The following is a 57062-nucleotide window of genomic DNA, read 5'->3' as shown; positions in this document are numbered from 1 at the left end:
GAGGCTCCACTGCATTCCGAAGGCCTCGACCACCGGCTCCAGCGCCGCCTTAAGCTCGGCCTTCCCGACCGCCGTCGTGACCTCAACGCGCATAAAGAAGTTCCCCGTGGCGGGGCTGCCGTACTGCTGGGAGTCCGTAATATTGCATCCCGCCACCAGCAGGGCACCCGCCACGGCGTGCACGATTCCGGGGCGGTCCGGGCAGGACAGGGTTACTATATACGCTTGGTTCAGCTGCTCATCACTCACGCCTACCAGCCTACCCGCGCGGGCCGGCCGTATTTGGTAGTCTTGTGGCGTCGCAACTGGCGTTGGGTGGCTAACCACCAGGGAGCGGCAATCACGAAGACCACGGATCGTACGCCTGGGCCGAGGGTCATGTCTTGCCGGACAAAGTGCTGCAAACCCTGATGGGGGAGCAGCACCATCCCGCGTACTTTCACGCCCTGTCATCAAGGGGCGGGGGCGTGCGCCAGCCGGTAGCCTGACCTTTAGCAGTGCCCGTATCCCTAGCCAGGAGTTTTTCGTGACTACTACCGCCACCACAACAGCCGCCGTCAGCAACCAGTCGCTGGCCGAGCTTGATCCCGAAATCGCCGCAGTCCTCGACCAGGAACTCGGCCGCCAGCGCGGCACCCTGGAAATGATCGCTTCCGAAAACTTCGCTCCGCGCGCCGTGATGGAAGCCCAGGGCTCCGTCCTGACCAACAAGTACGCCGAAGGCTACCCGGGCCGCCGCTACTACGGCGGCTGCGAATACGTGGACATCGCCGAGCAGCTGGCCATCGACCGCGTGAAGGCACTCTTCGGCGCCGAGTACGCCAACGTCCAGCCGCACTCCGGTGCGCAGGCCAACGCCGCTGCGCTGTCCGCCATGATCACCCCCGGTGACAAGATCCTGGGCCTGTCCCTGGCGCACGGCGGCCACCTGACCCACGGCATGAAGCTCAACTTCTCCGGCAAGCTCTACAACGTGGCCGCCTACCAGGTCGAGGAAGACAACTTCCGGATCGACATGGACAAGCTGCGCGAGCAGGCGATCGCCGAGAAGCCGCAGGTCATCATCGCCGGCTGGTCCGCGTACCCGCGCCACCTGGACTTCGCTGCCTTCCGCTCCATCGCCGATGAAGTGGGCGCGCTGCTCTGGACCGACATGGCACACTTCGCCGGACTGGTGGCAGCAGGCCTGCACCCGAGCCCGGTGCCGTACTCCGACGTCGTCACATCCACCGTGCACAAGACCCTCGCCGGCCCGCGTTCCGGCGTGATCCTGGCCAAGCAGGAGTGGGCCAAGAAGCTCAACTCCAACGTCTTCCCGGGCCAGCAGGGCGGCCCGCTCATGCACGTCATCGCGGCCAAGGCTGTTGCGTTCAAGATCGCCGGCACCGAGGAATTCAAGGAACGCCAGGAGCGCGTCCTCGAAGGCGCCAAGATCATCGCCGACCGCCTCAACCAGGCCGATGTCGCCGAAGCCGGCGTCTCCGTCCTCACCGGCGGCACCGACGTGCACCTGGTCCTCGTTGACCTGCGCAACTCCCAGCTGGACGGCCAGCAGGCCGAGGACCTCCTGCACTCCGTGGGCATCACCGTGAACCGCAACGCCGTGCCGTTCGACCCCCGCCCGCCGATGGTCACCTCCGGCCTGCGCATCGGCACCCCGGCCCTGGCCACCCGCGGCTTCGGCGCCGAGGAGTTCACCGAAGTCGCCGAGATCATCGCCACCGCCCTGAAGGCCGGCTCGGCCACGGACGTCGAGGCCCTGCAGTCCCGCGTGGACAAGCTCGCCGCCGACTTCCCGCTCTACCCGCAGCACGAGCAGTGGTAACCCCGTCCATGGCGCAGACCGCGAAGATCCTTGACGGCAGGGCGGCCGCTGCATCCATCAAATCCGAGCTGACTGACCGCGTTGCGGCCCTCAAGGCCAAAGGCGTAACACCCGGCATCGCCACGGTGCTCGTGGGCGCGGACCCGGCCTCGCAGCTGTATGTGTCCATGAAGCACAAGCAGTCGGTGGAGATCGGGATGAACTCCATCCAGCGTGAGCTTCCGGCGGATGCCACCCAGGAGCAGGTTGAGGCCCTCATTGACGACCTCAATGCGGACCCCGCCTGCCACGGCTACATTGTGCAGCTGCCGCTGCCCAAACACCTTGACACCGACGCCATCCTCGAGCGGATCGACCCCGCCAAGGATGCCGACGGCCTGCACCCGACCAACCTTGGCCGGCTGGTGCTCAACGTCAACGGCGAGATCACCTCGCCGCTGCCGTGCACGCCCCGCGGCGTCATCGAGCTCCTGGAGCGCAACGGCTACAGCCTCGCCGGCAAGCACGTCGTGGTGGTCGGCCGCGGCGTTACGATCGGCCGCTCGATCGGCCTGCTGCTCACCCGGCGGGCCGTGAACGCCACCGTGACCCTGACGCACACCGGCACAAAAAACCTCTCGGAGCTGCTGCGGCAGGCGGACGTCATCGTGGGCGCGGCGGGTGCCAAGCACATCGTCAAGGCCGCGGACGTGAAGCCGGGCGCTGCAGTGCTTGACGTCGGTGTCACCCGTGAAACCGACCCCGAGACGGGCAAGAGCAAGGTACATGGCGACATCGAACCCGCCGTTGCCGACGTGGCAGGCTGGATTTCGCCGAACCCCGGCGGTGTCGGTCCCATGACCGTGGCGCTGCTGATGACCAACGTGGTCGAGGCCGCGGAACGCCAGGCGGGAATCGCCTAGCACCAAGGCACAAAAGCAACGCCCGACGGCGGCACGCACCTTTGCACTCAGGGGCGGGCCGGCGTCGGGCGTTGCTTGTTAAGCCCGCGGCTACTTCAGCTGGCCCCGGATCTCGCCGCCCGGGAAATCCACGTTGTGCACGTTGATGTAGTACGCGCCCGGGTTGGCCTCAATGGCGGACAGAACGGCCGCACTCGCCGTGGTGCAGGTATCAACCGTCCAGTCGGTACCGCTGACCACCTGCAGCGGAACAACCACCGGACCGGCTACATTGCGGGGTCCGATGTGGATGTGGGCCGCCGTGGCCGGGGCGGACAGATCGCGGGCTGTCAGCGTGTAGCAGAGCTCGTTGCCGTCGATTGTGTAGCTGAAGGATCCGCCGGCTCCGGTACGGACGGATTCGGCCTCCTGGCCCGTGTTCAGCGGAATGGCCGGAACGCCTCCCGGTTTTGCCTCGGCGGGGGCGGTGATTCCCAAGAGGGAGACGATGGCTGCGGCCACCGCGGCGGTCCTCAACCCGGAACTTTTCATGATGCGTCCTCAGTTAGTGGTTGTTGTTCCATCCTCCAGTGAAATCACGCTACGCCGGGGCCACAGCAGGCTCAATAGCCGAGGATTGGGCTGGTGGCGGGTGCCGCCGTCGGCCGTTCCCGGAGCCCTACTGCAAGTCCTCTTTCACATTCCGGAGGGCTGAACTAGTCTGCGGAGGGTGCACAATAAAGCCATCGTGTCCTCCACCCCCTCTGCCGGCCATCCGATCAGGCAGCGCACAGTCATCGCCGCGCAGGACCTGCGCAAGACCTATGGCGACGTAGCCGCCGTCGACGGAATATCCTTCAGCGTTGCGTCAGGGGAGTCCTTCGGCCTGCTCGGACCGAACGGAGCCGGCAAGTCCACCACGATGAAAATGATCGGCGCGGTCACCCAGCGAACGTCGGGAGAGCTAAGCATCATGGGCCTGGACCCCGACAGCCACGGGCCCGAGGTCCGCGCGCACCTCGGCGTGGTGCCGCAGCAGGACAACCTGGACGAGGAGCTTCGGGTCCGGGACAACCTCCTGGTGTACGGCCGCTACTTCGGGCTGCCCATGAGCTACCTGAAGCCGAAGGCCGACGAGCTGCTGGAGTTCGCCCAGCTCACCGACAAGGCGAAATCCAAGGTCGACGCGCTGTCCGGCGGCATGAAGCGGCGCCTCACGATCGCCCGCTCCCTTATCAACGAGCCGCGGATCCTGCTGCTGGACGAACCCACCACCGGGCTGGACCCGCAGGCACGGCACATCCTGTGGGACCGGCTGTTCAGGCTCAAGGAACAGGGCGTCACCCTCATCCTGACCACGCACTACATGGATGAGGCGGAGCAGCTGTGCGACCGGCTGATCGTGGTGGACAAAGGCCGGATCATGGCCGAAGGATCGCCGGCGCAGCTGATCCGCGAGCACTCCACGCGGGAGGTATTGGAACTGCGGTTCGGCTCGGAGCGCAACACCACAGTCGGTGCGGAACTGCAGGGGATCGGCGAACGCCTCGAGGCCCTGCCGGACCGGGTGCTCATTTACGCGCACGACGGCGAAGCCGCCCTTGAGGAGGTCTCTTCCCGCGGCCTGCGGCCGCTGACATCACTGGTCCGGAGGTCCTCGTTGGAGGACGTTTTCCTCCGCCTGACCGGCAGGAGCCTCGTTGACTGAGGACGCTGCGCTGACCGCGACAGCGGCCCGCGCCCACCCGCCGGAAGTCTCGGCCGCCAAGGCGCGCCGCTGGGGTTCCTTCTACTATGCGGAGCAGGTCCTCCGGGTCATGAAGGGCTACAGCTGGTCCATCCTGATGTACAGCGTGGGGCAGCCGGTGGCCTACCTGTTCGCCATGGGCGTGGGGTTGGCCACACTGGTGGACACCGGGGACGCAGGCGCCTTCGGCGGGGTCAGCTATCTGGCCTTCATTGCACCGGCGCTGCTCGTGTCCGCCGCCGTCATGACCGCCGCCAACGAGTTCACATTCCCGGTCATGGGCGGCTTCAAGTGGCGCCGGACCTACTACGGTCCGCATGCCTCTCCGCTGACGCCGGAGCAGATTGCCGGCGGGCAGATCATTGCTGTCACGGTGCGGCTGATTCTGCAGTCCGCCATCTACTTCGCAGCCGTGGCACTGTTCGGGGCCTCTCCCTCCGGATGGGGCTGGGCGGGCATCGTCGTGGCAACCCTGGCCGGGCTGGCCTTCGGCCTGCCGCTGATGGCGTACTCCGCGTCCATCAAGGAGGACAAAGGCCAGTTTGCCCTGGTGATGCGTTTCATCGTGATGCCGCTGTTCCTCTTCTCCGGGACGTTCTTCCCGCTGGACACCCTGCCGTGGGCCGTCCGATGGATCGGCTGGATCTCGCCCATCTGGCACGGCACCGAACTGGGCAGGGTCTTCAGCTACGGCTACCAGGAACCTCCGGTCCTGACCGTCGTCCATATTGTGGTGCTGATGGCGCTGGCGGTGCTGGGCTGGGTCCTCACCAGGCGCCAGTTCGTCCGGAGGCTGGGGCAATGAGCACCGTCACTGGCAGCCACGCCGTGGCGGAGGAGGCCCGGAACAGGACGTTCGGGCCGCTGTATTCGCGCAACGCCAAAGCCGTGATCTCCCGGGGCCTCATGGCAACCAGGAGCACAAACTGGCTGGTCATGCTCTCCGGATTCTTTGAGCCCGTGCTGTTCCTGATCTCGATGGGGGTGGGCCTGGGCGCCATCGTGGGCGCAGTGCAGGGACCTGACGGGACGGAGATCAGTTACGCGGCCTACATCGCCCCGGCGCTGCTGGCCGTCTCCGCCATGAACGGGGCCGTGTACGACTCCACCTGGAATGTCTTTTTCAAGATGAACTTCGCCAAGCTGTACCAGGGCATGCTCTACACCTCTCTGGGACCGCTGGATGTGGCCCTGGGCGAAATCTTCCTTGCCCTGCTGCGCGGGCTGCTCTATGCCACCGGATTCACGGCGGTGATGGGCCTGATGGGACTCATCACCACACCCTGGGCCATCCTGATGATCCCGGCCTCCGTGCTGATCGCCTTCGGCTTCGCCAGCCTGGGGATGGGCATCACCAGCTTCCTGAAGACCTTCCAGCAGATGGACTGGATCAACTTCATCATGCTGCCGATGTTCCTGTTCAGCGCCACGTTCTACCCGCTCAGTGTCTACCCGCAGTACATCCAGTGGCTGATCCAGGCCATGCCGCTCTGGCACGGCGTGGAGCTGCTGCGGCAGATCAGCGTTGGCGCGTTCACGCCGGCCACCGCCATCCATGTTGGCTACTACTTGCTGATGACGGCGCTGGGAATGCTGCTCACCACCGTCCGCCTCCGAAAGCTGTTCCTGAAGTAGCGCCCCCTAATTGGCGTGTTCGCCGGGGGTGGAAGGTACCGGTGCGTGCCGCGGCGTTTGAGACAATATAGGAATGCAATCTCTGGGTAACCCTCACTCTGCGTCCAAACCGGCCAAGGGCGGCTTCTCCATGCTGCGGATCAGTGGCCCCGGCATGATGATCTTTGTCATCGCCTTTGTGGTCGCGGTCATCTTTGCGGCCAACCAGAACGACGTCGTCGGCTGGGTTGTGGCGATCATCGCCGCCTTCTGGCTCGCACTGGCAGCGTTTGTGGTCTTCAGCATCCAGAAGGCCGCCAAAAAAGCCGGCGCCAAGCTGACTGAAGCCCAGAATGCCTTCAACAGCGCAGCCGGCCGCGCGCCGTCGTCGTCCTCTGCGGACCATGGCGGCACCCGGGTGGTCTACGAGCGCTCCGAAGCGGACGAAGTCCGCGACCTCAAACTGGACCACTCCTTCAAGATCGTGCAGGTGCAGGTCCGGGTGGTGGAGCAGGAGCGGGCCAAGGGTGACGCCGCTGATCTGGACACCATCAGCCGTGCCCTGGAGACCATCGAAATCACCGCCACCAATGCCCGGGACATGATCCGCTCCTCGGGCGGCACGGAGGACCCGGTCACTGGAACGGTCATCGACTAGAGTGGAGCGGGTGAGCTCGGCATTGAAGAAGGACCACCTTCGCATCGCATCAGTCAACGTCAACGGCCTCCGCGCCGCCTACAGGAATGGCATGGCGGAGTGGCTGGAGCCCCGCGAGGTGGACATCCTTTGCCTCCAGGAGGTCCGCGCCCCGGACGCGATCGTCCGCCAGTTGCTGGGCGACGGCTGGCACATCCTGCACGCTGAAGCCGAGGCCAAGGGCCGCGCCGGCGTCGCCATTGCCTCCCGCGAAGAACCGCTGGAAACCCGCAACGGCATCGGCGACGACTACTTCGCCACCGCCGGCCGCTGGGTCGAATCCGATTTTCGGCTGACCGACGCAGCGGGTAACCCGGTGCAGCTGACCGTTGCCAGCGCCTACGTGCACTCCGGTGAAGCCGGAACCCCCAAACAGGCGGACAAGTACCGTTTCCTGGACGCCATGAGCACACGCCTGCCGGAACTGACCAAGCACAGCGACCACGCCCTGGTGGTGGGCGACCTCAACGTGGGTCACACCGAGCTGGACATCCGGAACTGGAAGGGCAACGTCAAGAAGGCGGGCTTCCTGCCCGAGGAACGCGCGTACTTTGACCGCTTTTTCGGTGAAGAGATCGGCTGGAAGGACGTGCACCGTGGCCTGGCAGGCAGCGTCGACGGCCCCTACACCTGGTGGTCGCAGCGCGGCCAGGCCTTCGACAATGACACTGGCTGGCGGATCGACTACCACCTGGCCACCCCGGAACTTGCTGCGTCCGCATTCTCCGCAGTCGTTGACCGGGCGCCGTCATGGGACACCCGCTTCTCTGACCATGCACCGCTGGTAGTGGACTACCGGCTCTAGATTTAAGGCCCCAACGAATGACCACCTCCCCAACAGTCACCGGCCCCGCCGCATCCCCGGCAACTGACGCCGTCGCCGCCCAGCCAAAAGCGAGCCAGCCCGGTACCGGCGTCCGGCACCGCATCCTGTCCGGCATGCAGCCGTCCGCGGACTCACTCCACCTCGGCAACTACCTGGGCGCCCTGGTGAACTGGGTCCGGATGCAGGACGAATACGACGCCGTGTTCTTCATCCCGGACCTGCACGCCATCACCGTCCCGCAGGACCCCGCCGAACTGGCCCGGCGGACACGGATCACCGCGGCCCAGTACATCGCCGGCGGCGTGGACGTCCACAAGTGCACCCTGTTCGTCCAGTCCCAGGTACCGGAACACGCACAGCTCGCCTGGGTCCTGAACTGCATCACAGGCTTCGGTGAGGCTTCCCGGATGACCCAGTTCAAGGACAAGGCGCAAAAGCAGGGCACCGATTTCGCCAGCGTGGGCCTCTTCACCTACCCCATCCTGCAGGCAGCGGACATCCTCCTGTACCAGCCGCAGGGTGTCCCGGTGGGCGAGGACCAGCGCCAGCACGTAGAGCTGAGCCGCGACCTCGCCACCCGCTTCAACTCCCGCTTCGGCGAGACGTTCACGGTTCCGCAGCCCTTCATCCAGAAGGAATCCGCGAAAATCTACGACCTGCAGAACCCCACGGCCAAGATGTCCAAATCGGCCGAATCGCCGGCGGGACTCATCAACCTCCTCGACGAACCCAAGGTCACGGCCAAACGGATCAAGTCCGCCGTCACCGACACCGAGACGGAAATCCGCTTCGACCGCGAAACCAAGCCGGGTGTCTCCAACCTCCTTACCATCTTCGCCGGCGTGACGGGCCAGAGCGTCGAGCAGCTGGTGGAGGCCTACCAGGGAAAGATGTACGGCCACCTGAAAGTGGATCTGGCGGAAGCTGTGGTAGACCACCTGACTCCCATCCGCGACCGCGCCAACGAGCTTTTGTCGGACCCTGCCGAACTGGACAGGCTCCTGGCCCACGGCGCGGACAAGGCCCGGGAAATCGCCGCGGCTACGCTCAGCGACGTCTATGCCAAGGTGGGGTTCCTTCCCTACGGCGGCGCCCCGGGAGCCCGCTAACCCAATGTCGGCCTCGAGCAATGTCAGTGAAGGAATGAGCGTAGGCGTCATTCTGGGATTCCCCCCTGCCATCGCGGAAGAACTTCAACGGTGGCGCGCCTCGTTCGGTGACCCCATGGCCGGGGTGGTCCCTGCCCACATCACCCTGATCACCACCACACCCACCCTGGACTGGGAGGCAACCCGGGAGCATGTCCGTGAAGTCGCCAAAGCCCAGGCACCCTTCATGGTGACCATTGCGGGGACTGGAACCTTCCGGCCCGTGTCCCCGGTGGTTTTCATCAACGTGGAGGACGGTTTCGACGCCTGCGTTGACCTGCACGAAAAGCTCCAGACCGGACCGCTCCAGCGGGACCTGCCCTTCTCTTACCACCCGCACGTGACGATCGCCCACGATGTTGCCCCCGAAAGCCTCGACGAGGCCGAAACGGTGCTTAAGGGCTATAGGGCAACGTTCCCTGTGGTTAGCATGGGACTTTACGAGCACGATGCTGACGGCATCTGGCAGCTACGGGAAGAGCTGGACTTTGGGACCGAAACTGACAACGAAGCCGGCGTCTGGGCAGCGGACGCAGCCGCCAACTCCGGCGGAGCAGCCGCTTCCCACTGAGCGTGGCAAGCTGTTGCTCGCGGTCATCCAGAAGCGGATGGAGTGGGGCAAAGCCAGGAGGTCCGACGCCGGCCCGATGGCCAGTCTGTTGGCAATGTTCCAGTGGCTCCTCGCCCGGCTGGACGCGTTCCGGCCCATGCGGGCCTGGCAGCACTACAACCTCCAGCACGGCCCGCTGATGAGCGCGGGCATCGGCTTCAACATGTTCTTCTCGATCACCGGCCTGCTGGCCACGGGCTTCTCGATTGCGGGCCTGGTGCTGCGCGATCAGCCAGCCCTCCTGGACACCATCATCGGAAGCGTCGCCCAGAGCGCGCCCGGACTGCTCAAGGTGGGAGGGGGCGAAGGACTGGTTGATCCGCAGGACCTGCTGAACCCTGACGGCCTGGGGTGGACAGCCGTCATCGCCGCGGTGGTCACCGTGATCACCTCGCTGGGCTGGATTGCCGGGCTCCGCGACGGCCTCCGCGGCGTGATGAAGCTCCCGCCCCTGAAGATCAACCTGATTGTCCTGAAACTGCGCGACGCCGGCACCCTCCTGCTGCTGGGCGCCGCCCTGGTGATCAGCGCCGGCGCTTCACTGGTCTTCGGCACCGCCGCAGGCTGGGCCACCGATTTCCTGCAGCTGGACGACGCCGTGGCGGGCCCGCTGACCACGCTGATCAAGATCGGCGTGCCCCTGGCGCTCAACTGGGTCACGGCGGTCATCATGTTCCGCCTGGCCGGGGGATTGAAACTGTCCAGGCAGGCATTGCTGGAAGGCACCATCCTGGCGGCATTCGGCACCACGGTGCTGCAGGTCTTCAGCACCGAGCTCCTCGCCGGGGCAGGCCGGAACCCCATCCTGGCGCCGTTCGCCATCATCATCGGGCTGCTGATCTGGTTCAACCTTGTCAGCCAGGTCTACCTGGTCTCCGCCGGCTGGTCCGCCATCCGCGACGAAGACCTCAGGAACGCCCCCGCGGAGCACGAGAAAGCCGGGTGGGGTCCACGCCAGGTCCAGCCGGGCAAGGTGCCCGTGGAGGCGCGTGGCGACCACGCCAGCACGGCCGTTACTTCCCGGCGTCGAGGTATTGGCCGGCCCAGGCAGCGATGACTCCGGCAACCTACGGCGCGGCGAGTACCTCGATCACGGCCAGGTTCCACATGTCGTTGGTTGGTGCCGTGTCGTTGATGGTGACCAGTGTTCCCGTTGCCGCCGTCGGAGCGTTCTGTCGCTGCAGCCAATAGGTATCCCCGGCAGGAGCGAGGAACTGGTCCACCAAAGTCTGGTTCGGACCGACGGTGCGGGCAGTGGGGGACGCCCAGTCCGTACCCACACCCCAGACCCACGAGCCTGCGCGGGTAGTGGTGAGGCTGGCCGTGGGAGCCCCGGACGCGGCGCTGGCACCGGCCACCGCACCGTTGGCTGTATCGGCGTTCAGGAAGGCGACCACCGACATGGACGACTGCCAGGTACCAGAGTTCTGTGTGGCCGTGACAGTGGCATTGGTCAGCGGTGCGGGCGAAACGGCCTGCCAGATTTCCGCAGTGCCGGCCTGCGTGTTGGCACGTTGGCGCAGCGTCCACGTGAGGCCCGCACCGGCCACCGAGCGGATGGAAGCGGTTCCGCCGCCGCTGGGCCCATCGGAGCTGATGAAGGCCAGCAAGAGCTGGTTGGCTGCCGTCGTGGTCAGGCCGGTCACGGCCACCGTTGAGGAGTTGGTACCTTGGTGCCTGGTGACGATCCTGTCCACGGTAACGGTCTTGGGGCCGTCAGAGGCAGTTGCGGTGGCGGCGTTCGAGTCCCCGCTGACATTGCCGGCCGCGTCCTGTGCAGTCACGGTGTACGTGTACTGGGTTCCGGCTGTCACTGCACTATCGACATAGGTTGTGCCCGTGACGTTGGTCAGCGCCGCCCCATTCCGGGAGATGTTGTACCGGGCCACTCCCACGTTGTCGGAACTTGCCGTCCACCCCAGCGAAATCTGGCCGGTCCCTGCCGTTGCGGTAAGGCCCGCCGGAGCCGTGGGCGGCGTTGTATCACCGGACACCTGGCCGCTTGCTTCGTTCGACGGCGGACTCTGGTTGGAGGCGGCGTCCTCGGCTTTGACTTGATAGAAGTAGGTGCCGGCCGCCAGACCGGAGTCCCGATAAGACGTGGCGGTCCCCGCGACCTGGGCAACCTGGGTGGTGGGACCAGCGGTAAATCCGGCCGTGCCTGAGCGGTAAATCGTGTACTTGGCGACGCCGATATTGTCGGACGACGCTTCCCACGCCAGGTCCACCAGCCCTGTGGACCCTGCGGCGGACAGCCCGGCAGGCGCGGTCGGGGCCACGGTGTCCTCGAACGGTGCAGGGAACCGGACCATGGAGGCAACGGATGGAACGCCGTTGCTGTTCACAATGGACAACATGTAATGCCCTGGAGGTGCGTAGTTTCCATTCGCAGGCATCTGCACGCTCAGCCCGCCCGGCGTCTGCGTGAATGACAGGGACAGCGCACGCTCGTTTTGGTCGAAGGCGTGCGTCACTGCGCCCGTCCTGATCAGGGAGACCGATTGTATTGAGCCTGCGTCAGGCGTTTCCACCAGTACGTTGGCGTTGTACTGAACGGTGCCGGGTACGGAGGTTATGGCCGGCCGGGGACCCTTGAACAAGTATGGGGGCGAGTAGATCTGGTAGTTGTTCTGGTCGGTAACGCCTGCGTCTCCTCCGCCGCCGGAAACGAATACCCTGCCGTCCGGGAGCAGAAGTGCCGTGGAATGATACAGCCGCGGTACCGCCATCTCAGCTGCGGTCCGCCACAGCCCGGTGGCGGGATCCCAGATTTCAGCGGCCTTGACGGCCTTGCTGTCATCAAAGCTGGATTTTTCCGTGCCACCTCCTACGGCCAGTACGGAGCCATTCGGCAGATTGGTGAGGTTCATGAAGCTGCGCGGATACTGCATCGAGGAAGTCGGCTGCCAGATCGGGTTTCCGGCATTCAGGTCCAGCGTGAAGGCAGTGTTCGACGAGGGGCCCGCAAAGCCGCTGTCGGCAGCCGACCCTGCCTTCATGAACTTTCCTGGTGCGTAGTTCGTGATGGAAGCGCCGTCGATGATGCGGCCATCGATAGTGGTCCACTGCTGTGTAGCGACATTAAGGGCGAGGGTCGAGGTTGCCTGTTCGGAAGCTCCTGCCTGTAGTACCCGCCCGTCAGGGAGTTGGTACATGAAGGGGTAATACGGGATATTGCGCGTGGCAGCGGTCAAGTCGCTCCACGAGTTGTTCCTGGTGTCGTAGAGCTCGGGGATTTGGATGATGTCCGTCGAGTTCAAATTGGCGCCCGAGGTGACCAAGACCTTGCCGTCCCCCAGCGTTGTCCCGGTTGCGTACCAGCGGGCGTAGTGCATTGGCGCGAGTGGCTGCCACGCTTTTGTCACCGGGTTGAAGGCTGTGATGTCGCGGATGCCGAGGCCCCCCGTCGTCGACGTACCGCCGACCACCATGACCCGGCCGTCGGCAAGGGCGATTTGCCCCGCGCAGAACAGGTCCACGGGCGCGGCAGGAAGTTGCTCGTAGGTTCCGGTCACTGGATCAAGGAGGTACTGCTCTCCGCGCTGGGAAAAATCGCCCTCAAAGGTCAGGATTTTGCCCGTATGGGTGAGGACCGCGTGGATGGACACCTGGGGCCACGGCTGCAGCGGGCCCCAGGATCCAACGACGGCAGGATCCTGCCCGGCATTGTTGACCGTAACGGACACGCTGGCCGAGGTGGTCACGTTTCCTGCGGCGTCCCTTGCCCTGGCTGTGATGGTATGTGCGCCCGCGCTGGCTGTGGTGGTATTCCACGTCAGCGAATAAGGGGCAACGGTGTCCTCGGCCTGCAGATTGGCGGCGTCCAAGGTGAACTGGACTCCGGCCACGCCCACGTTGTCTGCTGCTGTTGCCGCCACCGTTACCTGCCCGGAAACTGTGGCACCGTTCGCCGGGGCGGTGACGGAGACAGTCGGTGCCGTGGTGTCAGGTGCGGGGGTGGCGGTGGTGAAAGTGGCATCGGGGGAGACCGCGAGGTTACCGGATGAATCGGCGGATTTCACCCGGTAGTGGTACAGCGTGCCGGCGGCAAGGCCGGACAGTGCTTGGCTGTGCGAGGTGGTCAGCGCTGAGTCCTGGACGGTGCTGGATCCGTAGGACGAAGTGGTGCCGTATTCAACTTGGCTGGTGGATGGTTCGTCGCTCGTCCACGTGACTGTGGCCCCGGTCTGGCCCGGCGTTCCGGCCGACACGCCGGCGAGGGCCGGCGGTGTAGTGTCGGCACTGCCGCTGGCGGCACGGACTTCGATCAGCGCCAGGTTCCACATGTCATTCGTGGGGGCTGTGTCGTTAATGGTGACAGACGACGGCGACGCTCCGCTGGGCGCCGTCTGCCGCTGTGTCCAGAAGGTATCACCGTGGCTGGACGTGTATTCGTCCACCATTGTCTGGCCGGCGCCCACTGTCCTGGCCACGGACTTGCTCCAGTCGTTGCCCACTCCCCAGACCCATGAACCGTTCCGGGTAGTCGTCAGCGCCGCAGAGGGTGCGCCTGTGGGACCGCTGGCACCGGACACGGCGCCGTCGGTCGTGGTGTCCGCCCCAATGAAGGTGGCAACCGTCATGGATGCCTGGTAATTGCCTGGGTGGGTGGCCGTGACTCGGGCGTTGGTGAGGATCCCGCCGGCCACCGCCTGCCAGATCTCCGCCGTTCCATATTGGAGGTTGGTCCGTTGCCTGAGCCGCCAGGTCAGGCCGCCGCCCGTGACAGCGGTGAACTGCTGGCCCCGGCTGACCGCGGGACCGTCCGCCGACACAAAGGCGACGACAAGTTCGCCGGGCTGGGTGGTGGTGAAGGCCGGGGACATGATTGTCGTGGACGGGGCTGACTGGTGCCTGCTCACCACCTTGTCCACGGCGAGTCCCGCGGCACTGGCCGGCGGCGCCAGGACCACGCTGCACGCGAAGGCAAACAGGCTGATCACCAGCGCAGTGGCCATGTGGGAGGGTCGGGTCAAGGGGCTGCGCTGCATATTGTCCTCGCAAACTCACGGCTATCCCTTGAACTTGGCCCTGACACAGCAGAATGTAAAGAAGCAGGGACTAAGTAGGGGGCAAGTTAGGGGGTACCGCGGCGCCGCCGCCTGCACCTTCGCAGCCGTTACTTCCCGGCGTCGAGGTATTGGTCGGCCCAGGCAGCGATGATCCTGGCCGCCCGGGCTGCCTGGCCCTTGCCCGTCAGGAGGTGGTCGCTGCCCTCGAGGGATACGAAGTTCCGGGGGTGGCGGGCCGTCTGGAAGATCGAGCTCGCGTTCTCGATGCCCACGGTGTTGTCGGTGGGGGAGTGCAGCACCATCAGCGGCTTGTGCAGCTGCCGGATGCAGTCGGTGAGGTCGGCATTCTCCAGGTCCTCCACGAAGTGCTTGCGGATCTCCACGCGCTTCCCGCCGAGGTCCACTTCGGCGCTGCCTTCGCTGAGGATTTTGTCCAGGGCGGCGTCGAAGACGTGCGCCACGTGCTTCGGTGAGAACGGGGCACCTACCGTTGCGACGGCGTCGAGCTCCGGAATCAGGCGCGCCGCGGAAAGCACGGCGGCACCGCCGAAGGAGTGGCCCACCAGCAGGGAAATGGCCTTCCCCTGGGCGCGCATGAACTCGGCGGCCTTGACCGTGTCCGCCACCTTGTGGCTGAACGAGCCCTCCGACCAGTAGCCCGCGGAGTCGCCCAGCCCCAGGTTGTCGAAGCGGAGCATGCCGATCCCGGTGTCAGCCAGTGCCTTGCACATCCGTGAGGCCGATGGGCTGTCCTTGCCCAGCGTGAAGCCGTGGGAGAACACGCCCCAGCCACGCACGGGCCCCTCCGGGACGTCGATGATGCCGGAGAGGAGCTCGCCGGTGGAACCTTCGAAGCTGACTTTTTCGGAGCGGGACATGGCGTCCCCTTTCGTTGTGGCTGCTGTGTGTTAAAACGACGACGGCGCCATTCCCACCTAAGTGAATGACGCCGTCGTCCGCTAAGACCTGATTAGATCTTGCGGGAGAGGATTGCCTGCTTGACCTCGGCAATTGCCTGGGTCACCTGGATGCCGCGGGGGCATGCTTCGGAGCAGTTGAAGGTGGTGCGGCAGCGCCACACGCCTTCCTTGTCGTTCAGGATCTCCAGTCGCATGTCGCCGGCGTCATCACGGGAATCGAAGATGAAGCGGTGTGCGTTCACGATCGCGGCCGGGCCGAAGTACTGGCCGTCGGTCCAGAACACCGGGCAGGAGGACGTGCACGCAGCGCACAGGATGCACTTGGTGGTGTCGTCGAAGCGCTCACGGTCCTCTGCGGACTGCAGGCGTTCCTTGGTGGGCTCGTGGCCCTTGTTGATCAGGAACGGCATGACTTCACGGAAGGACTGGAAGAACGGCTCCATGTCCACGATCAGGTCCTTCTCCACCGGCAGGCCCTTGATCGGCTCGACCGTGATGGGCTTGGAGGTGTCCAGGTCCTTCAGGAGGGTCTTGCAGGCGAGGCGGTTGCGGCCGTTGATGCGCATGGCATCGGAGCCGCAGACGCCGTGGGCGCAGGAGCGGCGGAACGAAACGCTGCCGTCGATCTCCCACTTGACCTTGTGCAGGGCATCCAGCACACGGTCCGTGCCGTACATGGTGACATGGAAGTCGTCCCAGGTGGCGTCCTCGGACACCTCGGGGTTGTAGCGGCGCACGCGGAGGTGGACGTCGAATGTGGGGATCTCGCCGCCGCCACCAATGTGTGCGGGCAGTTCGATCTTTGAGGCTGGCTCAGCAAGTTCGGCGGACATCTTAGTACTTCCTCACCATCGGCTCGTAGCGGGTAAAGACAACCGGTTTGGTGGCCAGGCGGATGCCGGCGATTGCCTCTGCAGAGCCGTCAGCCGGGGCGTGGTCGTCCTTGTACGCCATGGAGTGCTTCATGAATTTTTCGTCGTTCCGGTCCGGGAAGTCCTCGCGGAAGTGTCCCCCGCGGGATTCCTCACGGTGCAGTGCCGCCACGGTCATGACCTTGGCCAGCTCCAGCAGGAAGCCGAGTTCAACGGCTTCGAGCAGGTCCAGGTTGAAGCGCTTGCCCTTATCCTGGACGCTGATGCGCTTGTACCGTGCTTCGAAGGACTCGATGTCCCTGAGGACCTGGTTCAGCGTGTCAGCGGTGCGGAACACCTGCATGTTGGCGTCCATGGTGTCCTGGAGTTCCTTGCGGATCACGGCCACCTTCTCGTCGCCGTTGCCGTTGCGGGCAATGTCCAGCAGCTCGATGGTGTACGCCTCGGGGTCCTCCGGGAGGTCCACGAAGTCAGCCGTCTTCGCGTATTCAGCGGCGGCGATGCCTGCGCGCTTTCCGAACACGTTGATGTCCAGCAGCGAGTTGGTGCCCAGCCGGTTGGAGCCGTGGACCGAAACACACGCCACTTCACCGGCGGCGTAGAGGCCCGGCACCACGGTGTCGTTGTCCTGCAGGACTTCGGTGGTGATGTTCGTGGGGATGCCGCCCATGGCGTAGTGCGCAGTGGGGAACACCGGAACGGGCTCCGTGTACGGCTCCACACCCAGGTAGGTGCGGGCGAACTCGGTGATATCCGGCAGCTTCGCGTCGATGTGCGCGGGCTCCAGGTGGGTCAGGTCCAACAGGACGTAGTCCTTGTTCGGGCCACAGCCGCGGCCTTCACGGACTTCGTTGGCCATGGAGCGGGCCACGATGTCACGGGGTGCGAGGTCCTTGATGGTGGGGGCGTACCGCTCCATGAAGCGCTCACCCTCGGAGTTGCGCAGGATGGCACCTTCACCGCGGGCTGCCTCGGAAAGCAGGATACCCAGGCCGGCAAGGCCTGTCGGGTGGAACTGGAAGAACTCCATGTCCTCCAGGGGGATGCCGCGGCGGAACGCGATGCCCATGCCGTCGCCGGTCAGGGTGTGGGCGTTGGAGGTGGTCTTGAAGACCTTGCCAGCGCCGCCGGAGGCGAACACTACGGACTTGGCCTGGAAGACGTGCAGTTCACCGGAGGCGAGGTCGTAGGACACGACGCCGGCAACACGCTTCTGCTTGTACGGCGTGCCGTCCTCGCGGACTGCGTCCTCTTCGACCGTCAGGAGGTCCAGGACGTAGTACTCGTTGTAGAACTCAACATTGTGCTTGACGCAGTTTTGGTACAGCGTCTGCAGGATCATGTGGCCCGTGCGGTCAGCGGCGTAGCAGGCCCGGCGGACGGGAGCCTTGCCGTGGTCACGGGTGTGGCCACCGAAGCGGCGCTGGTCGATGCGGCCCTCGGGCGTGCGGTTGAACGGCAGGCCCATCTTTTCCAGGTCCAGCACGGCGTCGATGGCCTCTTTGGCCATGACCTCGGCGGCGTCCTGGTCAACCAGGTAGTCGCCGCCCTTGATGGTGTCGAAGGTGTGCCATTCCCAGTTGTCTTCCTCGACATTGGCAAGGGCCGCACACATGCCACCCTGCGCCGCACCGGTGTGGGAGCGGGTGGGGTAGAGCTTGGTCAGTACTGCTGTGCGGGCGCGCTGACCGGATTCGATCGCGGCGCGCATGCCAGCGCCACCGGCACCGACGATGACGACGTCGTACTTATGGACCTGCATACCAGACGCTCTTTCTCTCAAAATTCTCTATAAAACAACGGGCGGGCGAAGCCTGCTCCGCAAAACGCAGCCCGCGGCTAGCCGCGGGCCATGGATGTTGCTATTAGGCGGCGGGGCAGAAACCACCCGGCAGCGGCACGCCGTTGACGTCCAGCGGGCACGGGTTGAAGGTGAAGATCACCAGGGTGCCCAGGATGATGATGACGGCGGTGGCCGCGTAGAGGACTGCCTTGAGCCAGAAGCGGCTGGAGTCCTTCTCCGCGTAGTCGTTGATGATGGTCCGGACGCCGTTGGTGCCGTGGAGCATGGCGAGCCACAGCATGGCCAGGTCCCAGAACTGCCAGAACGGGTCGGCCCACTTGCCGGCCACGAAACCGAAGTCGATGGCGTGGATGCCGTCGCCCACCAGCAGGTTCACAAAGAGGTGCCCGAAGATCAGGACGACCAGGACCACGCCGGAGAGCCGCATGAACAGCCAGGCAGCCATTTCGAAGTTCCCCTTCGATCCGCCGCTGCGGCGGTACTGCGGGGAGATCTTGCCGCTGCGCGGGCTCTGGATTTGAGTTGCAGTCATGGCTTAGTGACCTCCAAGGGCGAGGGAAAGGTGGCGGATGGAGAAGCCGACCATAACGACTACCCAGAGGGCCAGGACCGTCCACAGCATCTGGCGCTGGTACTTCGCGCCCTTCTTCCAGAAGTCGACGGCGATGATCCGCAGGCCGTTAAAGGCGTGGAAAACAATCGCGGCAACAAGACCCGTTTCACCCAGGGCCATCAGGGGATTCTTGTAGGCACCGATGACAGCCGTGTAGGCCTCGGGGGACACACGCACCAATGAGGTGTCCAGCACATGGACCAACAAGAAGAAAAAGATCACAACACCGGTAATGCGGTGTCCTACCCAGGACCACATGCCTTCACGGCCGCGGTACAAGGTGCCAGCTGGTTTTGTCGGCACTGAATAAACCTCCCTGCAACACAGCGGCGCTGGCATGAGATCCACGCGGGGGGAACGCCTGCTGCGAGAGCACTCGTAGCTCAGGCCTAAATCTAGGCTTCGCTCACAGCTTATTCAATTTAGGAACTCCTTGGTGACTCGCCCTTCCGCGGATTTGCGGTTGTTTTGAGACGAACGACACACGAACCGGCGGATTGGGGCGTGCCCGGCGTCGTTTGAAGGGACCTTCGGGGCGGGTCGGCTAAAGTAAGCGGTGATGAGTACAGACAAAGTGACAAGCCCGGATTCGCCCCTTAGCCGCTTTATTGCGGTGATTCCGGCAGGTGGGGTGGGGACCCGCCTCTGGCCCCTGTCACGTGCAGCAGCTCCCAAGTTCCTTCACGACCTCACCGGGTCGGGCAGTACTTTGCTTCGTGCGACGTATGACCGGCTGGAGCCACTCGCGGGCAAGAACGTCCTCGTGGTCACGGGCACGGCGCACCGCGCCGCCGTGTGCCGCCAGTTGCCTGAGCTCCAGGACTCCGACCTTGTCCTGGAAAGCGAGCCGAAGGATTCCGGCGCGGCCATCGGACTGGCGGCCGCCATCCTGCATGAGCGGGATCCGGACACCATCATGGGCTCCTTCGCCGCCGACCAGGTCATCAGCCCGGACCACCTTTTCCAGGATGCAGTCCGCGAGGCCATTTACACGGCAGCGGCCGGCAAGATCGTGACCATCGGCATCAAGCCCACCCACCCGTCCACGGGTTTTGGCTACATCCGTGCCGGACATGGACTCCGCATTGAGGGCGCCCCCAGTGCCCAGGCTGTGGTGGAGTTCGTCGAGAAGCCGGACGAGGAAGTTGCCCAGCAGTACGTGGACAGCGGCGAGTATGTATGGAACGCCGGCATGTTCGTTGCCCCGGTTGCCCTGATGCTCAAGCACCTTGAAGCCAACCAGCCGGAGCTCTTCAAGGGTCTGCAGGAGATCGCCCAGGCCTGGGACACTCCCGAACGTGATGCCGTCACGGCACGCGTGTGGCCCACCCTGCCCAAGATCGCCATCGACTACGCAGTGGCCGAACCTGCCGCCGCGGCCGGCGACGTCGCTGTTGTTCCGGGCACTTTCGGATGGGACGACGTCGGCGACTTCGCTTCCGTGGGCCGGCTCAACAGTGCCCGCGAAGTGGACGACGTCACGGTTATCGGTGAAGGCGCCCGGGTCTTCACCGAAAATGCCAGCGGCGTCGTGGTCTCTGATACAAAGCGGGTTATTGCCCTGATTGGTATCAAGGACGTTGTCATTGTGGATACCGGGGATGCCCTTTTGGTGACCACGAAGCAGCACGCCCAGCGGGTCAAGGGTGCCGTCGATGCGCTGAAGGCCAGTGGCGACACCGACGTCCTGTAGCGCCGATGTCCGGGCGATGCCCGGACGAGTAATCCGTAACGCGCCGCCGGTGATGCCGCTATTCCGTGGACGCTCGCTAGAGTAAATCTGTGCGCAATTACACTACTGAAGCCCAGCCCACCGCATTGGTGGGGCCATGGCTGGAGCCGCTCCTTCCGGAACTGATCGACTTCCGCCGTGACCTTCACGCGCACCCGGAGCTGTCCTTCAAGGAATTCCGCACCACTGACCGGCTCGTGGAACGGCTCGAAGCCGCCGGTCTCCAGCCCAAGCGGCTGGACGGCACGGGTTTGACGGTGGACGTGGGTGAAGGCCCCATCGCCACTGCCCTGCGCGGAGACATCGATGCCCTGCCCATCATCGAAGAGACGGGGCTGCCGTTCGCGTCCAAGAACCACGGCGTCACCCATGCCTGCGGACACGACGTCCACACCACCACCATGCTGGGCATCGCCCTGGTGCTGCACCGCATGCATCAGGAAACTCCGCTGCGCGGCCGCGTCCGCATCATCTTCCAGCCGGCGGAGGAGACCATGCCGGGCGGTGCGCATTCGTGCATCGAGCAGGGGGTCCTCGAAGGCGTCCCCCGGATCCTTGCGCTGCACTGTGACCCGCGGATCGACGTCGGAAAGATCGGAACGCGCATCGGCGCCATCACCTCGGCGTCGGACACCATCCGGATCGAGCTGTCCGGCCGGGGCGGGCACACCTCCCGCCCGCACCTGACCGAAGACCTCGTTTTTGCGCTGTCGCAGATAGCGGTGAACGTGCCTGCCGTCCTGTCCCGCCGCGTCGACGTCCGCAGTGGAGTCTCCGTGGTCTGGGGGCAGATCTCCGCCGGATCCGCACCCAATGCCATTCCCGGCAGCGGATACATGGCCGGAACAATGCGCTGCCTCGACCGCGACGCGTGGCACAGTGCGGGGGAGCTCCTGGACGAGGTAGTCCACCAGGTCGCCGCACCCTACGGCGTGGATGTCCGCCTGGAGCACACCCGAGGCGTGCCGCCGGTGGTCAACTCCGAACATGAAACCGCCCTCATTGAAGCAGCCGCCCGCGCTGAAATCGGCGAAGGCGCCGTTGTACTGACCCCGCAGTCCATGGGCGGGGAGGACTTCGCCTGGTTCCTGGCGGAACTGCCCGGTGCCATGATGCGTCTGGGCACCAAGACCCCCGGCGGCGAAGAGTACGACCTTCACCGCGGCGACTACATCCTGGACGAGCGGGCCCTCGGCTTCGGCATCCAGGTCCTGACAGCCGCAGCCCTCCGGACCATCCGCGACCTCAACACCGCCTAACCCCCTTGGCGCGAACGTACACTTAAGCCCCCCAAGAAGCGCGAACGTACAGTTGAGGCCCCACTCGGAGGGCCTCAAGTGTACGTTCGCGCACCTCTTTGGCTAAGTAAGTTGTGCGCAATTGAATTGTGCACTATCGTTTAGGTCATGACTGAAGCCCCACGCCTCGACCGCCAGGTGTGCTTTGCCCTGTACTCCGCCTCCCGCGCGGCAACAGCGGTGTACCGGCCCATCCTGGACGACCTCGGCCTGACGTACCCGCAGTACCTGGTGATGCTGGTCCTCTGGGAGTCCGAGCCGAGGGGAGTCAAGGACCTGGGGGAGGAGCTCGGCCTCGACTCCGGCACCCTTTCGCCCCTGCTCAAGCGCCTTGAAGCGCTGGGGTTCGTGGAGCGGCGCCGGTCCGGCGAAGACGAACGCCGTGTGGCCATCCACCTGACCCCGGCCGGGCGGGAACTCAGCGGCAAGGCGACCGGGATTCCCCAACATCTTGCCGACGCCGCCGGGCTGTCAGCCGAGGAGCTTGAACAGCTCCGCACCACCCTGGGCAGGCTGACGGAAGCACTCCACCGTTCGCACTGAACACCCACAAATTTCCGGTACCCACATCCAACAGGACGGACCACACATGAAGACTCTCTACACGGCCGAGGCCCTGGCTTCCGGCGAAGGCCGCGACGGCAACGCACGCACCAATGACGGGAAGCTGGATGTCAGCCTGGCCAGCCCCGTGGAACTGGGCGGCAATGGGCAGGGCACAAATCCCGAGCAACTCTTCGCCGCCGGCTACGCCGCGTGCTTCCACTCGGCGCTGCGCCTCGTTGGGCGCAAGGAACGTGCCGACCTCACCGACTCGGCGGTGGCCGCCAAGATCCACTTCGGTGCCCTGGCTGACGGCGTGGGCTACGGCCTCGCGGCTGAACTCGAAATTGCCGTCCCGGCACTGGACCTCGCCACCGCCGAATCCCTGGTTGCCAAGGCCCACCAGATCTGCCCCTATTCCAACGCCACCCGCGGAAACATGACCGTAGATATCAAGATCCTGGAGTTCGCAGCATGAGCACAATAACGGCACTGCCCACGTCCACCCGTGAAATCCGCCTCTCGTCGCGTCCCACGGGACGCCCCGTCCCGGAAAACTTCCGGCTGGCCGAATCACCGCTGCCGGAGCTTCAGGAAGGCCAGATCCTGGTCCGCAACCTCTTCATCTCCGTTGACCCCTACATGCGCGGCCGGATGAACGACGTCAAGTCCTACTCAGCGCCCTTCGCGCTGGATGCAGCGCTCGACGGCGGGGCCGTGGGTGAGGTCATCGCGTCCAGGGCCGAGGGACGCACGGTGGGGGACGCCGTCGTCCATCAACTCGGGTGGCGGGAATACGCTGTGCTGGACGCATCGGCGACCTCCGTTGCCCGTACGGACCTCGCGCCGGCGTCGGCGTTCCTCGGAGCGCTGGGAATGACCGGCCTTACCGCATACGCCGGCCTGCTGAAAGTGGCCGAATTCAAACCCGGCGACGCCGTATTCGTCTCCGGTGCGGCCGGAGCCGTGGGCTCGCTCGTAGGCCAGATCGCCAAGGCGATGGGCGCCTCCCGGGTCATCGGCAGCGCAGGCACGCCCGACAAGGTCGCACGGCTCCTGGAACTGGGCTTCGACGCAGCCTTCAACTACAACGACGGGCCCGTTCGCGACGAGCTTGCCAAGGCCGCAGGCCCCGGCGGCATTGATGTCTACTTCGACAACGTGGGCGGCGAGCACCTGGAAGCTGCGCTGGCTGTCCTCAACGTGGGCGGCCGCGTGGCCATGTGCGGCGCCATCGCCCAGTACAACTCCACCGAGCCCACGCCCGCCCCGCGGAACCTCATGCTGGCCATTGGCAAGCAGCTCACCCTGCGCGGGTTCCTGGTGGGCGGCTACTGGCATCTCATGGGCGAATTCGCCGAAAAGGCTGCAGGCTGGATTGCTGACGGAACCCTCCAGTACGACGAAACGGTGGTGGACGGCCTGGAGAACGCCCCGCAGGCGTTCATGGACCTGCTCGACGGCGCCAACACCGGCAAGATGCTGGTCCGCCTCTAGGCACGTCCCCACAAGATAGACAGCGCGAACGAACACTTGAGGCCCTTTTCGCGGGGCCCCAAGTGTTCGTTCGCGCTTAACCCGCGGGCTGCGGAGGCCGCTGGAACGCCGTTCCCTACTGCTTGGTAACAAAATCTCAACAATCTCCAGAATCGGGCCGGAATGTGCTATCCGATGTGGCGCAGGACACTAAAGTTGCTTATATCAGAGCGCTTCGGCGCAGTGCTGCGGACCGTCAGTGAAAACAGAATTTCAGGGTTGAAACAGACACTCATTGAATTCACGTCGTAGCGCATCTCTCTTCATCCTGGAGGAATCTTGAAGACATCACTGCGTGAACACCTCAAACGCGGTTCAGTTGCAAGCGTGGCCACCATGGGTGCTACCGCACTCCTGCTGGCCGGTTGCGGCGCGCCTCCCGAAGCCGGCAGCCCGAGCGCGACGGCCAGTGACTACACCGGCTGCATCGTTTCGGACTCCGGCGGATTTGACGACCAGTCGTTTAACCAGTCATCGTACGAGGGCCTGAAGAAGGCAGAGGCCGATCTGGGAATCAAAGTCAACCAGGTCGAGTCCAAGACGAATAACGACTTCGAGCCGAACCTGCGTGCCATGGTTGCCGCCAACTGCGACCTCACCCTGACGGTCGGCTTCCTGCTCGGTGATGCCACCAAGGCCCAGGCCGCGGCCAACCCGAACAGCCACTTCGCCATCATCGACTTCGGCTACGACCCGCCCATCAGCAACGTCAAGCCGATCATCTACGACACCGCCCAGGCCGCTTTCCTGTCCGGTTACCTGGCGGCAGGCACCACCAAGACTGGAAGCGTTGCCACGTTCGGCGGCAGGAAAATCCCCACCGTGACCATCTTCATGGACGGCTTTGCCGACGGCGTCAAGTACTACAACGAAAAGAAAGGCACGGACGTCAAGGTCCTTGGCTGGGACAAAGCCACCCAGGACGGCAGCTTCACCAACGATTTCGAAAAGCAGGACAAAGGCAAGCAGCTGACGCAGAACTTCCTCGACCAGGGAGCGGACATCGTGCTTCCCGTCGCCGGCCCGGTAGGCAAAGGCGCCGGCGCAGCACTCATGGAGGCGAAGGCTGCGGGCAAGGACGTCAAGCTCATCTGGGTTGACTCCGACGGCTTCCTGACTGCTCCGGAGTACAAGGACATCATGCTTTCCTCGGTGATGAAGCTGATGGGCGAAGCTGTTGAAACCGTGGTTAAGGATGACAAAGACGGCAAGTTCACCAACACGCCCTACGTCGGCACGCTGGCGAACGACGGCGTCCAGTTGGCACCGTTCCACAGCTTCGACTCCCAGGTCCCGGCCGGGCTGAAGTCCGAGCTGGAGCAGCTCAAAAAGGACATCATCGACGGCAAGCTGAAGGTCGAGTCTGCGGCGAGCCCCAAGGCTTAGTCATCCTCACAAAAGCGCCACCCCCCGGATGGTCATCGACTGGCCGGGCGGTGGCGTTTTTTGTTGGAGTTCGCCTATCGGCGAGACCGCCCGCGCAGGACTGCACGCACTAGGCTGGTGCTGCAGCCACATATCCCGTCCGGTGGGATTCACCGGACGCTTCGAGATTGGTCAGAGTTTTGAAACTTGAACTCAGAGGGATCACCAAACGCTTCGGCTCCCTGCTCGCCAACGATCACATCGACGTGGTGGTTGAACCCGGACAGATCCACTGTCTGCTGGGCGAGAACGGTGCCGGCAAGTCCACCCTGATGAATGTGCTGTACGGGCTATATGAGCCCACCGAGGGTGAAATCCTCATTGACGATAAACCGGTCTCCTTCCGGGGCCCCGGCGACGCCATGGCCGCCGGGATCGGCATGGTGCACCAGCACTTTATGCTCGTTCCCGTTTTCACGGTCGCCGAGAATGTGGCCCTTGGAGCCGAGTCCACAAAAACCGGCGGCTTCCTGAACCTGGATGACACCCGGCACAAGATCAAGGAGATTTCGGACCGTTACGGGTTCGATGTCGACCCCGACGCCCTGGTGGAGGACCTCCCCGTGGGCGTACAGCAGCGGGTGGAAATCATCAAGGCACTGGTCCGCGATGCCCGGGTCCTCATCCTGGATGAGCCGACGGCGGTGCTGACGCCCCAGGACACCGATGAGCTGCTGGACATCATGCGCCAGCTGAAAAGCGGGGGAACGTCCATCGTCTTCATCTCTCACAAACTCCGTGAGGTCAAAGCGGTGTCGGACACCATCACGGTGATCCGGCGCGGCAGGGTGGTGGGAACTGCCAGCCCGGAGGCGTCCACGAACGAACTCGCCTCGCTGATGGTTGGCCGCGCCGTGAGCCTCACCCTGGACAAGGCTCCTGCCAAGCCGCAGGAGAGGACGTTCCAGGTCAAGGACCTCACCGTCATTGCCCCGAGCGGCCAACACGTCGTGGACGGCATCAGCTTCGACATTGCGCGGGGCGAGATTCTGGCGCTTGCGGGAGTCCAGGGAAACGGGCAGACGGAACTGACCGAGGCCATCCTTGGCCTGCAGGAACGCGTGCACGGCTCGATTACGCTCGACGGCGAAGAGCTCCTGGGCCGAAGCGTCAAGGACGTCCTCAACTCCGGTGTCGGGTTTGTTCCGGAAGACCGCTCAGTGGACGGCTTGATTGGCACGTTCTCCATCGCTGAGAACCTCATCCTGGACCGCTACGACCAGCCCCCGTTCGCCAAGGGGATCAGTATGAGCCCGGCGAAAGTCCTCGAGAACGCCAAAACGCGGATTGGCGAGTTCGACGTCCGCACCCCGTCAGGGTCCCTGGCTGCGGGAACGCTGTCCGGAGGCAACCAGCAGAAGGTGGTCATGGCCAGGGAACTGTCCCGGCCGTTACGGCTGTTCATCGCCTCTCAACCCACACGCGGTGTTGACGTTGGGTCCATCGAATTCCTGCACAAGCGGATCGTTGCTGAACGCGACCACGGAACGCCTGTCCTGATCGTGTCCACGGAACTGGACGAGGTGATGGAACTCGCCGACCGGATTGCTGTCGTTTATAAAGGCAAGCTGGTGGGCATCGTTCCGGCGGGTACCGGCCGGGACGTCCTGGGCCTCATGATGGCCGGGATATCGCCGGAGGACGCTGCACCAACGGACACGTCGCACGCCGACAAGCTGCCCGCAGACAGCGGGCATCCGGGAATTGGCACCACCGAGACCCCACGGACGCCCACTGCCAGCGCCGAAGGAGGCGACCATGTCTGAGAAGGATCCCCGCAAACACGCGGCTGACCAGCATGCCAAACCCGTTGAGGCCAGTCCCGCTGCCGAGGAGACGGCCGCAGTGGTCGCCTTGGATACAGCCGGCGGAGCCATGGAGCCGTCTGCGGTTCCGGCCACCGCGCAGAGCGGCAAGCTGCCCGGTGGTTCCGAAACGCTGGCCCGGAGGATCTTCACCGGCAGCGGCATGGTTTCCGTACTGGCCGTGCTGCTTGCCCTCATCATCGGAGGCCTGCTGATTGCCAGCACGGATGAGCGGGTCGGCGCCACCTCCACCTATTTGTTCGCCCGGCCCACTGATTTCCTCTCCGCTGTCTGGACCGCCGCTACCGGTTCCTACGTCGCCCTGTTCCAGGGGGCGATCTTCAACCCGCTGGCTTCAAACGTCGGGGTCCAGTTCGCCCCGCTGATGGAAACCCTGACGATCGCGACCCCCCTGATCACGGCTGGTCTTGGCGTGGCCCTGGCATTCCGCGCCGGCCTCTTCAACATCGGCGCCCAGGGCCAGATCATCATGGCGGGCATCCTCGCCGCCTGGGTGGGCTTCGCACTGCACCTGCCCGTCGGACTGCACCTGCTGCTGGTCCTCGTAGCCGGCATCGTCGGCGGTGCACTCTGGGGCGGGCTGGTGGGGCTCCTCAAGGCGCGGACAGGCGCCCACGAGGTCATCGTGACCATCATGTTCAACTACGTGGCACTGTACTTCCTGGGGTATCTGCTGAACACGCCGGCCTTCCAGCGACCGGGCGAATCCAACCCGATATCGCCCATCCTGGATCCCACGGCCGTCTACCCCCAGATCCTTGGCTCGCAGTACCGGCTGCACCTGGGCTTCATTCTCGCCATCGCCGCAACCGTCCTGGTGTGGTGGCTCCTTAACCGGTCCACGGTCGGCTTTGAATTCCGGGCCGTAGGTGCCAATCCCAAGGCGGCCCAGACGGCGGGCATCAACGTGTCCCGCTCCACCATCCTGGTGATGGCCATCGCCGGAGCCCTCGCCGGCATGTCAGGGGTGGCCCAGGTGGCCGGCACGGAAAAGGTCCTCACCGACGGCGTCGCAGCCACGTACGGCTTTGACGCCATCACCGTTGCATTGCTGGGACGTTCGACGCCGTGGGGCACTTTCGCCGCCGGCCTGCTGTTCGGTGCCTTCCGCGCCGGAGCCGTCCAGATGCAGATCCAGACCGGCACCCCCATCGACATCGTCCTGGTGGTGCAGTCCCTGATCGTCCTCTTCATCGCGGCTCCGCCGCTGGTGCGGGCAGTCTTCGGGCTGAATCCGCGGCGCAGGAAGCCGGCGAAAGCCGGAAGGTCCCAGAAGGCAGCAACCACAGGAGGCGCAGCATGAGCGCAACAGCAACATCGCCCCTGCCAGGAAAGCGGGGGCCTGGAACCGCGCAAGGCACAGACCAGTCGTTGGCAGTCTCGGCCAAGCCGGTGACGTGGAAAACCCCAGTCACGCTGGCGCTGCTGGCGCTCGTGGCCTTTGTCTTTTTCGGCCTGATGGGACCCAACCAGACCGCCGAGTTTGGCATTTCCACCGGCGGTGATTTCTTCCAGCTCCCGGCCCTGGAAGTGCCCGCGTTTCTTGGCGGCATCGTGCTTTCCGTGTTCCTGCTGGGGCTCGCAGCGTATGCAGTCTTCCTCAAAACGAAGGACCAGGCCGCACCGGCGTGGCTGCCCATCACCTTCACCGTGCTGTTCGTGACAGCCTTTCTGATCTGGGTTGTAGGCGGAGCGCGAACGCCCAGCATTTCGCTCGCGGGCCTCATCGCAGGATCCGTCACGCTGGCCGTTCCGCTGGTCTTCGGTTCCTTGTCAGGCGTCCTGTGTGAGCGCGTCGGCGTCGTGAACATCGCCATCGAAGGTCAGCTCCTGGGCGGTGCCTTCACCGCCGCCATGGTGGCGACCATGACCAGGAACCCGTTCCTGGGCCTGCTGGCCGCGGCGGTGGCAGGCGCCGTCGTCTCCATGGTCCTGGCCGTCTTCAGCATCAAGTACTTGGTCAACCAGATCATCGTGGGAGTTGTCCTTAACGTTCTGGTGTCCGGCCTCACCGGTTTCCTGTTCAGTACCGTCATGCAGGCCAACAAGGCCCAGTTCAATTCGCCGGTGGGCCTGGATAACATCGAAATTCCTGTGCTGTCGGGGATTCCGATCATCGGGCCCATCCTGTTCAAGCAGACCCTGGTGGGCTACCTGATGTACGTCGCCGTCATCGTGGTCTGGCTGGGCCTGTTCAAAACCAAATGGGGGCTCCGCGTCCGTGCCGTGGGCGAACACCCGCAGGCCGCTGACACCCTGGGCATCAACGTCAACGCCACCCGCTTCTGGAACGTCACTATCGGCGGCGCCATCGCAGGCATCGGCGGATCGTTCTTTACCCTGGTGGCGATCGACAGCTTCACCAAGGAAATCTCCGGAGGCCGCGGGTTCATTGCCCTTGCCGCGCTGATCTTCGGCCGGTGGAACCCCATTGGCGCTTTCTTTGCGGCCCTGCTCTTTGGGTTCGCGGACAACCTGCAGAGCATCGTGACCATCATCGGAACGCCCGTGCCCAGCCAGTTCATGGCCATGCTGCCCTACTTGGTGACCGTCCTCGCCGTCGCCGGGCTGGTGGGCCGGTCCAGGCCGCCGGCCGCAAGCGGCATCCCGTATGTCAAGGGTTGACGGCCGTGACTGTTGACTGGCAGGAGCTCGAGGCGGCCGCAGTGGGCGCTATGAACAATGCCTATGCGCCGTACTCGAAGTTCCGGGTGGGGGCCGCGGCCCTCACCGACGACGGGCGGATCGTCAGCGGCTGCAACGTGGAAAACGCCAGCTACGGCCTGTCGCTTTGCGCCGAATGCGCGCTGGTGGGCAACCTGCACATGACCGGCGGCGGCCTTCTGCGCGCCTTCTACTGCGTGGACGCGGCCGGCCAGGTCCTGATGCCGTGCGGCCGCTGCCGCCAGTTGCTCTACGAATTCCGCGCTCCCGGCATGGAGCTGATGACCACCCAAGGCATCAAGACAATGGACCAGGTGCTGCCCGATGCATTTGGCCCCCACAACCTGGAGGACTGAAGGTGACACAAGGAGCTGACGTGTTCGACGCCGTCGACATCATCCGCATCAAGCGGGACAAAGGCGTACTGAGCCCCGAACAGATCGACTGGACCATTGACGCCTACACCCGCGGTGCGATCGCCGACGAGCAGATGGCAGCGCTGAACATGGCCATCCTGCTCAACGGCATGGACCGGGCGGAGATCTCCCGCTGGACGGCGGCCATGATCGCCTCGGGGGAGCGGATGGACTTCTCCGGCCTACGGCGTCCCGACGGCGGCGTGAAGGCCACGTCCGACAAGCACTCCACCGGGGGAGTGGGGGACAAGATCACCCTGCCGCTGGCACCGCTCGTTGCCGTCTTTGGCGTTGCCGTGCCGCAGCTGTCCGGCCGCGGGCTGGGCCACACCGGCGGAACGCTGGACAAACTCGAGTCGATCCCCGGCTGGCGCGCGGACCTGAGCAACGACGAGATGATGGCCCAACTGCAGGACGTAGGCGCCGTGATATGCGCGGCCGGTGCAGGGCTGGCGCCGGCGGACAAGAAGCTCTATGCCTTGCGGGACGTCACCGGCACCGTCGAAGCGATTCCCCTGATCGCCTCCTCGATCATGAGCAAGAAGATCGCCGAAGGCACGGGCTCGCTGGTCCTGGACGTCAAGGTGGGCAGCGGGGCGTTTATGAAGGACGAGGCAAGGGCCCGGGAACTGGCGGAGACCATGGTGGCCCTCGGGAAGGACGCCGGCGTCAACACCGTTGCCCTGCTGACCAACATGAACACGCCCCTGGGCCTCACCGCGGGCAACGCCATCGAGGTGGAGGAATCCGTGGAGGTCCTGGCCGGCGGCGGTCCGGAAGACGTCGTCGAACTCACCGTCCGGCTGGCAGAGGAAATGCTGGCGTGCGCCGGCATCCACAACGCCGATCCCCGGGCTGCGCTGAAGGATGGCCGGGCAATGGACGTCTGGAACCGCATGATCCAGGCGCAGGGCGGGGATCCGCGGGCCACACTGCCGGTGGCCAAGGAATCCGAGGTCATCTATGCACCGGCGGACGGCGTGCTCGTTGAGCTCGACGCACTGTCGGTGGGCGTTGCGGCCTGGCGCCTCGGCGCCGGCCGGGCCCGGAAGGAAGACCGCGTCCAGGCCGGAGCGGGCGTGCGGATGCACGCCAAACCGGGCGCCGTGGTCCGCGCCGGTGAACCCCTGATGACGCTCCTCACGGACACTCCGGAAAAGTTCGCCCGTGCCAAGGAAGCCCTGGAGCACGCGGTGCTCATCGCTCCGGAAGGATCGCGTCCCGCCCAGCAGCTCATCATTGACCGAATAGCATAAAGACAATGCAGGCCATCAACGATTTCATCCTCGCTGCCGCCGGGCAGCCCTGGGTGCTGTTCCTGGTCCTGGCCTGCTGCCTCATTGACGGCTTCTTTCCGCCCATACCCAGTGAATCCGTGGTGGTGGGACTCGCCGCGGTGGCTGCCACCGCGGACGTTCCCAACCCCTGGATGCTGATGCTGGTAGCAGCCCTCGGGGCCTTCTCCGGCGACAACATCGCCTACGCCATCGGGCGGAGGGTCGGAACGCGCCGCTGGTCCTGGATGCGGGGCCCCCGAATGCAGAGCGCCTTCCGGTGGGCCGGAGGGGAACTGCGAAAACGGCCGGCGTCGCTCATCCTGGTGGCAAGGTTCATCCCCATCGGCCGGGTGGCCGTGAACCTTACGGCCGGCGTGACGCATTATCCGCGGCTGCGGTTCATTGGCCTCACCGTGCTTTCCGCCACCCTGTGGGCCAGCTATTCGGTAGGGATCGGCCTGTTTTTCGGGCAGTGGTTCGAGAACAACCACTTCCTGGGCGCGGTCATCGCCATCATCTGTGCCGTGGCGCTTGGCATCGTTGTTGACCTGGTCATCAACCGCATCCGGGGAAGGGTGCCGGTAGTTGAACGGATGAAGGATCCGGAAGCCTCGGCCGACGGCGGGACTCCGCCCCGGGACTGACGCGTCATCCCTGCGGATATCAGCCCGCAGGACGACGACGGAACGCCGCTCCCACCGCTAGATTTGGAAGCGTACTTCCACGGCCGGGGCGTAGCGAACGACGCCTTGGCCGTGGGACACTGAAGAGCGATTTCCGTCACTTTTGGCTGCGTTATTTTTCGTCTAGGAGCAAGACCCGCGTGGAGTTTATTAATGAGGCCGTGCTCCATGCAGCGGGCCAGTGGTGGATTTACCCCGTCCTTCTGGTGTTTTTCTTCGTGGACGGCTTCGCCATGGTGGTCCCCAGCGAGACCCTCATTGTCGCGTTGGCAGCTTTCTCCCGCCATAGCGGCGAGCCGAACCTCTGGATCCTCGGGATCACTGCGCTGGTCGGTGCCATTGCAGGGGACAACATGGCCTTTATGCTGGGGCGCCGGATCGGCCTTGAACGCTGGAAATGGATGCGCCGGCCCAAGGTGCAGAAGGCCTTCGGCTGGGCGAGGTACGAACTGGAAAAGCGGGGCGCCGTCCTCATCTTCACCGCCCGCTACATCCCGTGGGGCCGGGTGGCCGTGAACTACGTGGCCGGAAGCACCGGCTTTGCGCACCGCCGCTTCTTCCTGCTCGATGCGTTTGCCTGCATCACCTGGGTGGGCTACTCGATCGGCATCGGACTCCTCGCCAGTTCCTTCCCGTGGCTCCATCACAACCCGCTCCTGAGCGCAGGCATTGCCGTGGTGTTTGCGATCGTCCTGGGCATCGTGATCGACCACGGCCTGCGCTGGTGGCACAAGCACCTTGCCCGCAAGGACGCCGAAGTCGTGGATGAATGGCTTGACGGCGGTCATGACGGCGCGCTCCCTCCACGCCCGGGGACGGCACCCCTTCTCACCTCGGCTGCCGGCGAGGGCGATCCGGCCGCAAAATAGCGGCTGGCTTTGCGCGTCCGCCGACCCTAAGGTTGGAACCGTGACTGAGCCCATTGTTGACGCTGCCCCTGCCATCGATTTCGACCTGAAGAGCCTTCCCAAAGTCTCCCTCCACGACCACCTGGACGGTGGCCTCCGTCCGGCCACCATCATCGAACTGGCTAAGGCCGTCGGCCACACGCTTCCCTCCGATGATCCCGTGGCGCTGGGCGAATGGTTCCGCGAGTCAGCCGACTCCGGTTCGCTGGTCCGCTACCTCGAGACCTTCGACCACACCGTTGCCGTGATGCAGACCAAGGAAGGGCTGTTCCGCGTCGCCAAGGAATTCGTCGAAGACCTCGCCGACGACGGCGTGGTGTACGGCGAAGTCCGCTGGGCGCCCGAACAGCACCTCCAGAACGGCCTGTCCCTGGACGAAGCCGTCGAGGCCGTGCAGGAAGGCCTTGAAGCCGGCGTTGACGCCGTCGCCGAGACCGGACGCGAAATCCAGGTCGGCCAGCTGATCACAGCCATGCGGCATGCAGACCGCGGCCAGGAGATTGCCGAACTCGCCGTGCGCCACCGCAACAAGGGCGCGGTGGGTTTCGATATCGCAGGCGCTGAGGACGGCTTCCTCCCGTCCCGGTTCAAGGACGCCTTCACCTACCTCGCCGAGCATAACTTCCCCGCGACCGTGCACGCCGGCGAGGCCGCCGGGCTTGAAAGCATCCAGTCCGCGCTGGTCGACGGCCGGGCGCTGCGCCTGGGCCACGGCGTCCGGATCGCCGAGGACATCATGGTGGAGTTCGACGACGAAGATGCAGAGAATGATGAGGACAGCATCGGACTGGTCACCCTGGGCGACCTTTCCAGCTGGATCCGGGACCGCGGCATCGCCCTGGAGATCTGCCCCTCCTCCAACCTCCAGACCGGAGCGATCGCCGGATTCGGCGAGGGCATCGAAAGCCACCCGCTGGACATGCTCTACCAGCTGGGCTTCAACGTGACCATCAACACCGACAACCGGCTCATGAGCGGCGTCACCCTGACCGACGAGTTTGAACTCCTGGTTGAAACCTTCGACTACGACCTCGACGACCTCCTCGAACTCACCCTCAACGCCGCCGAGGCATCCTTCCTGCCCCTGGAGGAAAAGGAAGCGCTGGTGGAATACATCAACGACGCCTACGCCAACCTTGGCTGACCAGCCGGCACCCGTGCCGGAGCTCATCGGCGTGATCGCCGCCCTCCGGGAGCACTGCCCCTGGATGGGCGCGCTCACCCATGAGTCCCTTGTGGAGTACCTCCTGGAGGAGGCCTTCGAGGTTGCCGAGACCATCGAGACAGGTGCGGACGACGCCGAACTCCAGGGCGAGCTGGGCGACGTCCTGCTCCAGGTGGTACTGCACGCCCGGCTCGCCGAGGAACGGGGAAGCTTCGCGTTCGACGACGTCGCGCGCGGCCTGAGTGCCAAGATGGTCCGGCGCAATCCGCACGTCTTCCGGCCGGACGGCTCCCTGCAGGAAAGCTTCCCGGCCACGGTCGAAGAGATCGTGCAGAAGTGGGATGCCGTCAAAAGGGCCGAACGGCCGGAGCGCAAGGATCCCTTTGAAGGGATCCCGCACGCGCTTCCCGCCCTGGCCAAGGCCCAGAAGGCCCTGGACCGGGCAGCCCGCGCCGGGTCGGTTGGCGGGGAACCCGCCGTCTCCCGGCAGGCTCGATCACCGCAGGAATTCGAAACCGAGGAAGAGCTCGGCGAGCTGCTGCTCGCCGTCGTCGGCTCTGCACACAGTAAAGGATTCGACGCCGAACGTGCCCTCCGGGGCGCTGTCCGGCGGTACCAGGCCGCCTACGAGGGCACTGCCGCGCCATCATGACGTCCGGGGGATGGATAGGTTTCCGTAACCTCCACCACTCTCGACTACGCTTGTCCCTGACGAGGACGTCGATTTTTCCGCTAGTTTTCCGCTATCAGACTCCCAGTTATCGCCCATAAGGAGCATATTCATGGCGCTTATCGATGCCATCCACGCCCGCGAGATCCTCGATTCCCGTGGCAACCCGACCGTAGAAGTTGAAGTCCTGCTTTCCGATGGCCAGATCGGCCGCGCGGCAGTTCCCTCCGGTGCCTCCACCGGCGAGCATGAAGCCGTTGAGCTCCGTGACGGAGACAAGGGCCGTTACCTCGGCAAGGGTGTGCAGAAGGCCGTTGACGCTGTCATCGACCAGATCGCTCCGGCCCTGACCGGCTTCGACGCCACTGACCAGCGCAGCATCGACCAGGCCATGATCGACCTGGACGGCACCCCGAACAAGGCCAAGCTGGGCGCCAACGCCATCCTCGGCGTTTCCCTCGCCGTGGCCAACGCAGCCGCCGCTTCCGCTGACCTGCCGCTCTACAAGTACCTGGGCGGCCCGAACGCCCACGTGCTGCCCGTTCCGCTGATGAACATCCTCAACGGTGGCTCGCACGCTGACTCCGACGTCGACATCCAGGAATTCATGGTTGTCCCTCTGGGTGCCGAGACCTTCTCCGAGGGCCTCCGCTGGGGCGTTGAGGTTTACCACGCGCTCAAGGCTGTCCTGCAGGAAAAGGGCCTCTCCACCGGCCTCGGCGACGAAGGCGGCTTCGCGCCGAACCTGCCGTCCAACCGTGCAGCGCTGGACCTGATCCAGGAAGCCATCAAGAACGCCGGCTACACCCCGGGCAAGGACATCGCCCTGGCACTGGACGTTGCCTCCTCCGAGTTCTTCACGGACGGCGCCTACCAGTTCGAAGGCAAAGCGCTTTCCGCCACTGAGATGAGCGCCTACTACGCCGAACTCGTCGCCGACTACCCGCTGGTTTCCATCGAGGACCCGCTGGATGAAAACGACTGGGAAGGCTGGAAGACCCTCACCGACACCATCGGCGACAAGGTCCAGCTCGTTGGCGATGACCTCTTCGTCACCAACCCGTCCATCCTGCAGCGCGGCATCGACACCAAGACCGCCAACTCGCTGCTGGTGAAGGTCAACCAGATCGGTTCGCTGACCGAAACCCTGGACGCCGTCAGCCTGGCCCAGCGTGCCGGTTACACCACCATCACCTCGCACCGCTCCGGCGAGACCGAGGACACCACCATCGCCGACATCTCGGTGGCCACCAACGCCGGCCAGATCAAGACCGGCGCCCCGGCCCGTTCCGAGCGTGTTGCCAAGTACAACCAGCTGCTGCGCATCGAAGAAGAACTCGACGACGCCGCACGCTACGCCGGCCGCAGCGCGTTCCCGCGTTTCAAGGGCTAGTAGCCGCGCAAACAACTGACCGGTGGCTATGGTTGAAAGACCATAGCCGCCGGTTTTTGTTTTCGCCCAGCTGTTTAGCCTGCACGGCTCTTGTCCAGCCGCGGTTTATTCAGCGCAGACAGTTGCTGCCCAGGCAGGCCGCACGTTTCAGGAGTGTCATGGCTACCCGCCGTCCCAAAGTTCCCAGGGCCGCCAACAGGCCGCAAGCCACACCGGAGCCAGCCAAGGAAGCGGCCGACGTCATCCGGGCCGATTTCGGCGGCGCCAAGGACAAGACGGCCCCATCCAAAGGCCCTGGAGCGTCCAAGCCGGCCACCACGACGCCGGCTGCGAAGACGCGGGGGAGCGGCGCCGCCGCTTCCACCAGGAACGGGACGCCGCAAGGCGGCCCCGCCAGGGATGACGCCCACGACGACGGCCACCCGGTTCCCGCCAAGGCCTTCTCCGGCCGGATGCTCGCCCTGGCGGTGGTGATGATTGCGATCACCATCATGCTGGCCCCGACGGTGAAGATCTTCTTCGACAAAAAGGCGGAAATCGACGCCCTCAACGCCGACATCGCGGCCAGCCAGGCGCAGCAGGACAGTCTCCGGCAACAGGTGTCACGGTGGCAGGACCCCAACTACGTGAAACAGCAGGCCCGCGACCGCATTAACATGGTTATGCCGGGTGAGACCGGCTACTGGGTATTCGGCAGCGACCTGCCGGCCGGTAGCAGCAGCAGCCAGTCCGGTGCTGCAGCACAAGACCCCGCCGATCTGCCGTGGGTGGATTCCCTGTGGGAGTCCATCAGGCGTGCGGCCACAGACTGAACCGATAGGAAGGATGGCCGCGCCAGTGGAAGAAAACACGGCAACTGCGCCGGAGGAGTCCCGCCAGCCATCAGCACACGATCTCGAAGTACTCAGCCGCCAGCTGGGACGGCCCGTCCGCGACGTTGTGGAGATCCCGGCGCGCTGCGTCTGCGGCAACCCGCTCGTCGCAGCCACCGCCCCGCGCCTTGCCAACGGCACACCGTTCCCCACCACGTTCTACCTGACGCACCCGGTGATCACCTCGGCCGTCTCCCGGCTGGAAGCAGCCGGGCTCATGAACGACATGAATGAGCGGCTTGCCGCCGATGAACCCCTCGCCGCAGCCTACCGGTCCGCGCACGACGCCTACCTGGCGGCCCGCGCCGCCATCGGGGAGCGCTCGGGAGTGGGCGCCGTCCCTGAGATTGACGGCATCTCCGCCGGAGGCATGCCCGCCCGCGTCAAATGCCTGCACGTCCTGGTGGGTCACGCGCTGGCGGCCGGCCCGGGAGTTAACCCGCTCGGTGACGAGGCGATCGCGGACATCAGCGAATGGTGGACGGCGGACCGTTGCTATTGCGACGGCGCCTGGGACACCGCGGGGGAGGCCCCGTCCAGGGACCTGAGCAGGCACGGACCCCAGGGGCTGCCCGGCATCGTTGGCCGCCCCGCGCCGGTCCGAAAGTCCGCAGGCACTGCTGAGGCGGCATCATGAGCCGCGTCGCCGCCATCGACTGCGGTACGAACTCCATCCGCCTGCTGATAGCCGACATTGACCGCAGCAACGGGTCCGCGAAGCTCACCGACGTCGTCCGTGAAATGCGCGTGGTCCGGCTGGGTGAGGGCGTGGACGCCACCGGTGAACTCGCCCCCGCCGCGTTGGAACGTACATTCGCTGCCACAGCGGACTATGCCCGCCTGATTCGCGAGCACGGCGCCGCCAAGGTGCGGTTCGTGGCCACCTCCGCCAGCCGGGATGCCCGCAACCGCCAGGTCTTCGTGGACGGAATCCGCGACCTCCTCGGCGTCGAACCCGAAGTCATCACCGGCGACGAGGAAGCAGCGTTGTCCTTCGCCGGCGCCAGCAGCGTCCTGCCCATCCTTGACGGGGACCAGGTGCTGGTGGTTGACCTGGGCGGCGGAAGCACCGAATTTGTGCTCGGCACCGCTGACGGCGTCACCGCCGCCAGGTCGGTCGACGTCGGCTGCGTCAGGCTGACCGAACGCCACCTCCGGCAGGATCCGCCGACGGCCGAACAGATCGCCGCCGCGGAAGCCGACGTCGACGCCGCCATCACCAGTGCGGGCCTGGACGTTCCGCTCGAGCGTGCCACCGCCGTCGTCGGGGTGGCCGGATCGATCACCACCATCACGGCCCACGCAATGCGCCTCCCGGAGTACTCCCCGGATTCCATCCACGGCACGGAGCTGTCCATCGACGACATCCGCCTGGCCGCCACCGACCTGTTGGAAATGCCCAGGGCAGAACGCGCCGCATTGCCATACATGCATCCGGGCCGGGTGGACGTGATCGGCGCCGGCGGCCTGGTGTGGCGGCGCATCCTGGAACGGCTTGGCGGGCTCAGCGGCGGCCGGATCGTCACGGCCACCGCCAGCGAACACGATATTCTTGACGGTATTGCCCTGAGCATCAGCTGAGCGGCACCAGCCCGGCAGTGTCAGCCAGACGCAGCGAGCGGCCCGAGTTCATGCCACCAACCATGGGACCCCAAATGACCAGAGCAACAGCCCGGCTTCGCCGGACCGCCTCCGCTCTCCTGGCGATGACCCTGGCCGGAGCAAGCCTCGTCACAGGCCTCGCGGTCGCTCCCGCGGCACAAGCTGACGCGGACCGTGACAAGCAGTATTGGTTGGCCGAATCCGGCATCACGAAAGCCTGGGAGGTCTCCAAGGGCGCCGGCGTCAAGGTCGCCGTGATCGACAGCGGCGTGGACGGGCAGCATCCGGACCTCAAGGGGGCCGTCACCGGCGGATTCGATGCGTCCGGAGCCGGAAATCCGGACGGGCAAAAGAGCATCGGCGGGAAGCCGGAACATGGCACGCTTGTGGCCACCATGCTGGCCGGCCGCGGTCACCAGCCGGCAAGCTCCACGGCAAGCCCCAGCCCGGCCCCGTCAGGCGCAGGACCCGACGGCATGGTGGGGGTGGCCCCCGAGGCGCAGATCCTGTCCGTCTCGACATGGCTGGGATCGGCGAACCCTGCCGGGAAGAGCGACCAGGACCAGATCCCGGAAGCGGTCCGCTGGGCCGTGGACAACGGTGCCAAGGTCATCAACATATCGCTGGGCAGCACCACGCCGCAGTGGCCACAGAGCTGGGATGCGGCGTTCCTGTACGCCGAGCAGAAGGACGTGGTCATCGTGGCCGCCGCCGGCAACCGGGTGGGTGGCAACATCCAGGTGGGTGCTCCCGCGACGATTCCGGGCGTGCTGACCGTCGCCGGGCTGGACCGGAAAGGTGTTGCGAGCGTCGATTCGTCCTCGCAGGGAATCAGCATCGGCGTCGCAGCCCCGGCAGAAAACCTGCTCGGCGGGCTGCCCGGCGGCGGCTACGCCGAATGGGCCGGCACGTCCGGGGCCACGCCCATTGTGGCCGGTGTCGCGGCACTGATCCGGTCCAAGTGGCCGGAAATGAGCGCCAAGCAGGTCATCAACCGCATCGTCACCACCGCCAAGGATGCCGGTGCGCCGGGCAAGGACCCGCTCTACGGCTTCGGCGTCCTCAATGCCGAAGCCGCCCTGAAGGACTCCGTTCCGGAAGCCGGCAGCAACCCGCTGGGTTCGATCTCGGACTGGATCCGGGTCCATCGCCGCGGAAACCTGTCAACGCCTGCCCCGGTCCCCACCACCGACATTCCCAGCGCCGTGCCCACCCTGCCCGAGGCAACAGTGCCCGCCGCTGAGGCGCCGTCACAGCGTGACACTGCCTTCGGCGCCGCCGTCGTCATCGGCTTCGCAGTGCTGTTTGTTGTGATCATCGCGGCGGCCGCCCTCCAGCTGAGGCGGGCGGCCCGCAACCCCCGCCTTGCCCATGAAGAGCCCGACACAGGGGTCCTCGACACCGTCGATTCCGGCGGTAAAACGTAGCCCGGACGTAGTTAGTGAAGATTTTCACAAAGTGCTGTATCCTTAAATCATGGCAACCACCCCAGAGCTCCAGGACCGTCCCAGGGTACTCGTCGTCGGCGGCGGGTACGTCGGCCTGTACGTAGCACTCAAACTGCAGAAGAAGATCGCGAATGCCGGTGGCATCGTCACCCTCGTGGATCCCCTGCCCTACATGACCTACCAGCCGTTCCTCCCCGAGGTCGCCGGCGGCAACATCGAGGCCCGCCACGCAGTGGTCTCCCACCGCCAGCACCTCAAGCAGACGGAACTGATCCAGGGCCGTGTCACCTCGATCGACCACGCCAACCGCACGGCCGTTGTGGCCCCCGCGGACGGCGGCGAGAACTTCGAGATTCCTTACTTCGACGTTGTGATGGCCGCTGGCGCCATCACCCGCACGTTCCCCATCAAGGGCCTGGCGGACAAGGGCATCGGCCTGAAGACCATCGAAGAGGCCGTGGCCCTTCGCAACAAGGTGCTGGAGCGCATTGAAGCTGCTTCCACCATCACCGATCCCGCAGCACGCGCCAAGGCACTGACCTTCGTGGTTGTAGGCGGCGGCTTTGCCGGCATCGAATGCATCACCGAGATGGAAGACCTGGCCCGCGCCGCGGTCAAGAACAACCCGCGTATCAGCCAGGAGGAAGTCCGCTTCGTCCTGGTCGAAGCCATGGGCCGCATCATGCCCGAGGTCACGGCCAAGCAGGCTGAATGGGTTGTGGAGCACCTCCGCAGCCGCGGCATCGAGGTCCTGCTGAACACCTCGCTGGACAACGCCGAGGGCTCCATCAAGCTCATCAACCTCCCGGACAAGACGCCGGCGCAGGACTTCGAAGCAGACACCCTCGTCTGGACTGCCGGTGTGCAGGCCAACCCGATGGTCCGCTCCACCGACTTCCCGCTCGAGCCGCGCGGGCGCATCCGCACCCTTCCCGACCTCCGCATCGCAGGGGACGAAGGAATCGTCGAGAACGCCTGGGCTGCCGGCGACCTCGCAGCCGTGCCGGACCTCACCGGAAGCGGCCTGCCGGACGGCACCTGCGTCCCGAACGCCCAGCACGCCCTTCGCCAGGCCAAGCGCCTCGCCAAGAACCTGTGGGCCTCCCGCTGGGACAAGCCGCTGAAGGACTACAAGCACAAGAACCTGGGTGCCGTGGCCGGCTTCGGCGAATGGAAGGGTGTCGCGAACATCAACCTCGTCGGCAGCATCGGCCTCAAGGGCCCGCTGGCCTGGCTGGCACACCGTGGCTACCACGGCATGGCGATGCCCACGTTCGAGCGCAAGTTCCGGGTGATCTTCAACTGGATCATCAGCTTCTTCGCTGGCCGCGACACCACCCAGCTGATCGACCTCGACAACCCGCGTGGTGCCTTCGTGGCAGCAGCATCCCCGGCTCCCAAGCCCGCTGCCGCACCTGCTGCGCCTGCGGGTTCGCCGGCCGACGCGCCGACGCCGGGGGCTCCCGGAACTGCTGAGAAGACAAAGGTCGACCCCAAGCAGTCAGTCACCGCTGACGCAAAGTAAGGCCAGCGTTCCGCCCGGCCTGCAGCTCTAACGCCCGACGGCGGCTGTCCCCTTGTGGGGGATGGCCGCCGTTTGCGTTAGGCAGCTTCCCCGGAGTGCCCTCGTGGTCTGGGCGGTCCGCCCTCCTAGACTGGCACCATGACTGGTGAAAAGAACCTCCAGACCCTGCTGGCCTCGATCCACCCCGTCCTGCGGGAGGGGGAGTACGTCTACGTCCTGTGGCCCCACGGCAAGCCGCTGGCGGCCGGGATCGAAGCTGCGGTGCGTGAGGCTGAAGGCCTCACCGTCGTCCTGCCCAGGGATGAAGCGGACCGCCTGGGCCTTGCCTATGACTTCGTGGCAGCGTGGATCACCCTTCAGGTGCATTCGGAACTTGAGGCAGTGGGCCTGACCGCCGCCGTCGGAAAAGCCCTGACGGATGCCCATATCAGCTGCAACGTGCTGGCCGGCTTCCATCATGACCACCTTCTGGTACCGGTCGCCGACGCTGCCCGCGCCGTCGAGGTCCTGGCCGAGCTGCAGGCGGAAAGCCGGAACCAGCCCCGGCCTGAGCTGTTGCTGCGCAACGAGACGGAGGCCGATCGCGCTGCGGTCCTGGCACTGACTGCCGAGGCTTTTGCCATCTCGCCGGCCACCGGCCTTCCGGCGGAGGGGGAGCCAGTGGAAGTTGAAGTGCTGCGCCAGTTGTTCGAATGCGACGAGTACCTGCCGGAGTTCAGTATCGTTGCCGTCCTGGACGGCGAAGTAGTGGGCCATGTGATCAGTACGCGCGGGTGGGTGGACGGGCATGAGCTGCTGGGGCTTGGGCCGATCGGCGTAACGCCCAGGCTCCAGCGGCACGGCATTGGGAGCGCACTGATGAACGAAACCATCTCACGGGCCAACGCTGCGGGGGAGAGCGGCATCGCGCTTCTGGGGAGCACAGAGTACTACCCGCGCTTCGGATTCGTGCCCGCAACGTCCCTGGGTGTCCGGCCTCCGGAAGAGGTTTGGGCCGATAACTTCCAGCTCCTGCCGCTGGCGGTGTGGCCCGGCGGAGTCCACGGGACATTCCGGTATGCCGGTCCGCTGGCACGCATGTGACGGGATACCATAGACCGGGCGCCCCAGTAGCCCAATTGGCAGAGGCAGCGGACTTAAAATCCGCGTGTTGCGAGTTCGAGTCTCGCCTGGGGCACAAATTCTCCCACTGATGCCTTCATCCTGCGCTGCATCGCGTGTCGTCCTTGACCTCAACGGATCCTGCGGTCCGGAGATTTCGCATATGCAACGACTGTTATAAGGATGTGACCTCAGTCACTTATATCCGTCTGGGATATGCACTAGCTTGAAAGTTAAATCAGGAACACCTGATCATCCGCGTCAAAGGCCGTTCGCACCTTTCGATCCAGGAGATTGTCAATGATTTCACTTTCCCCGGCGGCACCCCGTCTCGCAAAGCTCACAGCGCTTAGCGTCGGCGTCGCCTTTCTGGCTACAGCTTGTGGTGGTACCTCCACGCCGAGCTCGACGGAAACCACCACCGCCCCTGCAGGCGCAATCTCCTGCCCAGCGGGAGACGGTGCCGGTGCCAGCAAATCGGCCGCCGCAGCTCCCAGCGGAGCCGTCCCGGCCTCAACCACTACCAGTCCCGAACCTCTGAAGATCGGCTCGCTGCTGCCGACCACCGGAAACCTCGCCTTCCTCGGCCCGCCCGAAATTGCCGGCGTGGAGCTCGCGAAGAAGGAAATTAACGCCGCCGGCGGCGTACTCGGCAAGCCGATTGAGGTCACCCACCGCGACTCCGGCGACACCAAGACCGACATTGCGACACAGTCCACCACTGCGCTGCTCGGCATGGGCGTCAACGCGATTGTCGGCGCAGCGTCCTCCTCGGTATCCAAGACCGTGATCAACCAGATCACCGGCGCTGGAGTAGTCCACTTCTCGCCGGCCAACACGTCCCCGGACTTCACCACCTGGGATGACAAGGGACTCTACTGGCGGACCGCGCCCTCTGACGTGCTCCAGGGCAAGGTGCTCGGCAACTTCATGGCCACCTGTGGCGCCCAGACGGTTGGCATGATCGTCCTGAATGATGCCTACGGCACAGGCCTGGCGAAGAACGTCAAGGCGGCCTTTGAGGCAGCTGGCGGCCAGGTTGTGGCAGAAGAGCTGTACAACACCGGTGACACGCAGTTCAGCAGCCAGATTGACAAGGTGGTGGCCGCCAAGCCGGACGCCATAGTGCTCATCTCCTTTGATGAGGCCAAGAGCATCCTGCCGCTAATCACGGGCAAGGGCGTCAAGTCGGGCCAGCTGTTCCTCGTGGACGGCAACACGTCGGACTACAGCAAGGTCCTCCAGCCCGGAACCATGACCGGGGCGCACGGCACCTTCCCGGGCACCTTCGCTGCTGAGGCCTTCACCAAGGAACTCTTGGGAGTTGACCCGGCCCTGAAGGACTTCACCTACGGCGGCGAGTCATATGACGCCGTGAATCTGATTGCCCTGGCCGCAGAGTCGGCCAAGAGCGTCAAGGGCGTGGACATCGCCGCGAAGCTGAAGGAAGTGTCGCTGGGTGGAGAGAAGTGCACCACGTACCCGTCGTGCGTCACTCTCCTCCGGAATGGCAAGGACATCGATTATGACGGCCAGTCCGGCCCCGTAACGTTCTCCGACGCCGGTGATCCCACGGAGGCCTACATCGGCATCTACGAGTACACGGCCGAGAACACGCTCAAGCCGGTCAAGTCGGAGTTCGGCAAGCTGTAAGCCGCTTCCGAAGACAGCCTGAAGCCCCCGTCCGATCCAACGGACGGGGGCTTCTTGCTGTGCACAGGTTGGCCGGACCCGCCCCGGTTGCCCGGCCGCAACAGAAAAGGGCCGCTGCCGGCATCATTCGCCGGCAGCGGCCCTCCTGCGCAGGATGGGGTGGAACCTAGTCCTGGTCGGCCAGGGTCCCCAGGTAGAGCTGGATGACCTTGGGGTCCTTCATGAGCTCCCTGCCCGTGCCTGTGTAGGCATCCCGTCCCTGGTCCAGGACGTAGCCGCGGTCACAGATCTGGAGGCAGCGGCGCGCGTTCTGTTCCACCATGATCACCGAAACGCCGGCCCGGTTGATCTCGTGCACGCGAAGGAACGTTTCATCCTGCTTGACGGGGGAGAGCCCGGCCGAGGGCTCATCCAGCAGCAGGACGGCCGGGTCCATCATGAGTGCCCGGCCCATTGCCACCATCTGGCGCTCACCGCCAGACAACGAGCCCGCACGTTGGGCCCGGCGTTTCCCGAGTTCGGGGAAGAGGCTGGTGACAAAGTCGAACCGCTCCGCGAAGTCCTTGGGCCGCTGGAACATGCCCATCTGCATGTTTTCCTCAATCGTCAGCGCCGCAAAGACGTTGTTGTTTTGAGGGACAAATCCCACGCCCTTGGTGACGAGCTTGTTGGCCTTCAACCCGGTGATGTCCTGCCCGCGCACCACAACAGTGCCGGAGTGGACCTTCACCAGGCCGAACATGGCCTTGAGCAGCGTGGACTTGCCAGCGCCATTGGGGCCGATGATGCCGATCAGTTCACCCTTGCGGGCTTCGATGCTGCAGCCGTTGAGGATGTTCACACCCGGGAGGTATCCGGCCACCAGGTCCTTGACGGTGACAACTGCGTCATCAGTGGGTGCTGGCTGTGCGGACGGAGCCGTGCTCGTGGCGCTCATTCCGTACCCCTTTCTTTGAAACCGGGCTTTTCACGGTCCTCCTGCTTGAGTTCCGGCGCCACAACGTCGACGGCAATGATGCCGGCATTCTCCGTGCCCACAATCGACTCTTCGTCAGCCTCAAGTTCAGCCTCGAGCTCCTTGATGCCCTCGGCGTCGCCGAGGTCGACGTCGTGGTGGGCGCCGAGATAGGCGTCGATGACTGCGGGGTTCTTCATGACATCGCCGGGTGGACCTTCGGCCACCACCTTGCCCTCGGCCATGACCACCACCCAGTCGGCGATGTGGCGGACCATGTGCATGTCATGCTCAACAAACAGCACCGTCATCCCCTCGGATTTGAGGTTCTTGATGTGGTCCAGAAGTGACTGGGTTAGCGCAGGGTTGACCCCGGCCATGGGTTCGTCCAGCATCACCAGCTTGGGACGCACCATCAGTGACCTGGCCATCTCGAGCAGCTTTCGCTGCCCTCCCGACAACGAGGCCGCGTAGTCGTCCTTCTTGGCGTCCAGCTTGAACTTCTCCAGCAGTACTTCAGCCTGGGCCGTGATCTCCTTTTCCCTGACTCCCCAAATGTTCTTGAAGAGGGCCTTGGACAGGCTTTCGCCGGGCTGGTTGGACGCGCCGAGGCGCATGTTCTCCATGACCGTCAGCTTGCCCATCACCTTGGTGAGCTGGAAGGTGCGGACCATGCCCATGCGCGCCACCTTGTACGAGGAGACTCCGGCAAGGCTGTTGCCCTCGAACTGCCATTTCCCGGAGTTCGGGGTATCGAACCCGGTCAACAGGTTGAAGAGAGTTGTTTTGCCGGCGCCGTTGGGGCCGATCAGCGCCGTGATTTTGTGGCGCGGGATTTCGAGGTATTCGACGTCCACGGCGTTGATGCCGCCAAAGCTCCGGGTGACGTTTTCGGCCACCACGATTGGATCGCGTTTCTTGCAGCCGGGTGCGGTTTCGCCTAGTGCAATGGGCCGCTGGTCCGTCATGTAGTCGACGTTTTCTTCCGCGGCACCCGCGGCGGGATTTTCGCTGTGCTTGCTCATGCGAACGCCAGCTCCTTTTTATTGCCAAAGACGCCCTGGGGCCTGAAAATCATCAGCAGCATCAGGGCGATGCCAACGAGGATGTAACGCAACTGCCCGGCCTGGACGGTGTTGAGCCAGGTGACTGCCCCGGATTCGATCAGGCCGTAGAGGATTCCCTGGGTCAGCGACAGGACCACCCAGAAAATCATGGCGCCGACCACGGGGCCCAGGACGGTGCCCAGGCCGCCGAGAAGCAGGCAGGTGTAGAGGAAGAAGGTGAGTTCTGTGCCGTAGTTGGCTGGCTGCACCGACCCGCGGGGGAGGGTAAAGACCATGCCTGCCAGGGCGCCAAGGACACCGCCGATGATCAGGGCCTGCATTTTGTAGGAGTACACGTTCTTTCCCAGGGACCGGACGGCGTTCTCATCTTCGCGGATGCCTTTGAGGACGCGTCCCCAGGGGCTCCGCATCAGGAGCCACACCAGCAGGCAGCAGATGATCACTACGCTCCAGGCGACTACGCGGATAAAGAAATCGCGGTTGTTCATCCCCAGGTAGGACCCCTCGGGGAAGGGGTTCATCGCGTAGAACCCTAGCTCGAATGCGGCGAGGCCGTCGGCTGAGCCGGTGACATCGGTGAGCTGGTTCGTGGTGACGATGTAGCGGACGATCTCTGCCGCAGCGATGGTGACAATGGCGAGGTAGTCGGCGCGCAGCCGGAGTGTGGGTATGCCCAGCAGCAGGGCGAAGATGGCAGAGCAGACCACCGCGATAAGCAGCCCCACAAAGAACGGGACACCAAAGGTGAGCGTCGAGATGGCGAAGCCGTACGCGCCGACCGCCATAAAGCCGGCCTGCCCGAAGTTCAGCAGCCCGGAGTAGCCGAAGTGCACGGCAAGGCCCAGGGCGGCAAGCGCGTAGGCAGCGGTTGTTGGAGTGAAAATTTCGCCGAAAGCGCTGGCAAGGATGAATCCAAAGTCCATGTCCGTCTCCTAACCCACGCGCTCGCGACGGCCCAGGATGCCCTGCGGCCGGAACAAGAGGACAACAATCATGATGAAAAGTGCTCCCACGTATTTGAGGTCTGCGGCAAGGCCGACCACGGTGGTCAGTTCGACGAAGATGCCGACGATGATGGACCCGATAAGTGCGCCCCAGACAGTTCCGAGGCCGCCCAGGGTGACGCCGGCAAAGATGAGCAGCAGGAGCTGGGACCCCATGTCGAACGTGACGCCGGGGCGGTAGTAAGCCCAGAGTATGCCGCCCAGGGACGCCAGCATGCCGCCGGCGACCCAGACGATGCGGATGACGTTGTCCACGTCGATCCCGGATGCGGCTGCCAGTGCGGGATTGTCAGCCACAGCCCGGGTTGCCTTGCCGAGCCGGGTCTTGAGCAGGATGACGCCGAGGATGGCGATGACGACGGCACTAATGACCAGCGACCAGAGGTTGTTGGGGGAGATGGACACCGGGCCCAGCTGGATTTCCGGGCTCTGCGCGAACGGCAGCTGCTGCGTGGCGCCGCCGAAGTTGAACTGGATAATGTACCGCACGGCCAATGCGAGACCGATGCTGACAATCATCATCGGGACCAGCCCGGTGCCACGGTGCCTCAGCGGCTTCCACAGCCCCGCGTCCTGGACGTAGCCAAAGAGGCCGCCGCCAAGGAGCGCCAAAAGGATGGCCAGCCAGAAGGGCATGCCAACCGCGTTACAGGTAAATACCAGGACCGCGCCGAGGGTGACCATCTCGCCATGGGCGAAGTTTGTCAGGCCGGTGGTGCCGAAGATGAGCGATAGCCCCACTGCCGCCAGTGCCAGCAAGAGGCCAAAGCTCAGACCCGCCACGAGGCGGTTCAGCAGGTTCTGTCCGAAGTCCTGCTGCTGGACCACAATGCCTTTCCCGAAAGCAAAAATGACTGACAGGTTCGACGTCTGGCTGAAGGTCACTGAGCGGGGGTTATCCTGGCCATCGGCCAGCTTGATCCCTTCCGGCAGGGTGGACTCATCCAGTTCGATTTCATATGTACCTTGTTCGGGGACTCCGATGTTCCACGAGCCGTTCGCAGCCGACTTCGTGGTCCCGGTGAAGTCGCCGCTTTTGGCGGTGACCGTGACATTGGCAAGCGGTGCCCGGGTGTCATCCCGAAGGAAGCCGCTGATGTTGTTCTGGAATGTCGTATTCGACGGGGATGGTGTCGGTGACGGGGAAGTGGCCTGTGATGCCGGTGCAACGACGAGCAGGATTGCCAGGATGGACGCAGCGATGGCCCCCATCATTCTCAGCAATCCGACGCGCCGCCGGTGCGGCAGGCCTTTGGATGTACTTCTCAAATTGAAAAACCTCCACTTGGGGGTGGTCTCGGCTGCGCCATTGCAACCGCTGCGAACGTAGCCGGGACAGACAGTGATGCGGTACTGACATCGGGAAACGCTGTACATCTGTGATTTCCGTCACCCGGCTTGGCCTTATGTTACAGCGCTCAGGGCGCAATAAATGCCGCCAAAAGCGGCCGCGGGGTCGCGATCGGATAACAACTGTGTAGCGGCGCACCCGCCCATCTTTAGCATTCCTAAAGAAACTTTTGTTGATTCCCGGTATTTCTTAACAGTTGGCTCGCGGCGAATGGCGAAGGGACGGGTTCGAAAGGCAAAGCCCCATGTCACAGTTGGGTTGCGTCCACAACGGCAGGGAACTTTTGGCGGCGCCAGTGCGTGGAAATTGGTAACGTGAATCATAAGGTTCAACACCTATCCCTTACTTGGAGGACACCAGCAATGGCACTTGGCGGAAACCCGATCTTCAACGGAAAGAACTTCCGTGGAGCAACGCAGGCGCCGCCTGTCCCGCAGGCGCCCTACGGACAGGCACCTTACGGCCAGCAGCCCTATGGTCAGCCGTACGGACAGCAGTCGTTTGGCCGCGCGCCCGGCCAGGTTATGGACGGCCAGGGCGGCTACGCCCAGCAGAACATGACCAACGAGCAGTTGCAGCAGATGTACAACCAGCCGGCTGCGGGCCCCGCAGACACCGGCCGGATGACGTACGACGACGTCATCGTCAAGACCGCCGCCTGCCTCGGAGTGCTGCTCGTCGGTGCCGCGGTGACATTGTTCGTCAGCATGGGGCTCGCGAGCCTGCTGATGATCGTGGGCGCCCTGGGCGGCTTCGTCCTGGCGCTCGTCAACACGTTCAAGAAGCAGCCGTCGCCGGCACTGATCCTGGCCTATGCAGGCCTTGAGGGGCTGTTCCTCGGCGGACTGACCCGCGTCCTGGACACCATGTACCCGGGTGTGGGGCTCCAGGCTGTCATCGGCACTCTGTCCGTCTTCACCGTGACGCTGCTCCTGTTCAAGAGCGGCAAGGTCCGTGCCACCCCCAAGGCCATGAAGTTCTTCATGATCGCGTTGGCCGGCTACGCCCTGTTCTCCCTGGTGAACCTCGTCATGATGGTGACGGGCCTGACCACTGAGCCGTTCGGTCTGCGCAGTGGCATCATCGGTGTGGCCATCGGCGTCCTTGCCATCGGCCTGGCCGCGTTCTCCCTGGTTATGGACTTCACCAGCATCGAGGCGGGCGTCCAGAGCGGCGCCCCGCAGCGCTTCTCCTGGACCGCAGCATTCGGCCTGACCGTCACCCTCGTGTGGCTCTACGTCGAGATCATCCGTTTGCTCGCCATCCTGCGCGGCGACGACTAGCACCCAAGCCGGCGTCCGCCGTCGTCATTCCAACACAAAGGAGAGGGTCCCCGCCTGGTGCGTATTGCACCGGCGGGGACCCTCTCCTCTTGTGTCTGGAAGCGCCCTACGAAAGGCGCATTGCGCCGGCCGCGGGCGTGACCGTGAAGATGTCAGGTGCCTTGTAGCCGGCCTCCGCGAAAGCGTGTTCGACGGCGGCACGCACCTGGTTCTCCACGTCCACCGGGGTGAGCGCAATGGCCGCCCCGCCAAAGCCGCCGCCGGTCATCCGGGCGCCGATCGCCCCGTTGGCTCGCGACGTCGCTACGGCCAGGTCCAGTTCCGGACAGGAGATCTCGAAGTCGTCCCGCATGGAGGTGTGGCTGGCATCCAGCAGGGCGCCAATGGAGCCAGGGCCCTCACTCGCCAGCAGCTCGACCGTCTGCAGCACACGGTCGTTTTCCGTCACTACGTGGCGTACGCGCCGGTAGGTGACCTCGTCCAGAAGTCCGGCGGCCTCTTCGAGATCGTCCACCCGGACGTCGCGCAGCGCCTTGACGCCGAGGACCTCGGCGCCCAGTTCGCAGGATGCCCGGCGGGAGGCGTACCCTCCGTCGGCGTGGGAGTGGGAGATCTTGGTGTCGATCACCAGCATCACCAGGCCGGCAGGCTCGGCTTCAAAAGGAACCAGCTGGACACTCTGGTCGCGGCAATCAAGGAACACGGCGTGACCCTTGGAACCGCGCAGTGAGGCCGACTGGTCCATGATGCCCGTGGGGGCGCCAACAAAATCGTTTTCCGCCCGCTGGGTGGCGAGGACCATTTCCTCGGGCTCCAGCGCGGCACCCGTCAGGTCGTTGAGGGCTGAGATGACTGCGCACTCGATGGCGTGGGATGAGGAGAGGCCGGCGCCAAGCGGGACATTGGAGTCGAGCAGCAGGTCCAGGCCCGGAACTGCGATTCCGCGCTCCTGCAGGGCCCAGATGACACCGAGCGGATACTTCGTCCAGCCTTTGGCAGCGGCGGCTTCCAAGGTGCCGAGGTCGGCGCTGACCACGCCCTGGTCCCCGTAAGTGGACAGGAGCCGGATCGCGGAGTCCGCCCTGGCTGCGATGGCCACGCGGGCGGTCTTGTCGATCGCGAACGGAAGCACAAAGCCTTCGTTGTAGTCGGTGTGTTCGCCGATCAGGTTGACGCGGCCCGGTGCCTGCCAGACGCCGTCGGGAAGCCTGCCGAACTCCCGCTCAAAGCGGGCGGCGAGGTCCGCCGCGCTGGGCGGCGCCTGTGTTGTCAACGGATCGTGTGCGGCGCTCACGCGTGTGCTCCTTCAGATAGGGCCCCCAGGGGGAGGGCTGTAGTGGCGGGGGTGGACTCCGGGACGGTCACGGCGCGGAGCCGCTCCGCCACGCTTTCGGGCGTGGTGTCGTTGATGAAGGCGCCCATCGCGGCTTCGGATCCGGCCAGGTACTTGAGCTTGTCAGCCGCCCTGCGCGGTGACGTCAGCTGGAGGTGCAGGTAGCTTGCGGGGCGCAGGAGGTCATCGAGGGGGGCCTGGTGCCATGCCGAGATGTACGGCGTAGGCGTGGGGTACAGGGCATCGAGGCGTTTGAGCAGGTCCAGGTACACATGCGCCAGTTCGTCCTTTTCCTCCCCGCTCAGGGCGGCCAGGTCGGGCACCTGCCGGTGCGGCACCAGGTGGATCTCAAGCGGCCAGCGCGCAGCGAAAGGTACGTAGGCACTGAAGTTTTCACCCTCCATCACCATCCGGCTCCCGTCCTCCCGCTCGGACTGCAGCAGCGACCCCGTGAGGGTCTGCCGCCCGTCCGACTTATCGTAAAACTTCCGTGCCGCGGCGCCGAGGACCCCGGCCCTGGGCGTGACGTACGGGTAGGCGTAGATCTGCCCGTGCGGGTGGTGAAGGGTCACGCCGATGTCGGCACCCCGGTTTTCAAAGGGGAACACCTGCTTGGTCCCCGCCAGGCTGCTGAGCGCTTCGGTACGGTGTGCCCAGGCCTCCACCACTGTCCGCGCCCGGGCCTCGCTCAGTCCGCTGAACGATCCGGTGTGGTCCGGAGTGAAGGACACCACCTCGCAGCGCCCGTACGCCGGGCCGGTGGTTCCCCATTCAGGGGCGGCCGGTGTTGGTCCGACGGCGGGGCCCAGGGAAGGGAACCGGTTTTCAAACACCACAACGTCGTAGTCCGGCGCCGGTATCTCTGAGGGATTGTTCGCTGTGGTGGGGCAGATGGGGCACTGGTCCGCGGGCGGCAGGTGCGTGCGCGCCTGCCGGTGGGCGGCAACGGCCACCCATTCATCAGTGAGGGCATCGAACCTTACTTCGCCTGGCTCGCCGCGTTCCGGAAGAGGCCGGCGGTCAGTTGTGGTTTCCGCGGTCCGTGGCTTGGGCGTTGCGGCGTCGTCGAAATAGATCAGCTCCCGGCCATCGGAAAGCTTGGTGCTGGTGATACCTGTCATGGCGTTTTTCCTTCGGGTGCTGGTGGCTGGGATCGCCGTGTGTCGCGGTCCGCGCGGGCAGTGGCTGGTTTTGCAGGCCCGTCCCGGCCGTCTGGAATCCTTGCCGTCCGGACGTCGGGCACGGTTTGTCGGAGGGCAGCCAGGGAGGCCGGATTGAGTCCGCTGTCCGTCACCAGGGTGTGGATGGCGGACAGGGGGCATATGCCGGCCAGGCCAATAAGGCCGTACTTGCTGGAGTCCGCGAGGACAACGAGCTGTCCGGATGCTGTGACCATGGCGGCGTTGACCTCGGCCTCGAGGAGGTTGGGCGAGGTCAGCCCGGCCTGGGGGTCCAGGCCGTGGGCGCCCATAAAGCAAAGGTCGGCGGCAACGGTGCTGACGGCCCGGACGGTCAGTGGCCCCACAAGCGCTTCGGATGGCGTCCGTTCCCCGCCGAGCACCAGGGTCCGGATTCCCCCGTCCTCCCCGGCGGGATCCGCAGCCGCGAGCGAGTTGGCCACCATGACCGAGTTGGTGGCTACGGTCAGATCGAAGTTCCGTGGCAACATCCGGGCCAGTTCAAACGTGGTGGTGCCGCCCGAGATGAGCAGGGTCATCCCGGGCCTTACCAGGCTGATGGCTTCTGCGGCGATGGCAGCCTTGGCGGGAAGCCCCCGCGTGGACTTGCTGGCAAATCCGGGTTCCAGTGCGCTGAAGCTGTCCGTCCTGGCCGCTCCGCCATGGACGCGCAGGACGAATCCGCCGGCGTCGAGGACATCGATGTCACGGCGGATGGTCATTTCGGAGACGTCCAGGCGCGCTGCGAGGGTGGCCACCCGTACCGTTCCCTCGCTGTGGACCTCCTGGAGGATCAGGTGTTGCCGTTGTGCCGCGAGCATCAGATCCTCCTTCCTGCAGTGCGTCGCCGTCGTCATCACAATTGTTGCATGGTTCGCTCAAAAAAGAATAGTTTCAAACAAAAGATAACAATTACCGGGTGTTGGGACTGCCGGTGCCGCGCCATGTACGGTGGTGCCCATGACAACAGGTTCAATCCCGGATTCCAGCGCCCCCTCCGAGTTCCGGGCGTACGCAAGCGGGCGGCAGTACGAGCTCAGGCGGGGTGACGCGCTCGCCGTCATCACCGAGCTGGCCGCCGGCCTGCGGCTCTACAGCAGGGCCGGAGTGCAGCTGACCGAGACCTACGGCGATGCCGAGATTTCCCCCGGAGCCGCCGGCATCACCCTGGCCCCGTGGGCCAACAGGGTGGAGGACGGTGTCTGGTACCTCGACGGCAAGAAACAGCAGCTGGATATCACCGAGGTGTCCCGGAACAACGCGAGCCATGGACTCCTCCGGAACGCCGCCTACAGCCTGGTGGACGAATCACAGTACTCCGTCACCCTCGAAGCGACGGTCTTCCCCCAGCATGGCTACCCGTTCCTGGTCCGGCACCGCGTGCAGTACCTGTTGGCGGAGGACCTCGGCCTGATGGTCCGGCAGACACTGGCCAATGACTCCAAGGCGCCTGCCCCCTTCGTCCTGGGTGCCCACCCCTACCTCCGGCTCGGCGACACGGACCTGGACGACCTGCTGCTGACAGTGTCCGCCGGAACCCGGCTTGTCGCCGATGAGCGGCTGATTCCGCGCAGCGCGGAACCGGTCAGCGGAGACACGGACCTCCGTGCGGGCCGGCGGGTGGGAACCCTGGACATCGACGTCGCCCTGACTGACATCACGTTCGACGGCGGGGTGGCCCGCCATACGCTGACCGCCCCGGATGGCCGCAGCGTCAGCCTGTGGCAGGACGAAACGTGCGGCTACGTTCATGTCTTTGTCACCACGGACTTTCCCGGCAGGGCGCGGGCCGTGGCGATCGAGCCGATGACGGGACCGGCCAATGCCTTCAATTCCGGTGACGGGCTCCGCTGGCTGGCCCCGGGGGACAGCTTCACCATCGCCTGGGGGATCGACGCCGTCGTGGGACATGCCGGGTAGCGGTTTCCCATAACCCCGTGGCTGGGGAAGTATTAGGCTATGACGCCAGCCGAGGACGCCACCCCGACCCACCGATCCGCCATCCCACAGCAAGGCAGGCCGGGGGCAAACCCGGCAGGCCGTGCAGACGCTGTCCCGCAGCTGCGCGTGCTGGCAGACCGTGAACTGGACCGCGACATCCCTTACGGTGTCCGCATCGCGGCGTCGTGGGCATGGCGGCTGGGGCTCATCATGTTGGTGGGAGGCGCGTTGATCTGGCTCCTCAGCCGGATCAGCTTCCTCATCATTCCTGTTATGGTCGCGGCCCTGCTGGCCGGCCTGCTCAATCCCATCGTGGGCTGGCTGAGGAGCCGCCGTCTTCCCAGCGGCGCCGCCGTGGCCGTCACTGTCCTGGGTTTCCTCGGGCTCATTGTCGGGTCCCTGGCGCTCGTGGGACGGCAGCTCGTGGCGGGGTTCAGCGAGCTGTGGAGCGAGGCGCTGGCCGGGATACAGCAGATCCAAGGCTGGCTTGCGGAGGGGCCGCTTCACCTGTCGGCTGCCCAGATCGACCAGTACCTGCAGGAGGCGACAGCTGCGCTGCAGAACAACAGCAGCAGCATCCTGAGCGGTGCCCTGTCTTTCGGGAGTACTGCAGGGCATTTTGCCGCCGGACTTGTCCTCGCGCTGTTTGTCCTGATTTTCTTCCTGCTTGAAGGTGACCGGATCTGGGCGTTCCTGGTCCGGCTGTTGCCGAGGAAAGCCCGCGCAGCCACCTTCGGGGCAGGGCGCAAGGGCTGGGCGTCCATGGTCAGCTACGCCCGCATCCAGATGTTCGTGGCTTTTGTGGACGCCGTGGGCATCGGCGTGGGTGCTGCAATCATCGGAGTTCCGCTGGCACTTCCGCTGGGTGTGCTGGTGTTCATGGGCTCTTTCATCCCCATTGTCGGCGCCCTGGTGACCGGAGCCGTGGCCGTGCTTCTCGCCCTTGTGGCAAACGGCTGGGTCAACGCGCTCATCATGCTGGGAATCGTGCTGCTCGTCCAGCAGCTGGAAAGCCACATCCTGCAGCCGCTCGTGATGGGCAAGGCCGTGGCCCTGCATCCCGTCGCCGTGATCCTGGCCGTGGCGGCCGGTTCTTACCTCGCCGGCATCCCCGGCGCCCTGTTCTCTGTCCCCATCCTGGCTGTAGCAAACTCGGCGATTCGCTACATCGCCGGCAGAACGTGGGAACATGAACAAGTGCTGGCAACCCCCGGAGGGCCGGTGACGGTTGGCGCCGGCGAGGACAACACCTTCAAGGACGTCCGACTGCCCGGCCTCAAGCCCAGAGGCAGCAAGGAAGCTGCAGCCAGCACAAACGCACACAATCCGGAGGCCCAGGCCGGCACCGCAGGCCAGGGCACCGGAGCAGAATCCGCCAAAGGAGAATAGTCCGTGAACATCCTCGAAACCCTTCCCGTCACGCTGGACGATGTCCTGGAGGCGCAGAAGCTGCTTGAGGGGATTATTACCCGGACACCTGTGGAATCCTCGCGTGCCCTCGGCAGCATGGTGGGCGGGGAAGTCTTTTTCAAGTGCGAAAACCTTCAGCGGGCCGGATCCTTCAAGGTCCGGGGAGCCTACGTCCGGATGGCACGGCTGTCCCCGGAGGAAAAGAAGCGCGGGGTTGTTGCGGCCTCCGCCGGCAACCACGCGCAGGGTGTGGCTGTTGCGGCCAAAAGCCTCGGCATCAAGGCACGCATCTACATGCCACTGGGCGTAGCCCTCCCCAAGCTGGCGGCCACCCGCAGCCACGGCGCGGAGGTCATCCTGCACGGCCACAATGTTGACGAGGCGCTGGCTGAGGCACAGCGCTACGCGAATGAATCCGGAACCGTTTTTGTCCACCCCTTCGACAATGTGGACGTGGTGGCAGGCCAGGGCACCATCGGCCTGGAAATCCTTGAGCAGGTCCCCAACGTCGACACCATCCTTATGGGCGTTGGCGGGGGCGGCCTGCTGGCCGGCGTCGCAGTTGCCGTAAAGGCCCGCGCCCGTGAACTGGGACGGGAAATCCGCATCATCGGCGTCCAGGCGGAGAACGCAGCCGCGTACCCGCCGTCGCTGGCGGCAGATGCCCTCGTTCCGCTGAAGAAGGTTTCCACCATGGCCGACGGCATCGCCGTGGGCCGGCCCGGCCAGCTGCCGTTCAGCATCATCCGCGAACTGGTCGACGATGTTGTCACTGTCAGCGAAGATTCGCTGGCCCGTGCGCTGATTTTCCTGCTCGAACGCGCCAAGCTGGTGGTGGAGCCCGCCGGCGCCGTCGGGGTTGCCGCCCTGATGGACGGCAAGATCGAGAATCCCGGTACGACGGCGGTAATCCTGTCCGGCGGCAACATCGATCCCATGCTTATGCTCAAGGTCATCCAGCGCGGCCTGTCCGCCGCCGGCCGTTACATGACCGTGCGGATGATGCTGGACGACCGGCCGGGCTCCCTGGCAACCATCGCCAGGATCATCGCCGAGAACGATGCCAACGTGACAGGGCTGGACCACACGCGGGTAGGCGGCTCCATCAGTATGGGAGACGTGTCCATCACCGTGAATCTTGAAACCAAGGGACATGAGCACTGCGAGCAGGTCCTCGGAGCACTCCGGGCCGAGGGCTTCCAGCCCATCGTCGTGCATTAAGGGGCAGCCATGC

Annotated in this window: 52 protein-coding genes, 1 tRNA gene and 1 pseudogene (2 of these 54 cut by a window edge); 39 read left to right on the top strand and 15 right to left on the bottom strand. The window is 64.9% G+C overall.

What is annotated here, in order from left to right:
• A protein-coding gene (purU, locus tag J2X42_RS19730) for a formyltetrahydrofolate deformylase (RefSeq protein ID WP_310167581.1) crosses the window boundary here: on the bottom strand, nucleotides 1-249 show its start. It extends 612 nt beyond the left edge of the window; the window shows 249 of its 861 coding nt (coding positions 1-249); it begins with the start codon at nucleotides 247-249; its stop codon lies off the left edge, out of view.
• Between the two features lie 277 nt (nucleotides 250-526).
• On the opposite strand from purU, the gene glyA reads away from it, so the two are divergent.
• Together glyA and J2X42_RS19720 are read left to right on the top strand one after the other, a co-directional pair.
• A complete protein-coding gene (glyA, locus tag J2X42_RS19725; protein ID WP_310167580.1) occupies nucleotides 527-1825 on the top strand; it encodes a serine hydroxymethyltransferase in 1299 nt (432 codons plus the stop codon).
• Between the two features lie 8 nt (nucleotides 1826-1833).
• On the top strand, nucleotides 1834-2727 hold the full coding sequence (locus J2X42_RS19720; RefSeq protein WP_310167579.1) for a bifunctional methylenetetrahydrofolate dehydrogenase/methenyltetrahydrofolate cyclohydrolase: 894 nt from the start codon (nucleotides 1834-1836) through the stop codon (nucleotides 2725-2727).
• Nucleotides 2728-2817: 90 nt separating this feature from the next.
• Here the strand turns inward: J2X42_RS19720 and J2X42_RS19715 are convergent, their stop codons facing one another.
• Complete coding sequence (locus J2X42_RS19715; protein WP_310167578.1) at nucleotides 2818-3258, bottom strand: CHRD domain-containing protein; 441 nt, start codon at nucleotides 3256-3258, stop codon at nucleotides 2818-2820.
• Between the two features lie 226 nt (nucleotides 3259-3484).
• Here J2X42_RS19715 and J2X42_RS19710 point away from each other — a divergent pair, with 226 nt between their 5' ends.
• From J2X42_RS19710 to J2X42_RS19675, 8 genes and pseudogenes are all read left to right on the top strand, one after another.
• Nucleotides 3485-4414, top strand: a complete 930-nt coding sequence (locus J2X42_RS19710) for an ABC transporter ATP-binding protein (RefSeq protein ID WP_310167609.1) — start codon at nucleotides 3485-3487, stop codon at nucleotides 4412-4414.
• On the top strand, nucleotides 4407-5258 hold the full coding sequence (locus J2X42_RS19705; RefSeq protein WP_310167577.1) for an ABC transporter permease: 852 nt from the start codon (nucleotides 4407-4409) through the stop codon (nucleotides 5256-5258). The genes J2X42_RS19710 and J2X42_RS19705 overlap by 8 nt, the downstream gene beginning before the upstream one ends.
• The gene (locus J2X42_RS19700) at nucleotides 5255-6088 is read left to right on the top strand and encodes an ABC transporter permease (RefSeq protein ID WP_310167576.1); all 834 of its coding nucleotides are present in this window, start codon (nucleotides 5255-5257) and stop codon (nucleotides 6086-6088) included. Before J2X42_RS19705 ends, J2X42_RS19700 begins: the two co-directional genes overlap by 4 nt.
• 73 nt (nucleotides 6089-6161) lie before the next feature.
• Nucleotides 6162-6725, top strand: coding sequence for a hypothetical protein (locus tag J2X42_RS19695; RefSeq protein ID WP_310167574.1), 564 nt, complete (start codon nucleotides 6162-6164; stop codon nucleotides 6723-6725).
• A 10-nt stretch (nucleotides 6726-6735) separates the two neighbouring features.
• On the top strand, nucleotides 6736-7569 hold the full coding sequence (locus J2X42_RS19690) for an exodeoxyribonuclease III (protein WP_310167573.1): 834 nt from the start codon (nucleotides 6736-6738) through the stop codon (nucleotides 7567-7569).
• Nucleotides 7570-7586: 17 nt separating this feature from the next.
• Nucleotides 7587-8663, top strand: a pseudogene (trpS, locus tag J2X42_RS19685) (tryptophan--tRNA ligase); the annotation flags it as partial.
• Nucleotides 8664-8703: 40 nt separating this feature from the next.
• Nucleotides 8704-9309, top strand: a complete 606-nt coding sequence (locus J2X42_RS19680; protein ID WP_396134118.1) for a 2'-5' RNA ligase family protein — start codon at nucleotides 8704-8706, stop codon at nucleotides 9307-9309.
• Nucleotides 9310-9346: 37 nt separating this feature from the next.
• A complete protein-coding gene (locus tag J2X42_RS19675; RefSeq protein ID WP_310167608.1) occupies nucleotides 9347-10405 on the top strand; it encodes a YihY/virulence factor BrkB family protein in 1059 nt (352 codons plus the stop codon).
• 10 nt (nucleotides 10406-10415) lie between these two features.
• Here J2X42_RS19675 and J2X42_RS19670 read toward each other — a convergent pair whose 3' ends face one another.
• The 6 genes from J2X42_RS19670 to sdhC all read right to left on the bottom strand — a co-directional run bounded on the left by J2X42_RS19670 (nucleotide 10416) and on the right by sdhC (nucleotide 18872).
• A complete protein-coding gene (locus tag J2X42_RS19670; RefSeq protein ID WP_310167569.1) occupies nucleotides 10416-14306 on the bottom strand; it encodes a galactose oxidase-like domain-containing protein in 3891 nt (1296 codons plus the stop codon).
• A 161-nt stretch (nucleotides 14307-14467) separates the two neighbouring features.
• Nucleotides 14468-15238, bottom strand: coding sequence for an alpha/beta hydrolase (locus tag J2X42_RS19665; RefSeq protein ID WP_310167568.1), 771 nt, complete (start codon nucleotides 15236-15238; stop codon nucleotides 14468-14470).
• A 92-nt stretch (nucleotides 15239-15330) separates the two neighbouring features.
• Nucleotides 15331-16113: a succinate dehydrogenase iron-sulfur subunit gene (locus J2X42_RS19660; protein WP_131132717.1), complete on the bottom strand. Its 783-nt coding sequence runs from the start codon at nucleotides 16111-16113 to the stop codon at nucleotides 15331-15333.
• A 1-nt stretch (nucleotide 16114) separates the two neighbouring features.
• Nucleotides 16115-17914: a succinate dehydrogenase flavoprotein subunit gene (sdhA, locus tag J2X42_RS19655; RefSeq protein WP_310167565.1), complete on the bottom strand. Its 1800-nt coding sequence runs from the start codon at nucleotides 17912-17914 to the stop codon at nucleotides 16115-16117.
• Between the two features lie 103 nt (nucleotides 17915-18017).
• Entirely contained in the window at nucleotides 18018-18488 is a 471-nt protein-coding gene (locus J2X42_RS19650; RefSeq protein ID WP_310167564.1) for a succinate dehydrogenase hydrophobic membrane anchor subunit, read from the bottom strand.
• A gap of 3 nt (nucleotides 18489-18491) precedes the next feature.
• The gene (gene sdhC / locus J2X42_RS19645; RefSeq protein WP_082576094.1) at nucleotides 18492-18872 is read right to left on the bottom strand and encodes a succinate dehydrogenase, cytochrome b556 subunit; all 381 of its coding nucleotides are present in this window, start codon (nucleotides 18870-18872) and stop codon (nucleotides 18492-18494) included.
• A 256-nt stretch (nucleotides 18873-19128) separates the two neighbouring features.
• On the opposite strand from sdhC, the gene J2X42_RS19640 reads away from it, so the two are divergent.
• The 24 genes from J2X42_RS19640 (at nucleotide 19129) to J2X42_RS19525 (ending at nucleotide 44306) form a co-directional block, all read left to right on the top strand.
• Nucleotides 19129-20262 carry a sugar phosphate nucleotidyltransferase gene (locus J2X42_RS19640; RefSeq protein WP_310167563.1) on the top strand — a complete coding sequence of 378 codons (1134 nt, stop codon included), beginning with the start codon at nucleotides 19129-19131 and terminating at the stop codon, nucleotides 20260-20262.
• A gap of 89 nt (nucleotides 20263-20351) precedes the next feature.
• Nucleotides 20352-21560: an amidohydrolase gene (locus J2X42_RS19635; protein WP_310167562.1), complete on the top strand. Its 1209-nt coding sequence runs from the start codon at nucleotides 20352-20354 to the stop codon at nucleotides 21558-21560.
• 147 nt (nucleotides 21561-21707) lie between these two features.
• A complete protein-coding gene (locus J2X42_RS19630; protein ID WP_310167561.1) occupies nucleotides 21708-22142 on the top strand; it encodes a MarR family transcriptional regulator in 435 nt (144 codons plus the stop codon).
• A 46-nt stretch (nucleotides 22143-22188) separates the two neighbouring features.
• Nucleotides 22189-22620: an organic hydroperoxide resistance protein gene (locus J2X42_RS19625; RefSeq protein ID WP_131132711.1), complete on the top strand. Its 432-nt coding sequence runs from the start codon at nucleotides 22189-22191 to the stop codon at nucleotides 22618-22620.
• A complete protein-coding gene (locus J2X42_RS19620) occupies nucleotides 22617-23639 on the top strand; it encodes an NADP-dependent oxidoreductase (RefSeq protein ID WP_310167558.1) in 1023 nt (340 codons plus the stop codon). The genes J2X42_RS19625 and J2X42_RS19620 overlap by 4 nt, the downstream gene beginning before the upstream one ends.
• A 375-nt stretch (nucleotides 23640-24014) precedes the next feature.
• Nucleotides 24015-25064, top strand: a complete 1050-nt coding sequence (locus J2X42_RS19615) for a BMP family ABC transporter substrate-binding protein (protein WP_310167557.1) — start codon at nucleotides 24015-24017, stop codon at nucleotides 25062-25064.
• A 179-nt stretch (nucleotides 25065-25243) separates the two neighbouring features.
• Entirely contained in the window at nucleotides 25244-26869 is a 1626-nt protein-coding gene (locus J2X42_RS19610; protein ID WP_310167556.1) for an ABC transporter ATP-binding protein, read from the top strand.
• On the top strand, nucleotides 26862-28232 hold the full coding sequence (locus J2X42_RS19605; protein WP_310167555.1) for an ABC transporter permease: 1371 nt from the start codon (nucleotides 26862-26864) through the stop codon (nucleotides 28230-28232). Before J2X42_RS19610 ends, J2X42_RS19605 begins: the two co-directional genes overlap by 8 nt.
• The gene (locus tag J2X42_RS19600; RefSeq protein WP_310167554.1) at nucleotides 28229-29554 is read left to right on the top strand and encodes an ABC transporter permease; all 1326 of its coding nucleotides are present in this window, start codon (nucleotides 28229-28231) and stop codon (nucleotides 29552-29554) included. The genes J2X42_RS19605 and J2X42_RS19600 overlap by 4 nt, the downstream gene beginning before the upstream one ends.
• Nucleotides 29555-29559: 5 nt before the next feature.
• Nucleotides 29560-29949 (top strand): cytidine deaminase, encoded by a 390-nt coding sequence (locus J2X42_RS19595; RefSeq protein WP_396134117.1) that lies wholly within the window; start codon nucleotides 29560-29562, stop codon nucleotides 29947-29949.
• A gap of 2 nt (nucleotides 29950-29951) precedes the next feature.
• Nucleotides 29952-31265: a thymidine phosphorylase gene (locus J2X42_RS19590; protein ID WP_310167551.1), complete on the top strand. Its 1314-nt coding sequence runs from the start codon at nucleotides 29952-29954 to the stop codon at nucleotides 31263-31265.
• Nucleotides 31266-31270: 5 nt separating this feature from the next.
• Nucleotides 31271-31930, top strand: a complete 660-nt coding sequence (locus J2X42_RS19585) for a DedA family protein (protein WP_310167549.1) — start codon at nucleotides 31271-31273, stop codon at nucleotides 31928-31930.
• Between the two features lie 179 nt (nucleotides 31931-32109).
• Nucleotides 32110-32838: a DedA family protein gene (locus tag J2X42_RS19580; protein ID WP_310167548.1), complete on the top strand. Its 729-nt coding sequence runs from the start codon at nucleotides 32110-32112 to the stop codon at nucleotides 32836-32838.
• 40 nt (nucleotides 32839-32878) lie between these two features.
• The gene (locus tag J2X42_RS19575) at nucleotides 32879-34021 is read left to right on the top strand and encodes an adenosine deaminase (RefSeq protein WP_310167547.1); all 1143 of its coding nucleotides are present in this window, start codon (nucleotides 32879-32881) and stop codon (nucleotides 34019-34021) included.
• Between the two features lie 64 nt (nucleotides 34022-34085).
• On the top strand, nucleotides 34086-34694 hold the full coding sequence (locus J2X42_RS19570; RefSeq protein ID WP_310167607.1) for a MazG nucleotide pyrophosphohydrolase domain-containing protein: 609 nt from the start codon (nucleotides 34086-34088) through the stop codon (nucleotides 34692-34694).
• Nucleotides 34695-34824: 130 nt separating this feature from the next.
• Nucleotides 34825-36105, top strand: coding sequence for a phosphopyruvate hydratase (gene eno, locus J2X42_RS19565; RefSeq protein ID WP_131132700.1), 1281 nt, complete (start codon nucleotides 34825-34827; stop codon nucleotides 36103-36105).
• 158 nt (nucleotides 36106-36263) lie between these two features.
• Nucleotides 36264-36917: a septum formation initiator family protein gene (locus J2X42_RS19560; protein ID WP_310167546.1), complete on the top strand. Its 654-nt coding sequence runs from the start codon at nucleotides 36264-36266 to the stop codon at nucleotides 36915-36917.
• Nucleotides 36918-36942: 25 nt separating this feature from the next.
• Nucleotides 36943-37614: a DUF501 domain-containing protein gene (locus tag J2X42_RS19555; RefSeq protein ID WP_310167545.1), complete on the top strand. Its 672-nt coding sequence runs from the start codon at nucleotides 36943-36945 to the stop codon at nucleotides 37612-37614.
• Entirely contained in the window at nucleotides 37611-38558 is a 948-nt protein-coding gene (locus tag J2X42_RS19550; RefSeq protein WP_310167544.1) for a Ppx/GppA phosphatase family protein, read from the top strand. The genes J2X42_RS19555 and J2X42_RS19550 overlap by 4 nt, the downstream gene beginning before the upstream one ends.
• A gap of 74 nt (nucleotides 38559-38632) precedes the next feature.
• Entirely contained in the window at nucleotides 38633-40006 is a 1374-nt protein-coding gene (locus J2X42_RS19545) for a S8 family serine peptidase (protein WP_310167543.1), read from the top strand.
• Nucleotides 40007-40055: 49 nt separating this feature from the next.
• Complete coding sequence (locus J2X42_RS19540; RefSeq protein ID WP_310167542.1) at nucleotides 40056-41552, top strand: FAD-dependent oxidoreductase; 1497 nt, start codon at nucleotides 40056-40058, stop codon at nucleotides 41550-41552.
• A 138-nt stretch (nucleotides 41553-41690) separates the two neighbouring features.
• On the top strand, nucleotides 41691-42635 hold the full coding sequence (locus tag J2X42_RS19535; protein WP_310167541.1) for an N-acetyltransferase: 945 nt from the start codon (nucleotides 41691-41693) through the stop codon (nucleotides 42633-42635).
• A gap of 20 nt (nucleotides 42636-42655) precedes the next feature.
• Nucleotides 42656-42729: transfer RNA gene (locus J2X42_RS19530), tRNA-Leu, on the top strand.
• Between the two features lie 224 nt (nucleotides 42730-42953).
• Entirely contained in the window at nucleotides 42954-44306 is a 1353-nt protein-coding gene (locus tag J2X42_RS19525; RefSeq protein WP_310167540.1) for an ABC transporter substrate-binding protein, read from the top strand.
• 166 nt (nucleotides 44307-44472) lie between these two features.
• On the opposite strand, the gene J2X42_RS19520 is transcribed toward J2X42_RS19525, so the two are convergent.
• From J2X42_RS19520 to J2X42_RS19505, 4 genes are read right to left on the bottom strand one after another with little or no spacing between them, the layout of a single operon-like run.
• Entirely contained in the window at nucleotides 44473-45243 is a 771-nt protein-coding gene (locus J2X42_RS19520; protein ID WP_131132693.1) for an ABC transporter ATP-binding protein, read from the bottom strand.
• A complete protein-coding gene (locus J2X42_RS19515) occupies nucleotides 45240-46286 on the bottom strand; it encodes an ABC transporter ATP-binding protein (protein ID WP_310167539.1) in 1047 nt (348 codons plus the stop codon). Before J2X42_RS19515 ends, J2X42_RS19520 begins: the two co-directional genes overlap by 4 nt.
• The gene (locus J2X42_RS19510) at nucleotides 46283-47251 is read right to left on the bottom strand and encodes a branched-chain amino acid ABC transporter permease (RefSeq protein ID WP_310167538.1); all 969 of its coding nucleotides are present in this window, start codon (nucleotides 47249-47251) and stop codon (nucleotides 46283-46285) included. The genes J2X42_RS19515 and J2X42_RS19510 overlap by 4 nt, the downstream gene beginning before the upstream one ends.
• 9 nt (nucleotides 47252-47260) lie before the next feature.
• Nucleotides 47261-48544, bottom strand: a complete 1284-nt coding sequence (locus J2X42_RS19505; protein ID WP_310167606.1) for a branched-chain amino acid ABC transporter permease — start codon at nucleotides 48542-48544, stop codon at nucleotides 47261-47263.
• Between the two features lie 501 nt (nucleotides 48545-49045).
• Here J2X42_RS19505 and J2X42_RS19500 point away from each other — a divergent pair.
• Nucleotides 49046-49966: a Bax inhibitor-1/YccA family protein gene (locus J2X42_RS19500; RefSeq protein WP_310167537.1), complete on the top strand. Its 921-nt coding sequence runs from the start codon at nucleotides 49046-49048 to the stop codon at nucleotides 49964-49966.
• 106 nt (nucleotides 49967-50072) lie between these two features.
• Here the strand turns inward: J2X42_RS19500 and galK are convergent, their stop codons facing one another.
• Genes galK through J2X42_RS19485 form a run of 3 tightly spaced genes read right to left on the bottom strand, consistent with a single transcriptional unit; the run spans nucleotide 50073 to nucleotide 53298 of the window.
• Nucleotides 50073-51260, bottom strand: a complete 1188-nt coding sequence (galK, locus tag J2X42_RS19495; RefSeq protein ID WP_310167536.1) for a galactokinase — start codon at nucleotides 51258-51260, stop codon at nucleotides 50073-50075.
• A complete protein-coding gene (gene galT / locus J2X42_RS19490) occupies nucleotides 51257-52420 on the bottom strand; it encodes a galactose-1-phosphate uridylyltransferase (RefSeq protein ID WP_310167535.1) in 1164 nt (387 codons plus the stop codon). The genes galK and galT overlap by 4 nt, the downstream gene beginning before the upstream one ends.
• The gene (locus J2X42_RS19485; RefSeq protein ID WP_310167534.1) at nucleotides 52417-53298 is read right to left on the bottom strand and encodes a DeoR/GlpR family DNA-binding transcription regulator; all 882 of its coding nucleotides are present in this window, start codon (nucleotides 53296-53298) and stop codon (nucleotides 52417-52419) included. Before J2X42_RS19485 ends, galT begins: the two co-directional genes overlap by 4 nt.
• A gap of 139 nt (nucleotides 53299-53437) precedes the next feature.
• Here J2X42_RS19485 and J2X42_RS19480 point away from each other — a divergent pair, with 139 nt between their 5' ends.
• The 4 genes in view from J2X42_RS19480 to J2X42_RS19465 are tightly spaced (at most 39 nt apart) and all read left to right on the top strand, a layout consistent with a single transcriptional unit that may run on beyond the window.
• Nucleotides 53438-54397, top strand: a complete 960-nt coding sequence (locus J2X42_RS19480) for an aldose 1-epimerase family protein (RefSeq protein WP_310167533.1) — start codon at nucleotides 53438-53440, stop codon at nucleotides 54395-54397.
• 39 nt (nucleotides 54398-54436) lie between these two features.
• Nucleotides 54437-55807, top strand: coding sequence for an AI-2E family transporter (locus J2X42_RS19475; protein WP_310167532.1), 1371 nt, complete (start codon nucleotides 54437-54439; stop codon nucleotides 55805-55807).
• A gap of 3 nt (nucleotides 55808-55810) precedes the next feature.
• The gene (gene ilvA / locus J2X42_RS19470; protein ID WP_131132683.1) at nucleotides 55811-57049 is read left to right on the top strand and encodes a threonine ammonia-lyase; all 1239 of its coding nucleotides are present in this window, start codon (nucleotides 55811-55813) and stop codon (nucleotides 57047-57049) included.
• 9 nt (nucleotides 57050-57058) lie between these two features.
• Nucleotides 57059-57062, top strand: partial view of a rhomboid family intramembrane serine protease gene (locus J2X42_RS19465; RefSeq protein ID WP_310167531.1) — the start only. The gene runs 602 nt beyond the window's last position; 4 of the gene's 606 nt are visible here — the first part of the coding sequence; it begins with the start codon at nucleotides 57059-57061; its stop codon lies beyond the right edge, outside the window.

This window comes from Arthrobacter sp. BE255, from assembly GCF_031457335.1.
Classification (GTDB): domain Bacteria; phylum Actinomycetota; class Actinomycetes; order Actinomycetales; family Micrococcaceae; genus Arthrobacter.
This window is presented reverse-complemented; position numbering and strand designations above follow the sequence as displayed.

What these genes read in the sequence shown, in the direction of transcription:
- J2X42_RS19720 (WP_310167579.1), top strand. Translation starts at nt 1,834, where the DNA reads ATGGCGCAGACCGCGAAGATCCTTGACGGCAGGGCGGCCGCTGCATCC.
- J2X42_RS19715 (WP_310167578.1), bottom strand. Translation starts at nt 3,258, where the DNA reads ATGAAAAGTTCCGGGTTGAGGACCGCCGCGGTGGCCGCAGCCATCGTC.
- J2X42_RS19700 (WP_310167576.1), top strand. Translation starts at nt 5,255, where the DNA reads ATGAGCACCGTCACTGGCAGCCACGCCGTGGCGGAGGAGGCCCGGAAC.
- J2X42_RS19695 (WP_310167574.1), top strand. Translation starts at nt 6,162, where the DNA reads ATGCAATCTCTGGGTAACCCTCACTCTGCGTCCAAACCGGCCAAGGGC.
- J2X42_RS19680 (WP_396134118.1), top strand. Translation starts at nt 8,704, where the DNA reads ATGTCGGCCTCGAGCAATGTCAGTGAAGGAATGAGCGTAGGCGTCATT.
- J2X42_RS19675 (WP_310167608.1), top strand. Translation starts at nt 9,347, where the DNA reads ATGGAGTGGGGCAAAGCCAGGAGGTCCGACGCCGGCCCGATGGCCAGT.
- J2X42_RS19670 (WP_310167569.1), bottom strand. Translation starts at nt 14,306, where the DNA reads ATGGCCACTGCGCTGGTGATCAGCCTGTTTGCCTTCGCGTGCAGCGTG.
- J2X42_RS19665 (WP_310167568.1), bottom strand. Translation starts at nt 15,238, where the DNA reads ATGTCCCGCTCCGAAAAAGTCAGCTTCGAAGGTTCCACCGGCGAGCTC.
- J2X42_RS19660 (WP_131132717.1), bottom strand. Translation starts at nt 16,113, where the DNA reads ATGTCCGCCGAACTTGCTGAGCCAGCCTCAAAGATCGAACTGCCCGCA.
- sdhA (WP_310167565.1), bottom strand. Translation starts at nt 17,914, where the DNA reads ATGCAGGTCCATAAGTACGACGTCGTCATCGTCGGTGCCGGTGGCGCT.
- J2X42_RS19650 (WP_310167564.1), bottom strand. Translation starts at nt 18,488, where the DNA reads ATGACTGCAACTCAAATCCAGAGCCCGCGCAGCGGCAAGATCTCCCCG.
- J2X42_RS19640 (WP_310167563.1), top strand. Translation starts at nt 19,129, where the DNA reads ATGAGTACAGACAAAGTGACAAGCCCGGATTCGCCCCTTAGCCGCTTT.
- J2X42_RS19630 (WP_310167561.1), top strand. Translation starts at nt 21,708, where the DNA reads ATGACTGAAGCCCCACGCCTCGACCGCCAGGTGTGCTTTGCCCTGTAC.
- J2X42_RS19625 (WP_131132711.1), top strand. Translation starts at nt 22,189, where the DNA reads ATGAAGACTCTCTACACGGCCGAGGCCCTGGCTTCCGGCGAAGGCCGC.
- J2X42_RS19620 (WP_310167558.1), top strand. Translation starts at nt 22,617, where the DNA reads ATGAGCACAATAACGGCACTGCCCACGTCCACCCGTGAAATCCGCCTC.
- J2X42_RS19615 (WP_310167557.1), top strand. Translation starts at nt 24,015, where the DNA reads ATGGGTGCTACCGCACTCCTGCTGGCCGGTTGCGGCGCGCCTCCCGAA.
- J2X42_RS19605 (WP_310167555.1), top strand. Translation starts at nt 26,862, where the DNA reads ATGTCTGAGAAGGATCCCCGCAAACACGCGGCTGACCAGCATGCCAAA.
- J2X42_RS19600 (WP_310167554.1), top strand. Translation starts at nt 28,229, where the DNA reads ATGAGCGCAACAGCAACATCGCCCCTGCCAGGAAAGCGGGGGCCTGGA.
- J2X42_RS19585 (WP_310167549.1), top strand. Translation starts at nt 31,271, where the DNA reads ATGCAGGCCATCAACGATTTCATCCTCGCTGCCGCCGGGCAGCCCTGG.
- J2X42_RS19570 (WP_310167607.1), top strand. Translation starts at nt 34,086, where the DNA reads ATGGGCGCGCTCACCCATGAGTCCCTTGTGGAGTACCTCCTGGAGGAG.
- eno (WP_131132700.1), top strand. Translation starts at nt 34,825, where the DNA reads ATGGCGCTTATCGATGCCATCCACGCCCGCGAGATCCTCGATTCCCGT.
- J2X42_RS19560 (WP_310167546.1), top strand. Translation starts at nt 36,264, where the DNA reads ATGGCTACCCGCCGTCCCAAAGTTCCCAGGGCCGCCAACAGGCCGCAA.
- J2X42_RS19550 (WP_310167544.1), top strand. Translation starts at nt 37,611, where the DNA reads ATGAGCCGCGTCGCCGCCATCGACTGCGGTACGAACTCCATCCGCCTG.
- J2X42_RS19545 (WP_310167543.1), top strand. Translation starts at nt 38,633, where the DNA reads ATGACCAGAGCAACAGCCCGGCTTCGCCGGACCGCCTCCGCTCTCCTG.
- J2X42_RS19540 (WP_310167542.1), top strand. Translation starts at nt 40,056, where the DNA reads ATGGCAACCACCCCAGAGCTCCAGGACCGTCCCAGGGTACTCGTCGTC.
- J2X42_RS19535 (WP_310167541.1), top strand. Translation starts at nt 41,691, where the DNA reads ATGACTGGTGAAAAGAACCTCCAGACCCTGCTGGCCTCGATCCACCCC.
- J2X42_RS19525 (WP_310167540.1), top strand. Translation starts at nt 42,954, where the DNA reads ATGATTTCACTTTCCCCGGCGGCACCCCGTCTCGCAAAGCTCACAGCG.
- J2X42_RS19520 (WP_131132693.1), bottom strand. Translation starts at nt 45,243, where the DNA reads ATGAGCGCCACGAGCACGGCTCCGTCCGCACAGCCAGCACCCACTGAT.
- J2X42_RS19515 (WP_310167539.1), bottom strand. Translation starts at nt 46,286, where the DNA reads ATGAGCAAGCACAGCGAAAATCCCGCCGCGGGTGCCGCGGAAGAAAAC.
- J2X42_RS19510 (WP_310167538.1), bottom strand. Translation starts at nt 47,251, where the DNA reads ATGGACTTTGGATTCATCCTTGCCAGCGCTTTCGGCGAAATTTTCACT.
- J2X42_RS19505 (WP_310167606.1), bottom strand. Translation starts at nt 48,544, where the DNA reads ATGGGGGCCATCGCTGCGTCCATCCTGGCAATCCTGCTCGTCGTTGCA.
- J2X42_RS19500 (WP_310167537.1), top strand. Translation starts at nt 49,046, where the DNA reads ATGGCACTTGGCGGAAACCCGATCTTCAACGGAAAGAACTTCCGTGGA.
- galT (WP_310167535.1), bottom strand. Translation starts at nt 52,420, where the DNA reads ATGACAGGTATCACCAGCACCAAGCTTTCCGATGGCCGGGAGCTGATC.
- J2X42_RS19485 (WP_310167534.1), bottom strand. Translation starts at nt 53,298, where the DNA reads ATGCTCGCGGCACAACGGCAACACCTGATCCTCCAGGAGGTCCACAGC.
- J2X42_RS19480 (WP_310167533.1), top strand. Translation starts at nt 53,438, where the DNA reads ATGACAACAGGTTCAATCCCGGATTCCAGCGCCCCCTCCGAGTTCCGG.
- J2X42_RS19475 (WP_310167532.1), top strand. Translation starts at nt 54,437, where the DNA reads ATGACGCCAGCCGAGGACGCCACCCCGACCCACCGATCCGCCATCCCA.